56 protein-coding genes (2 of these 56 cut by a window edge) are annotated in these 57,671 nt (G+C 38.4%); 29 read left to right on the forward strand and 27 right to left on the reverse strand.

What is annotated here, in order from left to right; all coding sequences use genetic code 11:
* The 10 genes in view from JG734_RS05310 to JG734_RS05355 are tightly spaced (at most 51 nt apart) and all read left to right on the forward strand, a layout consistent with a single transcriptional unit that may run on beyond the window.
* Positions 1 to 120 carry the final stretch of an aldolase gene (locus JG734_RS05310; RefSeq protein WP_201332266.1) on the forward strand. The gene continues 786 nt to the left of window position 1, outside the view, so the window shows 120 of its 906 coding nt (coding positions 787–906); its start codon lies off the left edge, out of view; its stop codon occupies positions 118 to 120.
* A complete protein-coding gene (locus tag JG734_RS05315; RefSeq protein WP_201332267.1) occupies positions 117 to 683 on the forward strand; it encodes a hypothetical protein in 567 nt (188 codons plus the stop codon). The genes JG734_RS05310 and JG734_RS05315 overlap by 4 nt, the downstream gene beginning before the upstream one ends.
* Positions 667 to 1,488: a lipoyl synthase gene (gene lipA / locus JG734_RS05320; protein ID WP_201332268.1), complete on the forward strand. Its 822-nt coding sequence runs from the start codon at positions 667 to 669 to the stop codon at positions 1,486 to 1,488. The genes JG734_RS05315 and lipA overlap by 17 nt, the downstream gene beginning before the upstream one ends.
* 9 nt (positions 1,489 to 1,497) lie before the next feature.
* Positions 1,498 to 3,408, forward strand: a complete 1,911-nt coding sequence (locus JG734_RS05325) for an acetate--CoA ligase family protein (RefSeq protein WP_201332269.1) — start codon at positions 1,498 to 1,500, stop codon at positions 3,406 to 3,408.
* A gap of 12 nt (positions 3,409 to 3,420) precedes the next feature.
* Positions 3,421 to 4,563 carry a Na+/H+ antiporter NhaA gene (gene nhaA / locus JG734_RS05330; protein WP_201332270.1) on the forward strand — a complete coding sequence of 381 codons (1,143 nt, stop codon included), beginning with the start codon at positions 3,421 to 3,423 and terminating at the stop codon, positions 4,561 to 4,563.
* Between the two features lie 20 nt (positions 4,564 to 4,583).
* On the forward strand, positions 4,584 to 6,983 hold the full coding sequence (gene ppsA, locus JG734_RS05335) for a phosphoenolpyruvate synthase (protein ID WP_201332271.1): 2,400 nt from the start codon (positions 4,584 to 4,586) through the stop codon (positions 6,981 to 6,983).
* A complete protein-coding gene (locus JG734_RS05340) occupies positions 6,973 to 8,361 on the forward strand; it encodes an MBL fold metallo-hydrolase RNA specificity domain-containing protein (protein ID WP_201332272.1) in 1,389 nt (462 codons plus the stop codon). The genes ppsA and JG734_RS05340 overlap by 11 nt, the downstream gene beginning before the upstream one ends.
* Before the next feature lie 44 nt (positions 8,362 to 8,405).
* Positions 8,406 to 9,419, forward strand: a complete 1,014-nt coding sequence (gap, locus tag JG734_RS05345; protein ID WP_201332273.1) for a type I glyceraldehyde-3-phosphate dehydrogenase — start codon at positions 8,406 to 8,408, stop codon at positions 9,417 to 9,419.
* Positions 9,420 to 10,112, forward strand: a complete 693-nt coding sequence (locus JG734_RS05350) for a 2,3-diphosphoglycerate-dependent phosphoglycerate mutase (RefSeq protein WP_201332274.1) — start codon at positions 9,420 to 9,422, stop codon at positions 10,110 to 10,112. It begins immediately after the preceding gene.
* A gap of 51 nt (positions 10,113 to 10,163) precedes the next feature.
* Positions 10,164 to 11,438 (forward strand): KamA family radical SAM protein, encoded by a 1,275-nt coding sequence (locus JG734_RS05355; RefSeq protein WP_201332275.1) that lies wholly within the window; start codon positions 10,164 to 10,166, stop codon positions 11,436 to 11,438.
* Between the two features lie 8 nt (positions 11,439 to 11,446).
* Here the strand turns inward: JG734_RS05355 and JG734_RS05360 are convergent, their stop codons facing one another.
* The 5 genes from JG734_RS05360 to JG734_RS05380 all read right to left on the reverse strand — a co-directional run bounded on the left by JG734_RS05360 (position 11,447) and on the right by JG734_RS05380 (position 17,587).
* Positions 11,447 to 14,479, reverse strand: a complete 3,033-nt coding sequence (locus JG734_RS05360) for an efflux RND transporter permease subunit (protein WP_201332276.1) — start codon at positions 14,477 to 14,479, stop codon at positions 11,447 to 11,449.
* Between the two features lie 9 nt (positions 14,480 to 14,488).
* Positions 14,489 to 15,499, reverse strand: coding sequence for an efflux RND transporter periplasmic adaptor subunit (locus JG734_RS05365; RefSeq protein ID WP_201332277.1), 1,011 nt, complete (start codon positions 15,497 to 15,499; stop codon positions 14,489 to 14,491).
* The gene (locus JG734_RS05370) at positions 15,492 to 16,640 is read right to left on the reverse strand and encodes a TolC family protein (protein ID WP_201332278.1); all 1,149 of its coding nucleotides are present in this window, start codon (positions 16,638 to 16,640) and stop codon (positions 15,492 to 15,494) included. The genes JG734_RS05365 and JG734_RS05370 overlap by 8 nt, the downstream gene beginning before the upstream one ends.
* Positions 16,637 to 16,933: a hypothetical protein gene (locus JG734_RS05375; protein ID WP_201332279.1), complete on the reverse strand. Its 297-nt coding sequence runs from the start codon at positions 16,931 to 16,933 to the stop codon at positions 16,637 to 16,639. Before JG734_RS05375 ends, JG734_RS05370 begins: the two co-directional genes overlap by 4 nt.
* 348 nt (positions 16,934 to 17,281) lie before the next feature.
* Complete coding sequence (locus JG734_RS05380; protein ID WP_201332280.1) at positions 17,282 to 17,587, reverse strand: helix-turn-helix transcriptional regulator; 306 nt, start codon at positions 17,585 to 17,587, stop codon at positions 17,282 to 17,284.
* 75 nt (positions 17,588 to 17,662) lie between these two features.
* Between JG734_RS05380 and JG734_RS05385 the strand changes: the two genes are divergently transcribed.
* The 10 genes from JG734_RS05385 (at position 17,663) to JG734_RS05430 (ending at position 28,363) form a co-directional block, all read left to right on the forward strand.
* Positions 17,663 to 18,055: a cytochrome c gene (locus JG734_RS05385; protein ID WP_201332281.1), complete on the forward strand. Its 393-nt coding sequence runs from the start codon at positions 17,663 to 17,665 to the stop codon at positions 18,053 to 18,055.
* Complete coding sequence (locus JG734_RS05390) at positions 18,055 to 19,137, forward strand: SO_0444 family Cu/Zn efflux transporter (RefSeq protein ID WP_201332282.1); 1,083 nt, start codon at positions 18,055 to 18,057, stop codon at positions 19,135 to 19,137. The genes JG734_RS05385 and JG734_RS05390 overlap by 1 nt, the downstream gene beginning before the upstream one ends.
* 139 nt (positions 19,138 to 19,276) lie before the next feature.
* Complete coding sequence (locus JG734_RS05395) at positions 19,277 to 20,716, forward strand: multicopper oxidase family protein (protein ID WP_201332283.1); 1,440 nt, start codon at positions 19,277 to 19,279, stop codon at positions 20,714 to 20,716.
* A gap of 10 nt (positions 20,717 to 20,726) precedes the next feature.
* A complete protein-coding gene (locus JG734_RS05400) occupies positions 20,727 to 21,086 on the forward strand; it encodes a FixH family protein (protein ID WP_201332284.1) in 360 nt (119 codons plus the stop codon).
* A gap of 1 nt (position 21,087) precedes the next feature.
* Positions 21,088 to 22,260, forward strand: a complete 1,173-nt coding sequence (locus tag JG734_RS05405; protein ID WP_201332285.1) for a TolC family protein — start codon at positions 21,088 to 21,090, stop codon at positions 22,258 to 22,260.
* Positions 22,257 to 23,225 carry an efflux RND transporter periplasmic adaptor subunit gene (locus JG734_RS05410; protein ID WP_201332286.1) on the forward strand — a complete coding sequence of 323 codons (969 nt, stop codon included), beginning with the start codon at positions 22,257 to 22,259 and terminating at the stop codon, positions 23,223 to 23,225. Before JG734_RS05405 ends, JG734_RS05410 begins: the two co-directional genes overlap by 4 nt.
* Entirely contained in the window at positions 23,218 to 26,292 is a 3,075-nt protein-coding gene (locus JG734_RS05415) for an efflux RND transporter permease subunit (protein ID WP_201332287.1), read from the forward strand. The genes JG734_RS05410 and JG734_RS05415 overlap by 8 nt, the downstream gene beginning before the upstream one ends.
* A gap of 71 nt (positions 26,293 to 26,363) precedes the next feature.
* Positions 26,364 to 26,555 carry an SHOCT domain-containing protein gene (locus JG734_RS05420; protein WP_201332288.1) on the forward strand — a complete coding sequence of 64 codons (192 nt, stop codon included), beginning with the start codon at positions 26,364 to 26,366 and terminating at the stop codon, positions 26,553 to 26,555.
* A 40-nt stretch (positions 26,556 to 26,595) separates the two neighbouring features.
* On the forward strand, positions 26,596 to 27,234 hold the full coding sequence (locus JG734_RS05425; RefSeq protein WP_201332289.1) for a response regulator transcription factor: 639 nt from the start codon (positions 26,596 to 26,598) through the stop codon (positions 27,232 to 27,234).
* Positions 27,215 to 28,363, forward strand: a complete 1,149-nt coding sequence (locus tag JG734_RS05430; protein WP_201332290.1) for a HAMP domain-containing sensor histidine kinase — start codon at positions 27,215 to 27,217, stop codon at positions 28,361 to 28,363. Before JG734_RS05425 ends, JG734_RS05430 begins: the two co-directional genes overlap by 20 nt.
* Here the strand turns inward: JG734_RS05430 and JG734_RS05435 are convergent.
* On the reverse strand, positions 28,348 to 29,301 hold the full coding sequence (locus tag JG734_RS05435) for a 6-phosphofructokinase (RefSeq protein WP_201332291.1): 954 nt from the start codon (positions 29,299 to 29,301) through the stop codon (positions 28,348 to 28,350). The genes JG734_RS05430 and JG734_RS05435 overlap by 16 nt on opposite strands.
* Before the next feature lie 39 nt (positions 29,302 to 29,340).
* Here JG734_RS05435 and JG734_RS05440 point away from each other — a divergent pair, with 39 nt between their 5' ends.
* Positions 29,341 to 31,155: a TIGR00341 family protein gene (locus JG734_RS05440; protein ID WP_201332292.1), complete on the forward strand. Its 1,815-nt coding sequence runs from the start codon at positions 29,341 to 29,343 to the stop codon at positions 31,153 to 31,155.
* A gap of 31 nt (positions 31,156 to 31,186) precedes the next feature.
* Here the strand turns inward: JG734_RS05440 and purL are convergent, their stop codons facing one another.
* From purL to JG734_RS05510, 14 genes are all read right to left on the reverse strand, one after another.
* Entirely contained in the window at positions 31,187 to 33,394 is a 2,208-nt protein-coding gene (gene purL / locus JG734_RS05445) for a phosphoribosylformylglycinamidine synthase subunit PurL (RefSeq protein WP_201332293.1), read from the reverse strand.
* Positions 33,395 to 33,450: 56 nt separating this feature from the next.
* Complete coding sequence (locus JG734_RS05450; RefSeq protein WP_201332294.1) at positions 33,451 to 33,846, reverse strand: hypothetical protein; 396 nt, start codon at positions 33,844 to 33,846, stop codon at positions 33,451 to 33,453.
* A gap of 12 nt (positions 33,847 to 33,858) precedes the next feature.
* Positions 33,859 to 34,737 carry a protease HtpX gene (gene htpX / locus JG734_RS05455; protein WP_201332295.1) on the reverse strand — a complete coding sequence of 293 codons (879 nt, stop codon included), beginning with the start codon at positions 34,735 to 34,737 and terminating at the stop codon, positions 33,859 to 33,861.
* Between the two features lie 57 nt (positions 34,738 to 34,794).
* Positions 34,795 to 35,610 carry an aspartoacylase gene (locus tag JG734_RS05460; RefSeq protein ID WP_201332296.1) on the reverse strand — a complete coding sequence of 272 codons (816 nt, stop codon included), beginning with the start codon at positions 35,608 to 35,610 and terminating at the stop codon, positions 34,795 to 34,797.
* A 38-nt stretch (positions 35,611 to 35,648) separates the two neighbouring features.
* Positions 35,649 to 37,907, reverse strand: a complete 2,259-nt coding sequence (gene metE / locus JG734_RS05465; RefSeq protein ID WP_201332297.1) for a 5-methyltetrahydropteroyltriglutamate--homocysteine S-methyltransferase — start codon at positions 37,905 to 37,907, stop codon at positions 35,649 to 35,651.
* A gap of 50 nt (positions 37,908 to 37,957) precedes the next feature.
* Complete coding sequence (locus JG734_RS05470; RefSeq protein ID WP_201332298.1) at positions 37,958 to 38,290, reverse strand: hypothetical protein; 333 nt, start codon at positions 38,288 to 38,290, stop codon at positions 37,958 to 37,960.
* Positions 38,280 to 38,708, reverse strand: a complete 429-nt coding sequence (ruvX, locus tag JG734_RS05475) for a Holliday junction resolvase RuvX (RefSeq protein ID WP_236586801.1) — start codon at positions 38,706 to 38,708, stop codon at positions 38,280 to 38,282. The genes JG734_RS05470 and ruvX overlap by 11 nt, the downstream gene beginning before the upstream one ends.
* Positions 38,662 to 40,005 (reverse strand): tRNA uridine-5-carboxymethylaminomethyl(34) synthesis GTPase MnmE, encoded by a 1,344-nt coding sequence (mnmE, locus tag JG734_RS05480; RefSeq protein WP_201332299.1) that lies wholly within the window; start codon positions 40,003 to 40,005, stop codon positions 38,662 to 38,664. The genes ruvX and mnmE overlap by 47 nt, the downstream gene beginning before the upstream one ends.
* On the reverse strand, positions 39,986 to 40,714 hold the full coding sequence (locus JG734_RS05485) for a Jag N-terminal domain-containing protein (RefSeq protein ID WP_201332300.1): 729 nt from the start codon (positions 40,712 to 40,714) through the stop codon (positions 39,986 to 39,988). The genes mnmE and JG734_RS05485 overlap by 20 nt, the downstream gene beginning before the upstream one ends.
* Complete coding sequence (yidC, locus tag JG734_RS05490) at positions 40,698 to 42,302, reverse strand: membrane protein insertase YidC (protein ID WP_201332301.1); 1,605 nt, start codon at positions 42,300 to 42,302, stop codon at positions 40,698 to 40,700. Before yidC ends, JG734_RS05485 begins: the two co-directional genes overlap by 17 nt.
* Entirely contained in the window at positions 42,302 to 42,622 is a 321-nt protein-coding gene (gene yidD / locus JG734_RS05495) for a membrane protein insertion efficiency factor YidD (protein WP_201332302.1), read from the reverse strand. The genes yidC and yidD overlap by 1 nt, the downstream gene beginning before the upstream one ends.
* Positions 42,622 to 42,930, reverse strand: coding sequence for a ribonuclease P protein component (rnpA, locus tag JG734_RS05500; RefSeq protein WP_201332303.1), 309 nt, complete (start codon positions 42,928 to 42,930; stop codon positions 42,622 to 42,624). The genes yidD and rnpA overlap by 1 nt, the downstream gene beginning before the upstream one ends.
* Before the next feature lie 5 nt (positions 42,931 to 42,935).
* Complete coding sequence (rpmH, locus tag JG734_RS05505) at positions 42,936 to 43,070, reverse strand: 50S ribosomal protein L34 (protein ID WP_201332304.1); 135 nt, start codon at positions 43,068 to 43,070, stop codon at positions 42,936 to 42,938.
* Between the two features lie 91 nt (positions 43,071 to 43,161).
* Positions 43,162 to 45,750: an ATP-dependent Clp protease ATP-binding subunit gene (locus JG734_RS05510; RefSeq protein ID WP_201332305.1), complete on the reverse strand. Its 2,589-nt coding sequence runs from the start codon at positions 45,748 to 45,750 to the stop codon at positions 43,162 to 43,164.
* A 208-nt stretch (positions 45,751 to 45,958) separates the two neighbouring features.
* Between JG734_RS05510 and JG734_RS05515 the strand changes: the two genes are divergently transcribed.
* From JG734_RS05515 to JG734_RS05540, 6 genes are read left to right on the forward strand one after another with little or no spacing between them, the layout of a single operon-like run.
* Positions 45,959 to 47,263, forward strand: a complete 1,305-nt coding sequence (locus JG734_RS05515) for a S41 family peptidase (protein WP_201332306.1) — start codon at positions 45,959 to 45,961, stop codon at positions 47,261 to 47,263.
* On the forward strand, positions 47,260 to 47,979 hold the full coding sequence (gene purC, locus JG734_RS05520) for a phosphoribosylaminoimidazolesuccinocarboxamide synthase (RefSeq protein ID WP_201332307.1): 720 nt from the start codon (positions 47,260 to 47,262) through the stop codon (positions 47,977 to 47,979). Before JG734_RS05515 ends, purC begins: the two co-directional genes overlap by 4 nt.
* Positions 47,976 to 48,221 carry a phosphoribosylformylglycinamidine synthase subunit PurS gene (gene purS / locus JG734_RS05525; protein WP_201332308.1) on the forward strand — a complete coding sequence of 82 codons (246 nt, stop codon included), beginning with the start codon at positions 47,976 to 47,978 and terminating at the stop codon, positions 48,219 to 48,221. The genes purC and purS overlap by 4 nt, the downstream gene beginning before the upstream one ends.
* Entirely contained in the window at positions 48,218 to 48,889 is a 672-nt protein-coding gene (gene purQ / locus JG734_RS05530; protein ID WP_201332309.1) for a phosphoribosylformylglycinamidine synthase subunit PurQ, read from the forward strand. Before purS ends, purQ begins: the two co-directional genes overlap by 4 nt.
* Positions 48,890 to 48,926: 37 nt before the next feature.
* Positions 48,927 to 49,904 (forward strand): hypothetical protein, encoded by a 978-nt coding sequence (locus tag JG734_RS05535; RefSeq protein ID WP_201332310.1) that lies wholly within the window; start codon positions 48,927 to 48,929, stop codon positions 49,902 to 49,904.
* The gene (locus JG734_RS05540) at positions 49,882 to 50,577 is read left to right on the forward strand and encodes a 1-acyl-sn-glycerol-3-phosphate acyltransferase (protein WP_201332311.1); all 696 of its coding nucleotides are present in this window, start codon (positions 49,882 to 49,884) and stop codon (positions 50,575 to 50,577) included. The genes JG734_RS05535 and JG734_RS05540 overlap by 23 nt, the downstream gene beginning before the upstream one ends.
* Here the strand turns inward: JG734_RS05540 and JG734_RS05545 are convergent.
* Positions 50,559 to 51,137, reverse strand: a complete 579-nt coding sequence (locus JG734_RS05545) for an ABC transporter ATP-binding protein (protein ID WP_201332312.1) — start codon at positions 51,135 to 51,137, stop codon at positions 50,559 to 50,561. The genes JG734_RS05540 and JG734_RS05545 overlap by 19 nt on opposite strands.
* Positions 51,134 to 51,466 (reverse strand): zinc ribbon domain-containing protein YjdM, encoded by a 333-nt coding sequence (locus tag JG734_RS05550; RefSeq protein WP_201332313.1) that lies wholly within the window; start codon positions 51,464 to 51,466, stop codon positions 51,134 to 51,136. The genes JG734_RS05545 and JG734_RS05550 overlap by 4 nt, the downstream gene beginning before the upstream one ends.
* A gap of 88 nt (positions 51,467 to 51,554) precedes the next feature.
* Between JG734_RS05550 and JG734_RS05555 the strand changes: the two genes are divergently transcribed.
* Entirely contained in the window at positions 51,555 to 51,986 is a 432-nt protein-coding gene (locus JG734_RS05555; protein WP_201332314.1) for a glycine zipper 2TM domain-containing protein, read from the forward strand.
* A 22-nt stretch (positions 51,987 to 52,008) separates the two neighbouring features.
* Here the strand turns inward: JG734_RS05555 and JG734_RS05560 are convergent, their stop codons facing one another.
* Positions 52,009 to 53,244, reverse strand: a complete 1,236-nt coding sequence (locus JG734_RS05560) for a glutamate-5-semialdehyde dehydrogenase (protein WP_201332315.1) — start codon at positions 53,242 to 53,244, stop codon at positions 52,009 to 52,011.
* A 122-nt stretch (positions 53,245 to 53,366) separates the two neighbouring features.
* Between JG734_RS05560 and JG734_RS05565 the strand changes: the two genes are divergently transcribed.
* Positions 53,367 to 54,329, forward strand: a complete 963-nt coding sequence (locus JG734_RS05565; protein ID WP_201332316.1) for an NAD(P)-binding domain-containing protein — start codon at positions 53,367 to 53,369, stop codon at positions 54,327 to 54,329.
* Here the strand turns inward: JG734_RS05565 and JG734_RS05570 are convergent.
* The 4 genes in view from JG734_RS05570 to JG734_RS05585 are tightly spaced (each overlapping or abutting the next) and all read right to left on the reverse strand, a layout consistent with a single transcriptional unit that may run on beyond the window.
* Complete coding sequence (locus JG734_RS05570) at positions 54,326 to 55,045, reverse strand: HDOD domain-containing protein (RefSeq protein ID WP_201332317.1); 720 nt, start codon at positions 55,043 to 55,045, stop codon at positions 54,326 to 54,328. The two genes, JG734_RS05565 and JG734_RS05570, sit on opposite strands and share 4 nt — an antisense overlap.
* A complete protein-coding gene (locus JG734_RS05575; RefSeq protein ID WP_201332318.1) occupies positions 55,046 to 55,936 on the reverse strand; it encodes an NAD(P)H-dependent glycerol-3-phosphate dehydrogenase in 891 nt (296 codons plus the stop codon).
* Positions 55,933 to 56,637, reverse strand: coding sequence for a TrkA family potassium uptake protein (locus tag JG734_RS05580; RefSeq protein WP_201332319.1), 705 nt, complete (start codon positions 56,635 to 56,637; stop codon positions 55,933 to 55,935). Before JG734_RS05580 ends, JG734_RS05575 begins: the two co-directional genes overlap by 4 nt.
* Positions 56,624 to 57,671, reverse strand: the 3' portion of a protein-coding gene (locus tag JG734_RS05585) for a potassium channel protein (protein ID WP_201332320.1). Its footprint extends 536 nt past the window's final position; the window shows 1,048 of its 1,584 coding nt (coding positions 537–1,584); its start codon lies off the right edge, out of view — the gene reads right to left on this strand; the stop codon is at positions 56,624 to 56,626. The genes JG734_RS05580 and JG734_RS05585 overlap by 14 nt, the downstream gene beginning before the upstream one ends.

Raw genomic sequence — 57,671 nt, forward strand, 5'->3', positions numbered from 1 at the left:
ACAGGGCGCAATATCCATCAAAGACCACTTACTGAGGCTATCAAGATGGCAAATGCAATCTATGCAATAACGTGTGAAGACAAAAGCGTAGAAGATGCTATAAAAATTTTAGAGCAATGAAAGTCATAGATCTTGGCAAAGTCATATATAATAATATCAATGATATTTTGGAAGATTATATGCAACTAGCCAAAAAAGAGGATCACCTGCTTCTTTGCACTCACAATCCTGTCTATACAATAGGTAGCGAGCAATACCAATGCCCTCTTCCAGCTATCCAGACAGATCGCGGAGGCTCTATTACCTACTTTGATGAAGGAACGCTCATGCTCTATTTTGCTTGTAAAGTCCCGAGCCCTGCAAGATTTTATGCCAAAGTAGTGCAAGCGGTGCAAGAATTCTTTGCAAATTTTGATCTTCCAATCATTTATGATAAAGAGCGTCCAGGATTTTATATCCAAAATCGCAAAATCGCTTCCCTGGGATTTCGGTACAAAAATGGTATCAGTAAACATGGAGTTTCTTTGCATATCTGCCCAAATCTTGAGAATTTCAATAAAATTGCTCCCTGTGGGCTTGAGGGCATAGTGGCTACATCATTGCACAATGAAGGCATAGATCTCTCCATCGATAGAGCAAAAGAAATTACTACAAGAGCGGTACTAGATGTATTTGAAGCCTAGAGTCAAAGCCCCCGCCCCAGAGCTCATCGATACTACTCTTAAAATCTTGCAAAAAAATAGCGTCAATACAATCTGCCTCGAATCCCACTGCCCTAATATTACTGAATGTTTTCATAGAAAAACGGCAACCTTTTTGATCCTGGGAGATATCTGCACACGAAGCTGCAAATTTTGCTCGGTTAAACACGCTAAGCCCCTACCATTTGATCCTACTGAGCCACAAAGAGTAGCGCGTGCAGTTAAGGAGCTTGGACTTTCATATGTGGTAATTACCTCAGTCGATAGAGATGATTTGCCAGATTTTGGCGTATCGGGATTTGTCGCAGTCACACAAGCCATCAAAGAGCAAACAGATGCAAAGATCGAACTCCTCACACCAGATTTTAAAGCAAAAAGTGAGCTTTTAGCTCAAATCATTGCTGCAAATCCTTACAAACTTGCTCATAACATTGAAACAGTTGAGCGTCTAAGCAGATGGGTTATGCCAGGATGCAGCTACCAAAAAAGTCTCAAAGTCCTTGAAACCTATGCAAAAAGCGGCATTATTACCAAGTCTTCACTCATGGTAGGTTTAGGAGAGACGAAAAAAGAGATCTATGAGTCATTGCAAGATCTGCGCTGCGCAGGAGTGCAACAGCTTACAATCGGTCAATATCTCCAGCCTACTTCCAAGCAGTTGCCAGTACAAAAATATTATAGCTCCCAAGAGTTTGAAGAGTTGCGTCAGTATGCACTCTCTCTAGGTTTTAAAGCAGTGGAAGCAGGAGTACTTGTACGAAGCAGCTACTATGCAGATAAACTTTAAAGGATAGGCATGAAAGAGTATGAAATCTATCAACTTCTCGAACAATATGGAATCAATACCCCAAAATATCAAATCTTTGATATAGATGCACCCCTCTACTTCGATACATTTCCAGCTGTGATAAAAATCGCATCCGATAAAGTAATACATAAAAGTGATGTAGGTGGTGTGGTGGTAGGCGTAGATTCACTCGAAGAGCTAGAACTTGCACGTAACCAAATATCCAGAAATCTCCAAAATCGTGGTATTTTTTTGGATGTACATGATAAGTTTATAGTTGAGGAGATGGTAAGAGGTGAGGAGTTTTATATCGGTGGCATTTATGATGCTATTTTTGAAGAGGTTTTGCTTTTTGGAAAAGGTGGCACACTTCTTGAAATCGAAAAGGATATCTGTTACATAGATCTCTTAGCAAACCAAAATGAGATCATCCGTAGTTTTAAAACAACAAAAATCTCTAAAATCTTCCCTCAATTTCGTGGTAAAGAGTACAAGCTGGATTATGTAGTAGAAACAGTAGAAAAGTTTCAAAAGCTTTTCATGCATGAAGAGATTATAGAGTTTGATGTCAATCCTCTCATCTATACTCCCAAAGGCTTCGTAGCCGTCGATGCAAGAATGAAGATGGGGAAAAAAGAGGGGCATGAAAGACGCAAGAGAGATTATGATCTTTTCAAAAACGATGCAGTAGCTATCTTTGGAGCAACTGATAAAAAAGAGAAAGTTGGCTATGCAATTGCAAAAAATGCGCTTACTTCTCAATCGCAAGTCTACTTTGTCAATCCCAGGATTGACAAGCTTTTTGGTAAAAAGGTGTATAAAAGTGTAGAAGAACTTCCACCGATCGATACTGCCCTCATCGCTATTCCATCAAAATATGTGGTATCTCTCGTAGAAGATCTCGCACAAAGAGGAGTAAAAAACTTCATAGTGATCTCAGCAGGATTTAAGGAGAGTGGAAATGCCCAAGATGAAGAGCATCTTGCTAACCTAGCCAAGAAGTACGATCTCAATATCGTTGGACCAAACTGCCTTGGGATCTATAACGGCCAAAAAGAGCTCAACCTCACTTTTGCAAAAGTTGCCATACGCAATGGCGATACAGCTCTCATCTCTCAATCAGGAGCAGTGCTCAGCGCTCTCATAGACAAAGCCTACTCCCATGCAATCGGGTTTTCACATATCGTATCCTTGGGAAATATGGCCGATTTTGATTTTGCAGATGCAATTACCGCACTCCAAGACAAAGAGAGCTGCAAGCATATCAGTATCTATGCTGAAGGCCTCAAAAGTGGCAAAAGCTACCTGGAATCAGTAAGAAATAGTAATAAACCAATTGCTATCTATAAAGCCGGAAAAACAAAAGAGGCAAAAAAAGCAGCCTTTAGTCACACTGGAAATATCAGCGGGGATTATGAGATGTTGATTGGCTTAAGCTATGCTGCAGGAGCTATAATCAAAAATGATATAGATGAACTCATTTTCAGTGCAAAGTATGCTTCATACAAGCAAGCTCTCATCATCACAAATGCCGGAGGTCCTGGGACAATCCTCACAGATATTCTCGTACAAAATGGTAAAAGGATGTATGAACTGTCACAAGAGAAGATCGAGCAGCTTAATCAAGTGCTTCCACCTACATGGTCCCATAACAATCCAGTAGATATCATAGGTGATGCAACTGCCCAGCGTTACGAGGCGGCTCTCAAAATTTTATATGATCCTAGTCTCCTCATTTTTATACTGGTCACTCCCCAGTTTATGACCGATGGCCTTGCAATTGCTAAAAGAATTGTAGGGTATGAAAATGTGATACCTATCTTTTTTGGTGAAGCCTCTTTTAAGGATGTGTTTACCTTTTTGGAGCACAATAACTGTGTATATTTTAATGATCTCGAAAATGTAGCAAATATTTTATAGAGGAAATGAGAAATGAGAGTATTAAATATTTTTAAGGGCGAAACAGGAGTTGGAATACTCTTAATTCTCTCTACTTTTTTGGCTCTCTTTTTGGCTAATTCCCCTTTTAGCAATTTCTATACTAGTTTTTTGGATACGCCTATTACAATACAGTTTTCTCAGCTTGTACTTGCAAAACCTCTAATTTTGTGGGTCAATGATGGCCTTATGGCTATATTTTTCTTCCTCGTAGGACTCGAGGTCAAAAGGGAACTTCTAGAAGGGTCTCTCTCTTCACTATCAAAAGTTTCACTTCCAGCAATTGCCGCACTCGGTGGCATGGCTACTCCAGCTCTAATATATATGCTTCTCAATTTCAATGACCCCATAGCTATGAGGGGATGGGCAATTCCGACTGCAACAGATATCGCTTTTGCGCTAGGGATACTTGCTCTTCTTGGAAATCGCATCCCTCAAAGCCTCAAAGTCTTTTTGATGGCACTTGCAATCATTGATGACTTGGGTGCAATTATTATAATTGCTCTATTTTACACGAAACAGCTCTCAATTACATCATTGTTCGTTGCTTCAGGAGCGATTGTTGGGCTATTTCTTCTCAATTATTTTAAGGTCGCAAGGAAATCTTTTTATATATTATTTGGAATTGTGCTTTGGACAAGCGTGCTCAAATCTGGCGTCCATGCTACACTAGCTGGTGTTGTTTTAGCGATGTTTATCCCTCTCAAACCAATTCATGGTAAGAGCCTTCTTAAAGAGTTTGAGCATGAGCTTCATGGATTTGTGAGTTACTTTGTCCTCCCACTCTTTGCATTTGTCAATGCTGGTATAGATCTTAGAGGACTAGAGATGCAAAAACTCTTCACTGGTGCACCACTTGGAATCATACTTGGACTCTTTGCAGGCAAACAGCTGGGAGTATTTGGATTTTCTCTTCTTGCAACAAAATGCAAACTTGCCAAAATGCCAGAAAATGTGTCATTAAGAAAATTTTATGGTGTGAGTGTTCTCACTGGAATCGGCTTTACTATGAGTCTTTTTATCGACTCACTTGCATTTGGTGATGCATCACTGTTTAAATTTGCAGACAAATTGGCAATACTGCTTGGATCGCTCCTCTCAGGTATTGCAGGATATGTAATTTTACGAAAATCTTAAATCAATCAAAGGAGCCCCTTATGAGTCAATATATCAAATGGTTCAAAGAAATTGGTGTAAAAGATGTAGCAGAAGTTGGTGGAAAAAATGCAAGTTTAGGTGAGATGTATAACCATCTCACACCTCTTGGTGTCAAAGTTCCTAATGGCTTTGCAGTAACCGCGACAGCGTATAGACATTATCTGGATGTCAATAATCTTTGGGAACCTCTCCAAAAGCTCTTTGAAGATTTCAATCCTGATGATATCAATCAGCTCAAAAGAGTTGGAAAAACTGCCAGAGAGATGATTATGAAGGGGGAAGTCCCAAAAGATTTAAAAGAAGAGATTCTAAAGGGCTATGAAAAGCTAAAACGAGAGTATGGAGAAGATGTAAGTCTTGCTGTCAGAAGCTCCGCAACTGCAGAGGATTCCCCAACTGCTTCTTTTGCCGGACAAAATGAGACCTATCTCAATATCAAAGGTGACAACAATCTTTTATGGGCATATAAAATGTGTCTTGCATCCAATTTTACTGATAGATCAATCAACTATAAGTATGTCCACCATTTCGATCCAATGAAGGTCTATCTTTCCGTTGTGATTATGAAAATGGTGCGCAGCGATATTGGAAGCAGTGGCGTCATGTTTAGTATCGATACAGAGACCGGTTTTCGCGACGTTGTATTTATCAATGCAGCATGGGGGCTTGGAGAAAATGTAGTACAAGGTACTATCGATCCTGATGCATTTTATGTGCATAAACCCACCTTCAAAAAAGGTCACAGAGCAGTTCTCAAACGCAAAAGAGGCTCCAAAGAAAAGATGATGGTCTTTAGCGAGACACTCGAAAAGGCAAATCTAGCTGAGCAGTTTACAAAAAATGTCCCTACACCAATTGAAAAAAGAATGAAATTTGCAATAACGGATGAAGAGATTTTAAAGCTAGCAGATTGGGCGATGAAGATTGAAGAACACTACAGCGAAGTAAACAAACGATATACACCTATGGATATGGAGTGGGCAAAAGATGGCATCGATGGAGAGCTTTATATGGTGCAAGCGCGCCCTGAGACAGTCCACTCTCAAGAAAAGATCACGGAGTTTGAGATCTATAGGCTCAAAGAGAAAGGAAAAGTCCTCCTCACCGGTAATGCTGTAGGTGAAAAGATAGGTGCTGGTAGAGTAAAAATCATGTACTCTATGGCTGAGGCTGACAAGTTTAATGAAGGCGATGTGCTTGTAGCTCCTACAACAAGCCCTGACTGGGAGCCAGTGATGAAAAAAGCAAGTGCCATCATCACTGAAACTGGTGGGAGAACCTGTCATGCAGCAATTGTGAGTAGAGAGCTTGGAAAACCTGCAGTTGTGGGTGCAAAAAATGCTACAAAAGTACTTCATGACAATCAGCCTGTGACAGTGAGTTGTGCCGAAGGTGAGATAGGAAAAGTCTATGATGGAATTTTGCCTTATGAAGTAGAAAAGGTAGATATCTCCAAACTCCCTCGACCAAAAACAAAAATTATGATGAATCTTGGCAACCCAGAACTTGCCTTTAGTCTTGCCAAATTGCCTGTAGATGGTATCGGCCTTGCAAGAATGGAGTTTATTATCAATAACTATATCAAAGCCCATCCCATGGCAATAAAACATCCAGAACTCCTCAGCGATACCGAACGTGCACTCATCGATGAGCTTGCATTTCCATATGAGGGAGATGCGGAGGATTTTTTTGTAAAGACTCTTAGCGAGGGGGTAGCGACAATCGCAAGCTGTGTCTATCCCAAAAAGTGCATCGTGCGTATGAGTGATTTTAAATCCAACGAATATGCAAACCTGCTTGGAGGTCGCCATTTCGAACCGATTGAAGATAACCCAATGCTAGGATTTCGTGGGGCTGCGCGCTATACTCATCCAAACTATGCCGAAGGTTTTGAGTTAGAGTGTAAAGCGATGAAACGTGCAATTGAAGAGATGGGGTTTGACAATATTGTCTTGATGATACCATTTTGCCGAAGGGTTGATGAAGCAAAACGGGTTAAAAGAGCTATGGTAGAGCATGGTTTGGATAAGGTACAAATCTATATGATGTGTGAAATTCCAAATAACGTAATCCAAATAGATGAATTTTTGCAAGTTTATGATGGTATCAGTATCGGTACAAATGATCTTACACAGCTTACATTAGGAGTAGACCGAGATAGCGAAATTGTAGCATTCGATTATGACGAAAGAGACCCTGGAGTGAAAAAGATGGTACAGCTAGCAGTAGAAGGTGCAAAACGCCACAATAAATATTCTGGACTTTGTGGACAGGCACCATCTGATTACCCTGAATTTGCAGAGTTTTTAGTCAAAATCGGTATAGAGTCTATGAGCCTCAATCCCGATAGTGTCCTCAAAATCATAAAAGATGTGGCGGAGATGGAAAATGACAATTGAGATTAGTTACGGTGCAGCCGAAGTAGTTACCGGTTCATGCCATTTTGTCAAATTTGATGATGGCACGAAAATTTTAGTCGATTGTGGAATGTTCCAAGGATTGGATGAATGGAAAAACTATGAACCTCTAGGTTTTGATCCAAGCCAGATTGATTATCTACTCGTCACACATGGTCATCTCGACCATGTAGGACGCATACCACTTCTTTATAAAGAGGGTTTTCGAGGTAAAATCATTGCAACCCCCGCTACATTTGATCTTATGAAAATAGTACTCCTTGATACTGCACACCTTATGGCCGAAGATTATGCCACAGCTTTCAAAAAAGCGCAGCGTCGCGGTGAAGAGGAGAGTGTCAAAAAACCACTTTATAGCAAAGAGGATGTCAAAGCAGCACTACGCCTTCCACGTCGCACTGTCAAATATGGCCAAACTTTCAAACTAGCACGCAACATAACAGTACGCTATAAAGATGCTGGCCATATTGTAGGAGCAGCCTTTATAGAAATAGAATATCAAGATGGCAATATTCATAAACATGTAGTATTCAGCGGGGATTTGGGAAATAGACAAGTTCACCTCAATCCTCCCCCGCAGACAGCCTTCGCATCTGCTAACGTTTTTGTAGAGAGTACGTATGGAGATAGATTGCACAAAGATTATGCATCGAGTGTTGCAGAGTTTAAAGAGGTTATTTTGAAAACTCTCAAACACGATGGAACCGTTCTCATCCCATCATTTGCAATTGAGAGGACACAGCAGCTACTTTGTATTCTTGGCGAGATGTCACGCAAAGGTGAGCTACCACACCGCACTGAAGTTTTTCTTGACTCCCCTATGGCAATCAAAACTACAAGGGTATATGAAAAATATAAAAACCTCCTCTCAGACTATTGCAAAAATCTCGATGAACCTTTCTCCTTTCCAAATCTTCGGTTTGCTACTACTACGAATGCTTCTAAACGCATAAATGGCAAAAAAGGTCCAAACATCATAATTGCTGGAAGCGGAATGTGTAATGGTGGGCGTATTTTGCACCATTTTAAACACCGCATCTGGGATAAGCGCAATGCTGTTATATTTGTAGGATATCAAGCCGAAGGTACTCTTGGAAGAGAAATAATCGAGGGTGCAAAATTTATTGAAATTTATGGTGAACGTATCAAAGTCAATGCGCAAATCTATACAATAAACGGCTTTTCAGCTCATGCTGATCAAAAAGAACTCACAGACTGGCTCAGTGCAATAGATGGTCTTCAAAAGATTTTTCTTATCCATGGTGAAGAGGATAAGCAGCAAATTTTCAAAAAACATCTCATACAGACTTTGCACAAAAAGGTGCATATAGTAAAACAAGGTGAAATTATTCATCTTTAATTAAAAAATAGATACTATTAAGCAAACAAAAAAGAGGAGAAGATATGAAAAAGGTAGCAATTAACGGTCTTGGACGTATAGGCAAATTGGTGCTTTGGCACTATATTGTCAATAACCCAAAAAATATCGAGATAACAGTAGCCAATGGGGGAAGCGGTACTGCTGAAGATCTTGCATATATGCTCAAATATGACTCTGTTCATGGAAAATTTCCCGCACCCGTAGAATATGGTGATGACTATCTTAAAGTTGGAGACCAAGAAATTAAACTTGTAACAGGCAGAGACCCCGAAAAGTTACCTTGGAAAGATCTTGGTGTAGATATTGTATTGGAGTGTACAGGACATTTTACAAAAAGAGATGATGCAGCAAAACACTTAAAAGCGGGTGCAAAAAAAGTAATTATCTCTGCACCGAGCAAAGATGCAGAGCTTACAATTGTTATGGGCGTCAACCAAGACTGGTATGATCCAAACAAACATGATGTTATCTCCAACGCAAGCTGTACTACCAACTCTTTAGCTCCAGCAATCAAAGTGCTCAATGATAATTTTGGCATTGAGAGTGCACTTGTAACAACTGTCCATGCATACACCTCATCTCAAGCAATTGTTGATAGAAAAAATCCTGGAAAGCACAGACGAGGAAGAGCTGCTGCAGCAAACATTATTCCTACAAGTACAGGTGCAGCAATCGCCACTACAAAAGTTATCCCAGAGCTTCAAGGTAAAATGAATGCATTGGCGCTTCGCGTTCCGGTGCCAGATGTTGCAATCACAGATATTAGCGCAACGCTCAAAAAAGAGGTTTCTAGCGAAGAGGTAAACAAGGCATTTGAAGAGGCGATGCAAGGAAACCTCAAAGGAATTTTGGAAATTACTTACGATGAAGTTGTCTCAAGCGATATTGTCAACAATCCTCACTCCTCTATCATCGATGGGCTCTCCACAATGGTAGTCGATGGCAACAAGGTAAAAGTATTTGCATGGTATGACAATGAGTATGGATACTCTGGCCGCCTCTTAGAGCTTGCTGACTATATTGCTGAAAGGATGTAAATGAAGCTTATATTAATAAGACATGGACAAAGCATATGGAACGCTAAAAATCTCTTCACTGGCTGGATTGATGTGGAACTCAGTGAAAAGGGAAAAGAGGAAGCAAAAAAGGCTGGTAAACTTCTCAAAGAAGCCGAAATTTTTCCAAATATCTGCTATACATCATATCTCAAACGTGCTATTCATACAGCTCAAATTGCTCTGAATGAATTAGGCTGGGAGCATATCGATGTACTTCGCAGCTGGAAACTCAATGAGCGTCACTATGGAGACTGGCAAGGTAAAAACAAAGATGAGGTGAAAGAAAAGTATGGTGATGAGCTCTTCATGGCAGTGCGCCGCGGATATGACACTCCTCCACCCCCAATCGAGGAGAGTGAACCAGATTTTGAGGAGCGCTATCCAGTCGATCCAAAATATGCAAATATCGACTATCATCCAAAGAGTGAATCACTCAAAGATACAAGAGAACGGGTAATTGAATATTTTTATGAGGAAATCGTACCCTCATTGATGGTATATGATGACGTCATGATTGCAGCACATGGCAACTCATTAAGAGCACTCATCATGTTTTTGGAGAATATTGCACCAGAAGATATCCATAAAATTGAAATTCCTACAGGCACACCTATCGTGTATGATCTTACAAAAGAGCTCAAAATTAAAAACAAAACAATCTATAACCACTAAGGGGTTTTGCCCCCCTCTTTTGTTATAATACGCCCTAAAAAAGGAGCTTTGTTGGAGTACAGGGCGTATAATGCAAAAAGTTTCAAGAAAATCCCTCAAATACAGCGTTTTTTATCTAATGAAGATATTGAAAATATCGAAATAGCTGCGCTCGTTTTTCCATTTAAGGTTAATAATTATCTCATTGATAAACTTATCGATTGGGAAAACTATCAAAATGATCCCATTTTTCGCCTTGTTTTTCCTCACAAAGATATGCTTTTTCCCCAAGATTATGAAAAACTCAAAACTCTCTATAAAAAGGGCGACAAAGAAGCTTTAAATAAAGCTGTGTATGATATACGCATGAGGATGAATCCTCATCCGGCTGATCAAAAGAGCAATGTCCCCACAATCAATGGCAAAGAGCTTATAGGCTCCCAACATAAATACAAAGAGACGATCCTCTTTTTCCCAAAACAGGGGCAAACATGCCATGCCTATTGTAGTTTTTGTTTTAGATGGCCACAGTTTACCGGAATAAATGAGCTCAAATTTGCCATGAAAGAAGTAGACCTTTTAATAGAATACATTAAAGCTCATCCTGCTATTACGGATCTCATTTTTACTGGCGGCGATCCACTTATTATGAATACAAAACTACTTCGCAGCTATATAGAACCTATCTTAAAAGCAAAAATCCCTCATCTACAAAATATTCGTTTTGGTACAAAAACACTAGGTTTCTGGCCATACAGATTTTTAACTGATAAAGATGCAGATGACCTTTTAAAACTATTTGAAGAGATTGTGGCACATGGATATCATTTAGCCTTTATGGCTCACTTCAACCATTACCGAGAACTTGAAACGGATGAAGTAAAAGAGGCAGTAAAACGTATCCAGCAAACAGGAGCCATTATCAGAACCCAAGCCCCTCTTTTACGGCATATCAATGATAGTAGCAAAGTTTGGGAAAAGATGTGGAAAAAACAAGTGCACATGGGAATGGTTCCATACTACATGTTTATCGCAAGAGATACGGGTGCCCAGCACTATTTTGGTATTTCATTGGTAGAGGCTTGGAAGATTTTTAAAGATGCCCTCTCAAATGTAAGCGGATTAGCTAGAACGGTTCGAGGACCTAGCATGAGTGCAGCTCCTGGCAAAATTGCAATAAGTGGGGTCAGTGAAATCAATGGAGAAAAAGTAATAGTTTTAAATATGCTTCAAGCTAAAAATCCAGAATTTGTAGATATTCCATTTTTTGCAAAATATGATGAAAAAGCTCAGTGGATTGATGAGCTGGAGCCTGCATTTGGTGGAAAGTTTTTGTTTGAGAAGTAGGCAAAGGCCTACTTCTTGTAAAAGAGATAGTATAGACTTGGTAAGACAAGAAGAGTCACCAGTGTTGATGTTACGATACCACCTACAACAACCACAGCCAACGGATACTCTATCTCACTTCCCACACCCGTTGCATACAGAAGCGGTAAAATACCAAAAAGTGTGGTCATTGCTGTCATTAGTACTGGTCGAAGTCGCAGAAGTGTCGCATCCTTGACTAAAATGAGCATCTTTACATCAGGAAAACGTTTTTGAAGCTCCTCTATGAAACTCACAAGCACAATACCATTGAGTACCGCAATGGCGATAATGACGATAAAACCGATAATTGCAGCAATGGAGAGGTAAATATCGGCGACTAATACCGCAATGATGGAGCCAATAATACCAAGAGGGACACCAAGCAAGATGATTATCGCTTTTTTAAAGCTGTTGAAAGCCGTGTAGAGTAAAAGGAGTATCAATAGCAGTACTGCTGGAATGATAACAGCCAATTTTTTGGTCGCTTCTTGCATGTTTTTAAAGTCACCTGCCCACTGGATATAGTATCCTGCCGGAAAATGCAGATTTTTATGAATCTTTTCATTGGCCTCTTTCACAAAAGAAGCGATATCTCGCCCTTCCACATCAAAGGATATGAGCATATAGCGAGAAAGATTTTCTCGTTTTATAAAGGATGGTCCTTGAATAATCTGGATATCTGCTACTTCTTTGAGACGCGCCACTTTGCCGTCTGGGGCTCTGAGCAGAATATTTTGCAAACTTTCAACGTCACGGCTTCCTTTTGGTTTGATAACGATAGGAAACCTCTTAATCCCTTCAAATTTATCGGTTATCGCATCTTCACCTAGTAGATAACGCACCACATCCATAATATCTTCTGCTGTGAGTGAGTATCTCGCCATCGCTAAGTAGTTTGGTTTGATCACGATTTGAGCTTGTCCAAGCTGTGATTCGATCTCAATAGATCTAAGCCCATCGATATGCGAAAGAATATCTTTGATTTTTGATGCAAGATTTGCAAGAATTTTTTGATCTTCTCCAAAGATTTTTACAGCAAGTTCTGCTTTAACTCCCTCTAGCAGCTCTTCTATACGCATGGCGATTGGCTGTGTTGGAACAAACTGTACAAAGTCATAGCGCTTCTCAAGCTCTTCGCTCATTTTTGCCTCTAACGCTTTGATATCAAACTCTTTTTTCTTCAGTCCTACCAAAATTTCCATATAATTTGGACCGGCAGTTTCGCCTTTTTCGCTTCTACCTATCATTGCCAAAACAAAATCCACATACTCAGGATACTCTTTTTTTATGAAGTTTTCTATATCTTTACTCAGTCCCACCGTTTGAGACAGAGCCGTTCCTGGAATGGCGATGACACGATACATAATAGACTCTTCATTGAGTTTTGGCATAAATTCACGCCCTTGCTGTGTAAGCAGATATGCCAATACCGCAAAGAGTATGAATGATACTGCCACAACACTCTTTGAATATTTCAAAGCACCTACAAGTAGTGGTGTATATAATTTTTTGATCCAAACCACAAGTGGCGATTCGCTAAACTTTACCGGTTTTAAAAGATAGTAGTTCAAAACGGGAACTAACACAAGAGCTACTACAATGGAAGCAAGCATCACAAATACGATATTAATAGCCATAGGCGCATAGAGCTTTCCTGTAAGCCCTCCGAGACTCAAAAGCGGAATAAAGGTTGCAGCGATGATGAAAATTGCAAAAATAACAGGTTTTGTCACTTGCGCTGCAGCCTCTGCTATGAGCTTCAGTTTCGATTCATTTGGATGCTCTTGAATAAGTCTAAAAGAGTTTTCTACGACAACTATCGTTCCATCAACGATCATACCGATTGCAATGGCAAGTCCACTAAGACTCATAAGATTTGCGCTCATACCAAAATAGTCCATCATCAAAAAAGCGATAAGCAAGGAGATAGGAAGTGATAATACAACAATAAAAGCGCTTCTGACTTCAAACAAGAACAAAAACAAAATAACACTCACAAGTACCGCACCCATAATTAAAGAAGAGGTCATTGTGTGGACTGCTTTTTTGGTAATTTCACTTCTATCATAAATTGTCTGGACTCTTACATTTTTGGGAAGTGCGGCGTTGATCTCTTTGACTTTCTCTTTGAGTCTGTCCACCACTTTGGCTGCATTAGTACCGGTTCTTTGCAGTACCATCCCAAACATCGTCTCTTTTCCATTGAGAGTCACCGCACCAAAACGCATTCTTTTGCCCTCTTTGACAACTGCCACATCTTCAATTTTGATAGCCTTGATACCCGAAGATTTGATGACACTCTTGCGTATTTGATCAAGATTTTCATAAAAGCCACTGCCTCGAATGATATACTGCTCTTTGTTGAATTCTAAATATTGTCCCCCTGCACTTTTGTTTGTTCTTTGCAGTGCATCGATAACATCTTCATATGTCACTTTCAAAGCTTGCAGTTTTTTAGGATCAATCACAACTTCAATCTGCTTTTCAAATCCGCCCCAACCGATAACCTCTTCTACTCCATCAACGGTTTTGAACATTGGATGTACCAAAAAGTCTTGCAACTCTCTAAGCTTCGTTAATGAAACACCATCGCCTTTTAGCTGGTACCAAAACACCTGACCCAGTCCAGTGGTATTTGGTCCCATAACAGGCTTTCCAAAACCTTTTGGTATATCGACGGTTGCAAGTCTTTCGCTCACAAGCTGACGTAAAAAGTAGATATCGTATTTGTCTTCAAAAAAGATGCTTACGTAACTGAGACCAAAAATGGAATTGGACATAATCAGTTTTACTCCGGGAAGTCCAGCCATAGCCGATTCGATCGGATAGGTGATGAGTCTTTCGATGATTTCTGGGCTGTTACCCGGGCTTTCGGTATAGATGATCACCTGTTTGGGGGTAATATCCGGAAATGCATCTACCGGAATCTCTTTGTACGCCCTATATCCTAAAACACCTACAAGGGTAAAAAGGGCTAAAACTAAAAAGCGATATTTGATAAAGGTTTCAAAAAATTTCATACTCTCTCCTTAATCCTCATCGCCGATGCTTTCTTTCAAAAGCCGTGATTTATACAGATAGATATCATGATCGATGTACTCCTGATTTGGCTTTAATCCCTCAATTACCGCATACTCTCCTACAAAATCGACAAGTTTCACGACATGCGGCTCAGGCTCTTTGGATGGAAGAAAAACGACCCACTCACCATTTAGCATAGTCAAAGCGCTTCTTTTAACGGCAAGCACTTTTTTATAGGGAGCTGACTCAATCTGTATATCGCCAAATGCGCCGATGAGAAGCTCTTTATTGGTTTGTGGAAGTTCAAACAGAAGTTTTGCCTGAGCTGTTTCTTCATCAACCTTTGGCAAGATTTTGATAAAAGTGGCTTTAAAATTGTAGGGTCCGAGATGAAAAATCGCCCTAACGTCTTTTAGACGCAGTGCATCCTCAACGCTCAAGAATGCTACAAGATAGTAGCGGGATTGACTCAGAATCTCTACTAATGGCGTTGTGCTTTTGACATTGGTATGCACCGGAACCAAAATCTTTTGTACTGTACCATCAGCATGAGAAGTGATTGTGTAGTACTCTACCGGTTTTGTAACCTTTGTGATACCAAGAATTTTGAGTTGTAGCTTAAGAGAAGTAAGATCATTTTCTTTGTCTTTGAGGGTAGTTTTGAGTTTCGCTAGATCGTTATAGCTCATGATCCCTTTTTTATACAGAGCCTTTGCATTCTCGTATCGTTTTTTCAAAACTGCTACTTCATTTTCCAAAGTCAAATAGCGTGATGTCATTTCGCTCAAGATGAAAGATTTGATACGTGCTATTTTTTGCCCTTTTTTGACACTGTCGCCCTCTTTGACAAAATATTCTTCGATATGCCCGGGAATTTGGGTGACGATATTTTGTGTAAGATTTTTAAGCGTCACAACCTGGGCACTAGTGTTATAGAGTTTGCCAAGCTTGATATACTGCACTTTTGCATTAGCAAAGAGTGAGATAGCTGTGATGAGAAATAGTATAAGCTTAATCATTGTATTGTCCTTTGATGTAGTTTATTTGGATTTGATTGAGATTGAGCAAGAAGAGTTTTTTTACGATCTCTTTTTCGATAGAAATATACGCTTCTTGCGCATCCAAAATATCAAGAAGCGTGCTTTGATCGATCTTGTAGCTTGCAATATAAAGATCCAAAAGCTTTTTTTGCTTCTTTTTGGTTTTTTGAAGCAGATCTAAACTCTTTTGAATCATTTGGACCTGCTTCTGAAGCCCTCCCAGCTCTACAGCGTAGCGGTTTTTGAGTAGCTGCAACTCTAAGGCTGCATTTTGTGCTTTCATTTTTGCAATTGCAACCTCTTGTTTGGGTTTGTTGATTGGTAGAGGAATAGAAAGACCAGCGCGAACAATTCCTGAGCTTGGTTCTTTTTCATAATTTATAGTAAAGTTTATATTTTTAATAGTGTGGCTTTGCTCTTTTGCCAAATACGCATATTGCTTCTGCTTTTTAGCATTCCAATTGAACTCTGGTGGATTAATTTTGCCTGAGAGAGTATATTTTGTATATAAAAATGATCCAGGCTCTATTTTTCTATCCAAACCAGCATACTTTTTGAGCTTTGTTAGAGCTTTAACCGCTTCATTCTCTCTATCTAAAACCTTTTTTTGAAGCATTAAAAGCTTCGCTTGAAGTTTTAATACGTCAATATATTTTCCATAACCTTTTGCATATTTATTTTTTGCTATAGCAAGGAGGCGTTTATAGATTGCTATTTCAGCATGTATAGGTGCGAGTAACTTATTATGATATACATAGCGCGTATAAAGGAGCTCTAGGTTCTTTCTAAATCTTGCTTTCAAAACATATTCATACGCTTTTTGCACTTCTACTTCACTCACTGCCCTTTTTTTGAGATCTCTCATATAGTCTGGCAGCCTGTAGGGTATCTGCAATGTTGTTTCAAATCCACTGCCATCTTCATACCTGCTTCCTAAAATTTCTAGTTGTGGATTGAGGGGACGCAAAAGTTTTGCTTGGTTCTCTTTTGCAATGGCAATTTTTCCTTTTTGTTGTAGAAGCTTTGGAAAATGTTCCAAAGCTTCTTGCTTGAAAGCCTGAAAATCGGCTCCAAAAACAAAGCAGACAGTGATACTTGTGAGCAAAATCGCTCTTCTCATCGTTTCTCCTTTTTAAGCACTCTTCCACTTTGTGCATCGATCCAAAGGTAGTAATGCTTCGTCCATACTTCAAAATAGATGGTATTAATTTGATGCTTTAGACGTTTGTATTCTATTTTTTCACCAGTTACCTGTTTTGTTATTTTTTCTGGATCGATTTTTACATATTGTTTCAATAGCTTTTGTTGTTTTATCCGAATGGATGGCTTTTGATTATATTTATGGATCTCGTAATGCTCCACTTTTCCAAAAGAAACCATCGCCAATAGAAAACTCATAAGTATTGTTTTCATAATAAACTCCTTATTGAATCTGTTTTTTAAATTAATGAAGATAAAAATGTTTAAACTATAAGGAGCTTTTAGGAGGTTTGAGCAAAGAGAATGGGTGTTGTTGAAAATAGTAGGATAGAGGTAGATCTATTTTTGCATTCTGTTTTGGAAAATCTATTATAATCTTTGTTGAAATAAATAGAGGCATATGAAAAACAAAATGATTATCGCAAATATCTCCTTCTTGAGTTGGATGATCCATCTCATAAACGTACTCTTGGACATAGTGATTATCCTGACAATCAAAAAAGAATGCATGAGCACTATTAAAAATCAAAGAAAAGAGTAAAAGGAAATGAATTGATCTTTTTAGCATCTTGCACACTTTTTGATGTTTGGTAATTCAATATTTTTTAACTCTTTCAAAAATGGTTGAATAAGATGATTATCGGCTATAGAAAAAATGCTCCATTTTCCTGACTTTCTACTTTTTACAATGCCTACATCTTTGAGTTGTTTAAGATATTTGGAAGTAAGCGGCTGTGAAAAGCCAAGAGTATCGCTTACTTCACAAACACACACCTCTTTATAGCGATCGATAAATGCAAGAACTTTAAGTCTATTTATATCGCTTAAAGCTTTTGCTACAGCTGCTAACTTTTCTAAACGATCCATTTAACCTTCTTTAAAGCTTATTTATATCACACTTTCATTATATAACGTTTTTGTTATACAAGTCAAGGAGGAAGTATGAAAAAGATTATAACTATATCGTTGGTTTTAGTTGGAATGCTTTATGCATCAAATGGCAAAGAGGTTTATCAACAATATTGTACCAGCTGTCATAACTTTTCAATGGAATCAGCAGATATGACAACGATGAAAGCACCACCTTTTTTGGAAATTGCCAATAGAGTAAAAATGCACTATCCACAAAAAAAAGATTTTCTTCGATTTGTTATCGATTACATCCAAAATCCATCACGTGAGAAAGGTTTATGCATGCCAATGGCGTTTAAAAGATTTGGCACAATGCCGCCAATCGGAAAAAATATGAGCGATGAAGAGAAAAAAGCGGTCGCTGAATATCTCTACAATCTCAGTAAAAACAGAGGAATGTGCCCTGCAAATGGAGGCAAATAATGGCATTTGTACAAGCACTCTGGGAACTTACCAACGCCATGGCTATCTATATACTTTTTGGTCTTTTGATAGCAGGTATATTACATGAACTGGTCCCTGAAGAGTTCATCAAAAAACATCTTGGTAAAGACAATATCGCTTCAGTTATAAAAGCAACACTTTTTGGTATTCCAATTCCCGTTTGCTCCTGTGGTGTCATACCTTTGGCTCAAGCTTTACAAAAAAGTGGTGCGAGTAAAGGGAGTGTGTTAAGTTTTTTAATCTCTACTCCAATTACCGGAATCGACTCAATCTTAGCAACTTTTGGTATGTTTGGATGGGTTTTTACCATCTACCGTATCGTTACATCATTTTTGATAGCCATAGCTGCTGGTATTTTTGTCAATCTTTTCGATACCCAAAACATTACACAAAATGCTCCGAAGTTTAGGATGCAGACTCAAAACCGAACGAAACATACAACTTTTACAGTGCAGCAAGAAGAGAGTTGTGGATGCAGCGATTGTGGATGCAGTGAAACAACAAAAAAGAGTTTTTCTCTTAAACGTGCTCTACACTATGGATTTGTAACCTTGCTTGGAGATATCGCTAAACCACTCTTTTGGGGTCTTATTATCGGAGCAGCTATCAGTGTGGCTATACCGGGAGATTTGGCAAACATCCTAGCACAACATGCTTGGCTTTCTTATCTTTTAGCGGTAGTTATTGCAGTGCCTATGTATGTGTGCGCCACTGCATCACTGCCTATTGCTGCAGCTCTGATGCTGGGTGGAGTGAGCGCAGGAGCTGCATTTGTTTTTTTGAGCGCAGGTCCAGCCACTAATACCGTTACAATAGGTGTAGTCAAAAAAATGCTGGGAATGAAGTCGGTCGTTATTTATCTGACAACCATTGCCGTAGGTTCCATTCTTTTTGGTATAGGACTCGATTTCATTTTTAGTGGGGTGGATGTAAGAACCATAGTCCATATCCAAAAAGAGGCTTCCATTTTTGCTGTGGCATCTTCTGTAATTTTATGGAGTTTTATTCTCTATTTTTTAGCAAAAGAGAAACTTGTCAAAAAAAGCTGCTGTAGTGCATAAACAAATTTAAGGAGTTTATTTATTGGCTGTGGCTCATTTTCTACCACAGCCAAATTATTCACAACACAAACAACATCCCTTCCACACTTTTTCCACATTTTCTTCACTATGATTACAAAAATCAATAAAAGGATAAACAATGAAAAGAAGAGATTTTCTTAAATTAACTGGCTTTGTTCCTATAAGTTTTATGGGATGTGGTATGGGAGATGAATTTTCAGCAGATAAAAATAGACTAAATAAAACAGACAATTTTAATTTAAAATCCCAAAATACTCCTCTACCAATACCAAAACTTCTAGATCCAACAATTATTAATGGTATCAAAAAATTTCATTTGAACATCCAAGAAGCTCATCACACATTTTTTGAAAATATTAATACGAAAACTTATGGCATTGAGGGAACATATTTAGGACCGACACTGCTCCTTAGAAGAGGAGAAACCGTAGAAATTGAGTATAAAAATAGCTTACGTGAAGCAACCACTATGCATGGTCATGGCATGCATGTACCAGCAATTATGGATGGCGGTGTGCATCAAGTTATCAATCCAAATCAAAGATGGAGTGCCAAATATACTGTAAACCAACAAGCAAGTACCTGTTGGTATCATCCCCATTTGATGGGAAAAACAGCTGAACAGGTCTACATGGGGCTAGCTGGAATGATAATTGTAGAAGATGAAGAGAGCAAAAATCTTAATATTCCACAAACCTATGGAGTCGATGATATTCCAATTGTTTTACAGGATAAAAAATTTGATAGCAATGGCCAAATTGATTACTCTCCAAATCGTATGGAAATAAGAAGAGGCTACAAAGCAGATACCTTTTTAGTCAATGGAGCAATAGAACCATATTTTAATGCTAAAACAGGGTGGTTGAGACTAAGAGTCTTAAATGGTGCAAACGCAAGAGTTTTTAAAATTAGTTTTGGACCATTAAACAAATTTTATCAAATTGCTACAGATAACAGTTTTTTAGAGCAGCCATTAGAGCTAAGCTCTTTAGTTTTAAGCCCAGGAGAGCGTGCTGAAATTGTTGTATATGTTGATAGAGATCTTGTTTTACAAGATCGCAATACTTCAAAAGCGCTTTTATATATTTTAAAAGATGATGGTGTAGGTTTGGTCGATTCACTTCCAACGCAACTTACTACTTTAGAGAGATTAAAAATCGAAGATGCAAAGAGAGAAAGAAGATTTGTTTTGAATATGCAAAGAGGAAGAATGGCAATAAACTCAAAAATAATGGATAAAAATAGAATAGATGTAAGAGTGCCGGTTAATGAAGTCGAAGTTTGGGAGATAATTAATCCAATGCATATGGTACACAATTTCCATATCCATGCGACTCATTTCGAAGTAATTGAGAGAAATGGAAGCGCAAGAAATGTATTGCCAAGTGAAAGAGGATTCAAAGATACTATCTATATGCCACCACGATCAACCGCAAAAGTGCTTGTAAAGATGAAAGACTATGTGGATGAAGTTCATCCATATATGTATCACTGTCATATTTTAGAACATGAAGATGATGGAATGATGGGACAATTTACTGTCGTTTCAAACTCTTAAAGGATAAACCATGAAAAAACTTGCAATATTAACACTCGGTGCGATACTTCTTTTTGCAGCCGGCTTTCAAAAGCATGTCAAATACAGAGGCTTCAAGATCGACATAATCTCTACCAAACCTTTAAGTGTTGGAGCAAACTCCTTTTTGCTACATATCAACAAAAAAAATATTAAAGATGTAAAAGTTAAATTTTTCATGCCAGCAATGCCCGGAATGCCGTATATGGAAAGCTGGGCTAAAATTGAAAAAAATGATCAAGGTTACAAAGCCAACGTAAAGTTGCCTATGGCAGGAACATGGCAGGTACATATTTTTATCACGACCAACAGTGGTAAAAAATACCGCATTAAAACTTCGGTAAACATCTAAAATGAAACGATATTTCATAACAGCAGCGATTTTTGGTTCGCTGCTGCAAGCTCAAAATATCGATACAATTGTTCAGAAGGCTTTACAAAAAAACAACTCTTTACACGCCATTCAAATACTTCTCAGAAAAATGGATATAGAATATAAAAAAGCAAAAAACTGGGAAAATCCAACTTTACAATTTGCAGTAAACGATCTTCGCCTAGATAAACCTTTTTTGCGAGACCTTGAACCTATGCAGACCCATCAGATTGCCATCACGCAAAAAATTCCAACATTTGGGAAAAAAGAGTTCGATGCAGAACTGGTCAAACAAAAAAAGAGAGTTATTTTTAAAGATCTTGAGGTTGCAAAAAATAGGCTCGCATTTGAGATTTTTAAAAATGCACTTTTTTATCAAAAAGCAGTCCAAAAGCAAAAAATAGTAGATAATTATATCAATCTAGTTAAACAAAGCATTGATCTATACAGCAAAATGTTGGTTGTAGATAGTAGCTATCATTTGGCTTTGATGCAGAGCAAAATATTCTTATCTGATCTAAAAACCACGCAAGAAGAGCTTGTTTTTTCACAAACAAAAGCTCTGCATACACTCTCATATCTTGCTTCACAAAAAATTACTCATATTGATCCAATTCATGATATCAAAATAGATAAAAAAACTTTTCCACAGATTGAAAAACTCCAAGAAAAAAAGCGCTATCAACAGCTTTTAGCAAAAAGATACCTTTTAGATGAAAAAAGTGATATAAACCTCAATGTAGGTTACTTTCAAAGAGCAAACTTTGATGATTATATCTCCATTGGCATCTCCATCTCTTTGCCGCTATTTGGAACGGAAAAACTGCGATCTCAAGAAGCAAAAATAGAGGCTATGTCAATTGAGTCGAAAAAACAAGATGTGCAAATCTATGTGCAAGAGGAAATTGCCTCACTATATGAACAACTAAAAACTCTCCAAACACAAATTGTACTTTTGCAACAGAGGTCTTTAAAAGAGGTTGACCACTCTTTAGATCTCGTTCGATCTCGCATAAGCTCTGGAGATATGCTTTACAAATATCTTGATACGCTCAAAAGCAAATTTGCGATTGAACTAAAACTTATCGATTTTAAAATCCAAAAACTTCTCACAAAAGCAAAGATCAATTATTTAAATGGAGCTTATAAATGAGACTATTACTTATGTTTCTTGTGCCTTTTTTATTATGTGCAGAAAGGCTGAGCATAGAGCAGCTTTTCAATGTCAAAACGACAACAGTGGAAAAAAAAGATCTCTTTGTGCAAAAAACCTATCCTGCCATAGTGAAACTCGATAGAAGCAAAATCGTCGATATTGCTCCACGATTTTCTGGATATGTAGAAAAACTGTATGCAAAAGAACCGTTGCAACATATCAAAAGAGGCGATGTTTTAGCACTCGTCTATAGCCCTGAAGTCTATAACGCAAAAGAGGAGTACAAAAACTCGTTAAAATTTGGTCTTGATAAGAGAATGACAACAGCTTCTTATCTAAAACTAAAACTTTTAGGGCTTCCAAAAGATGAACTCAAAAACCCTACAAAAACTTTAACTATTACAAAAATAGTAGCGCCTATTGATGGATTTTTACTCAAAAAAGATGTTTATCCGGGAAGTTTCTTTCAAAAAGGAAAAACAATTTTTCGCCTCGCATCAGATACTCATTTTTGGATAGAAGCTCAAATTCCAAGTAAAGATATCGATTTTTATAAACAATCTGACTCGATAATAGCCCAAGTACGAAATGAAAAGTTACAAGTAAAAAAACATAAACTACTTCCTCTCATAAATTCAAACAGTGCTCTTGCAATAGTGCGTCTTTTTGTTGAGGCAAAAGGTATTCTTGCAGGAGAATATGCCAAAGTTACCATAAGAGAGCATAAAAAATCGATTCTTGTTATACCAAAAACGGCCGTTATTCGCAAAAATGGCAAATGGTACGCTTTTAGAGTTGGCGAATATGAAGGAGAATATGAGCCGGTTGTCGTTCAAATAAAGCCACTTGATAACAGATACTATCAACTCATCTCTGGGCTTAAAGAAGGTGAGACGATTGCCGATAGCGCAATGTTCTTGCTTGATAGCGATGCTCAGATAAATGGACTCTACAATGATTGAAAAAATTATAGAATTGAGCGCAAAAAATAGATTCTTGATTCTTTTATTTGCCCTCATTTTTGCAGGAGCATCCTATTGGGCCATAAAGAAAACGCCTCTTGATGCGATACCTGATCTCACCCCACCTCAAGTCATCATACAGGTTAAATTTCCTGGACAAAGCCCAAAAATCATAGAAGATCAAGTCACCTATCCACTTACAAGCTCTTTTTTGGCAATATCTGATATCGATACGGTTCGAGGCTTCTCAACTTACGAAAATGCGCTGATTTACATTATCTTTAAAGATGGAACCAATCTTTATGATGCAAGAACGAGAGTGTTAGAGGAACTGAGCAAAGTTGCATCTACCCTTCCCAAAAATGCAGAGGTAAGCCTTGGGCCAGATGCAAGCGGTGTTGGATGGGTCTATGAATATGCACTGGTTAGTAATACAAAAGATTTGGCCCAGCTTCGTACATACCAAGACTATACTCTCAAATATGCACTCTTAGGTATTGATGGTGTAAGTGAAGTTGCCAGCGTTGGCGGATTTATTCCAAACTACCAAGTGACAGTCGATAATCACAAACTCATAGAACATGGTCTTTCAGTCAAAGATATAGTTAAAACGATAGAACTCAACAACAACGATGTTGGCGGCGGTATAACGATACAAAACGGGTATGAATGGATGATTCAAGCAAGAGGCTACATTAAATCCTTGCAAGAAATTGAAGAGCTATCCATTAAAACGAAACGAAAGATTCCGCTGAAAATCAAAGATATAGCAAGAGTCGAATGGACTGCCCTGCCAAGACGAGGTCTAGCAGATCTCAATGGTCAAGGAGAAGTGGTTGGAGGAATCGTTATTGCAAAATATGGTGCAGATGTCTATGCAACCATCAAAAAAGTAAAAGAAAAACTCTCACAACTTCAAACCAAAGATATCAAAATTATCCCTACATACGATCGAAGCAGACTCATAGAAGATGCTGTAAGTACACTCAAAGATACACTCATTGAAGAGAGTATCATCGTTCTTGTAGTGATCGGTTTTTTCCTTTTTCATTTTAGAAGCACATTGATCGTATTGATCGTTTTACCATTGACTATCGGTCTAACATTTTTGCTTATGAAAATTTTTGGCATAGGCTCCAATATCATGAGCCTTGGAGGTATCGCTATCGCTATTGGGGCTATGGTGGATGCAAGTATTGTCATGATAGAGAATGCCCACAAAAAACTGGACAGCATCAAAGATAAAAACTCCTTGACGCCAAGCAAGAGAGTTTCGCTCATCATTGAATCATCTCAACAGGTCGGTCGTCCAATCTTTTTTGCACTTGCTCTTGTCGTCGTCTCCTTTTTGCCAATTTTTGCTATGCAAGGGCAAGAGGGAAAGCTTTTTACGCCACTTGCCTTTACAAAAACCTTTGCTATGAGTGTGGGAGCCATTTTGGCTATTACGATAGTGCCGGCTCTTATGATCTGGTTTATTAAAGATGTCCCAGATGAAAAGAAAAATCCAATCAATAGATTTTTTATCTGGCTCTATCATCCATTTATCGTCCTTGGTATGAAACTTCGCTACATTCTTATCCCCCTTTCAGTAGTTTTGCTTCTTTTTTTCTATCCGCTTTACAAAAAGCTCAAATGGGAGTTTATGCCACCACTCAATGAGGGTGTTTTGATGTATATGCCGGTTACTCCCTATGGCATTAGCATCGATCAAGCAAAGATGCTGACTCAAATGACAGACAAAGTGATAGCCAGTTTTGATGAAGTGGAGACTGTCTTTGGAAAAGCGGGACGTGCCGATACTGCAACCGATCCGGCTCCACTTTCCATGATAGAGACAATCATAACGCTCAAGAATGAAAAAATTGATATGAAAAAGCTGTTGCAAGAACTCGATGAGGCGGTGCAAGTTCCGGGACTAGTCAACTCTTGGACATACCCTATTCGGGGACGAATCGACATGCTTTTAAGTGGTATCAGAACACCCCTTGGCATCAAACTCTATGGCGATGATATAAAAAAGCTGCAAATGTTAGCCAAAAAAATTGAAACGAAACTTGCCGCTTTAGCCCAAACTGAATCGGTTTTTGCCGATAGAAGCGATACGGGATACTATATCGATATCGATACAGATCCCAAAAAACTTGCTTTATACGGATTAAAACGATCGGATGTATTGGATTTTGTAAGCTTCGCAATAGGTGGGAAAAGAGTTACAACAAAATTAAAAAATATTGAACGATATCCTATTTCAATCCGGCTAGAAGAGGAGCAAAGAAACAGCCTTGAAGCGATCAAAGAGCTTCGTATTAAAACAAAATATGGCTATATCCCTCTAAAAGAGATAGCCAATGTCCATTACGAACAAAGCGCTTCGGTTCTCAAAAGTGAAAAAGCAAAACCGGTCACCTACATCTATATCACTCCAGCTCAAGGAGTGAGTGCATCAGAGTATAAAAAAGTTGCACAAAACGCCTTGCAAAGTCTGACCCTACCAAAAGGATACTTCTATGAGTGGGCCGGTAGCAGTGAGTATCTACAAAGTGCCATAAATACGTTTAAATGGATCGTTCCATCGGTGCTTCTCATTATTTTGATACTCATCTATTTTGCTCTTGGTGAAATTGTACCAACACTCTTTGTTTTTTTGTCTTTACCTTTTGCTTTTTTGGGAGGACTGCTTTATATCGATTACTTGGGTTTTAATATGAGTGTTGCAGTGGTTGTCGGATTTTTGGCACTGCTTGGAATTGCAGCTGAGACTGCAATCGTTATGATTATCTATCTCAAAGAGAGCGTAGAAAAATATGAGAAACTGGATAAAAAACTACTCGTTGAAGCGATATATGAAGGCGCTGTTCAAAGAGTTCGTCCTAAACTGATGACCGTCTTTGCAATTTTAGCTGGTCTGCTTCCCATTATGTACACCAACAAAACAGGAAGTGAAGTGATGCAACGAATTGCTGCACCAATGATCGGTGGAGTTGCTACATCTGCCATTTTAAGTCTAATCATTATCCCGCTTTTATATATGATCTACATCCAAATTTCAAAAAAAATTCGCTAAGGGAATCTCCCCTTACTTTACACACTTTTTCCACACCCTTTTGCTTACAATAAGAAAAAAAAGGAGTCATTATGCATTGGATGCAAGGTCATTTCATGGGATTTGGATGGATTTATATATTAATATTCTTTGCTATAGTTTTGTACTTTGTCACGAGAAACTCTGACAAAGAAGCAAAGTCGATTCTTGATGAGCGGTTTGCAAAAGGAGAAATCAGCAAAGAGGAGTATGAAGAGGCACTGAAAACTTTAAAGGATCATTAGTATAATAATTCATGAAAGAGTCTCATAAAGGGTAAAATTGATGAAAATACTGCTTTTGGAAGATGATGCATTGCTTAGAAAATTAATGGTCGAACATTTAAATGAAAAATATGAGACAGTCACTTTTGACAATGGTGAGGATGCTTTGGAGTATCTGTATGAAAACAGAGTAGACCTAGCTCTGCTTGACATCAATGTCCCTGGACTTAAAGGCGATGAACTGCTCAAAATTTTACGCAAAGAGCACAATACGACTCCGGTCATCTTCATCACCTCAAACGACAGCTCATCCGATGTCAAAAAAGGTTTTGATATAGGGTGTGATGATTACATCAAAAAGCCTTTTGAATTTGAAGAACTTGATGCTAGAATCGAACATGTAAAACGTATTTATGGATTGGAAGAAAAGATAAAGATCGGTGATTTTCTTTTTGATCCTACAAGGCATATACTTCTCAAAGAGAATGAAACGATTCATCTCACACCAAAAGCAAGTGAAATCCTACACTACCTCTATACCCATAAAGTAGTCACGAAAGAGGATCTCATCGCAAATATATGGAGTTATGATGAAGTTCCCAGTGAAGCAACTATTCGAAGCTACATCAAAACGTTACGCAAAATTTTTCCAAATATAAAAACGATTCGAGGAAGCGGCTATGAGTTTGAGCCGCTCTGAACAAAAAGCACTTCTTCGATTTTTTCTTACCTATATCATTGCGGTAGGCATAGTGATCACCTCTTTTGCCTATCTGCAATACAACATAAAAAAAGAGTCTTTAAAAGATAAAATTGTCGCAAAACTGCAAAAAGAAGCTTTTGACATAGCTTCTAGTGCTATCGATGCACAAATGGAAGGAAAGAGATTTGTAACTCCCAAAGGAGTAGATTTTTTACTGTTAGATAAAAACAAAAAGTTCATAAAAGGAACATTTGAAGAAAAAATACTGCTTGATCACCCTTTGTATCATAGCAATGATTGTATCTATTATATCGATAAAAGTGCAAAAGGACATCTTGGCATAGAGTATATTGTCGTCAAAGAGTGTGGTATACATGCAAAATATCAAAAAATACTGAAAAATATTATATTATTAAGTCTTCTTTATTTTCTTTTCCTTCTTGGTATCGGATGGTATCTTGGCAGACTCTTTCTTCAGCCTATGCGAGAAAGCCTTGAGACCCTTGATAGATTCATCAAAGACAGCACCCATGAACTCAATACTCCCGTTACAACACTTCTTTTAGCTACACAAAAACTCAAAAAAACAAATAATCCAAAATATCTTGATATTATCATCATGAGTGCAAGACTCTTAAGCAGTATTCATCAAGATCTTACCTATGCAACACTTGCAAAAAAAAGAAAAAATTATTTACAACAGGTCGATATAGTACCCATAATTGAAGATATTCTTCGATTTTTTGATGTTTTGATTGATCAAAAAGGTTTGACTGTCTCAAAAGAGCTACACTCTTGCACTATAGAAGCAGATCCTGATGAGATAAGACTACTCATAAAAAATCTTATAGATAATGCTATAAAGTATGCATTTAAGAACTCCAAAATCAAAATAACTCTTCAGGGTTGTCAATTAAGTATCACCAACAGATCAAAACCGATACCAAATGAAAAACTCAAAACAATTTTTGAACGCTATCAAAGAGCAGAAAATGACCAGGGAGGCTATGGGATAGGTTTGCATATAGTACAACGTATCTGCAAAAAATACAATTTCTTGATTAGTGTCGAATCAAACGAAGAAAAGACGACGTTTACTGTCGCTTTCAATCAATCCAAAAAGTGAAGCATTGAAAGAATCTGCAGATCGATTGCATATGGCTTGAGAGCATCTTCTAAATTCTGAAGTTTAAATTCACCATTTTTATACACCACTATCTGCCCCTCTTTTCCCGCATTCAATGCTTCCAATGCTTTGAGTGCAAAACCAAAACCTAACATCCTATCTTTCACTGTAGGATTACCCCCACGCTGGATATGTCCCAGCACTGTTACTCTTGTCTCCATACCGATATCTTCTTCAAGCCACTTTGCAATCTCAGCGGTTCTTTTGGTACCTTCAGCAACTATGGCTAAAATATATCGTCTCCCCTCTTCTATCTCTTTTTTTAGAATTTTTGTTGCAAGAGGCTTGTTGAAATCTACTTCTGGAATTACGCACACCTCTGCTCCACTAGTAATTGCACTCACTGCAGCCAAATATCCACACTCTCTTCCCATCGTCTCAATTACAAAAGCTCGTGCAAAAGTAGAAGCGGTATCGCGAATCTTATCTACAGCATCACGTATGACATTGAGTGCAGTATCGACCCCTAAACACAAATCTGTTCCATAGATATCATTATCTATAGTAGTTGGAATTCCTATGAAATTGATAGAAAACTCTTTTTTAAAAACATCTAAAGCTCTAAAACTTCCATCTCCTCCCATCACAATGATTGCATCGATATCTTGTGCTTTGAGATTTCCATATGCCTTTTTTCTATACTCTTTTTCATACCATCGCTTTGAACGCGATGAGCCAATAATTGCTCCGCCTCTGTGGATGATCCCAGCAACATCTTTATATATTGCTTTTGTAATTTTCCCATCTATAAGCCCTTCAAGACCATCATAAACAAAATATGGCTCATGTCCCATTTCATATGCCGCTTCTACAAATCTTTTGATCGTAGGATTCATTCCAGGAGCATCACCACCACTTCCCATTATTGCTATTTTCATTTAAAAGCCTTTTTAATATAATTAACAAAAAGTAGATCCATGCATTGCTATTTATTGTACGATAAAAATATTGAACCGCAGATTATAAAGGACTATTCATCTCTTATATATAAGCATCTCCATAAACATCCAATTAAAAAAGAGTTTCACAAAAATATAATCGATTTCCCTTCATCATCAACCATTTTTTTGCTTGTAGGTGATACAGAGATCAAATCATGGCTACATAATGCAAAAGCGAAAAATTTCACTCTCTATATCATTCCTCATGCTTCAAACCCTTTGGCACAAAAGTACTTCCATCTCCCAACAACTTTTGAAGAGCTTTTCACACTCACTACAAAACAACACTATTTTACATATTGTAACGAAAAACTTCTCTTTGCCTCAGCAATAGTTGGGGATAAAATATGGATAACAAATCAAAATCTCTTTCTCTCATTTTTAAAAAACTTCTATAATATTCGACTTTTTAAAACCAATATAACACTCAAATTCCACAAGCTCATTTCTGTATCACTTTTAATAGAAGCTGGAGATGCAAGATATATCAAAGAAAAAAGAGATACCTTTTTTACCGATATTCAAACTGGATGCAAAAAAGTAGCTGCTATTATCTATGCGCCTACGAGTGTAATAGAAGCTTTTAAACTACGTTATTTCCTTGTAAAAAAAGACCAAAAATATCTGCCAAAAGGCATAGGAACATTAGTTACAGATACCATCACAATTACAACTGACAAAGATCTCACCCTCCTTTGCGATAATGAAGAGCCTATAATCTCTAAAGATGTGGTAATCAAAAGTGTGCCAACGAATCTTCAAATAGTATCAGGAGCACAAAAGTGCTCTAAAGAGGGAAAAGAGACTATAAGAGTTGATCGCCTACCTAAAGATGAGGAGTTTATCAATTTTTACACCAAAAGAACTTTACCATTTTTACCAATAGCTCCTGAAGAAGCTTTTGCAGATCTTTTCAAAAAAATCAAAGAGAATGCCAAAATAAGCATAGAATATACAGTTTTACTTCTAATAAGTGTTTTGATGGCAACTTTCGGCCTTTTCCAAAACTCCTCACCTACCATTATTGGAGCTATGATTTTAGCTCCGCTTATGGCGCCTGTAATATCGCTTGCCATGGGAATCATTCGATTTGATGAAACCCTTGTCAAAAATAGTTTCAAAACGGTATTTATTTCCACACTTTTAGCTCTTTTGCTAGCCCTCGGGTTTACAAATCTATTCCCAATAGAGCACATGACACAGCAGATGGCTATACGCACCAATCCTACTCTCCTTGATCTTGGTGTAGCAATCCTCGCAGGACTTGCCGCTGCATATGGATATACAAACTCAAAAGTTGGAGAGAGTTTAGCTGGAGTTGCTATTGCGGTAGCACTCGTACCGCCTCTTTGTGTGGCAGGCATTGGCTTAGGATGGGGAAATCTTGATGTATTTTACAAGGCATTTTTGCTCTATCTTGCAAACATTGTAGGAATTGTTTTTGCAGCAGGGATAATGTTTTATCTTCTTGGCTATGCATCCAAAAGATATGCCTCTGCTGCACTTATTATAAAACTACTACTCCTTGCATCAATCTTTTTTCCACTCTATGTCGCCACGCAGACAGTCCTTAAAGAAGAGCGAATTTATGAGCAGATCAAATATTTAAAATTTAAAAATGTAACATTGCAACTTGATAATATCCAATATCATAAGAATGGAGCAACTCTTTTTATATCGGTTTTGAGTAAGAAGAATTTGAGTGCAAGGGAAAAAGAAGCAATTTTGCAGCAAATCAAGAAAAAATTTCCTGCGGAAAACCTTATCATATCTTTTAAACAGATGTTGTAAATTCTAACCGGACAAAGCCGGCAAAGATTTTTTATAAATCCTTCTCTATTTCTCTTTTAAATGTATTGAAGTAGATACTTTTTAGTTTTTCCATCTCCATATCGATCTCACAAAGCTGGAATCTATTACCACCAATAGTGCCAAGTGGTATCGCATGGATACCGATCTCGTTTGCTAGCTCTTCAAGAGCGTGCATATTTTTTGGATCAATTTCTACGAGAGCCCTACTAAACGTTTCACTAAAAATTTCTCTGCTATCTTCAAAACAAAAATTTCCCAAAAATCCTTTATCTCCCATGGCAGCCATTTTTGCAAGAGCAATAGCGATTCCTCCTACTCCTACATCTTTAGCAGCTTTGAGCAACCCTCGTTTATTGCCTTCTATGACAAAGTTCCAAAGTTTGAGCTCTTTTTCATAGTCAATTTTTGGTAATTCTCCTTCAACTTTTCCAAAAAGCTCTTTGAGATAGAGACTTCCACCAAACTCTTTTTCGGTGTCTCCGATAATATAGACCACATCATTTTCTATTTGAAAATATGAAGGCAAGACTTTGTTTGCATCCTCATTGAGCCCTACCATAGCAATAGTTGGGGTAGGATAGACACTTACACCGTTTGTTTCGTTATACAGTGATACGTTTCCACTCACAACTGGAGTATTAAGGGCTTTACAAGCCTCTTTGATACCCTCAGTTCCCTGGGCAAACTGCCACATTACTTCTGGGTTTTCCGGATTTCCATAGTTGAGACAATCTGTTATAGCAAGAGGTCTTGCCCCACTCATCGCTACATTACGCCCTGCTGCCATCACTGCAGCCGCTGCGCCCCCTTTTGGATCGATGTAGCAGTATCTTGGATTACACTTACTGCTCATAGCGATAGCTTTGCCATTCTCCTTGACGCGAATTACACTAGCATCCAAAGTCCCAGGGTGTTTGACAGTATTGGTCTGCACCATAGAATCATACTGCTCATAGACCCATGCTTTGTTGACTACTTCCAAGGAGCTTAGAAGCTTCTCAAAGGCCTTTTGATTATCTATGTGTGGAACTGTATCGATAGAAGTCTCTTTGATATATTCTAGATACTCTGGTTTTTTGGTTGGACGATTAAGCTCTGGCGCTTCTTCACTTACAGGTGCCACAGGTATATCTGCCACCTTCTCTCCATGCCAGAAGAGTTCCATGCGGCCAGTATCAGTTACCTCTCCTATAACGGCTGCATCAAGATCCCATTTTTTAAATATCTCCATAACTTTCTCTTCTGTACCTTTTTTTGCACAGATAAGCATACGCTCTTGGGATTCAGAGAGCATCAACTCATATGGTGACATACCCTCTTCTCGCATTGGGACTCTGTCTAGATACATCTTCATACCACTTCCGGCACGTCCAGCCATTTCGAAGCTACTCGATGTAAGCCCAGCTGCACCCATATCCTGGATACCCACTACATAGTCTGTTTTAAAAAGTTCTAAACAAGCTTCTAGAAGCAGCTTTTCGGTAAATGGATCACCAACTTGTACAGTCGGTCTTAACTTTTTTGTCTCTTCAGTAAAACTATCACTACTCATAACAGCGCCGCCTAGGCCATCACGCCCTGTTTTGCTCCCTACATATATTACCGGATTACCTACACCTTCTGCTCTGCCATAGAAGATCTCATCTTTTTTGCAAATACCAAGACTAAATGCATTGACTAAAATATTTCCATTGTAGCACTCATCAAAGCTCACTTCTCCACCAATGGTCGGCACACCAACACAGTTGCCATATCCTCCAATTCCAGCTACTACTCCTCGAACTAAATAGCGCTGATGCGCTCCAACTTCATCATCTCTTTTGACATCACCAAAACGAAGTGCATTAAGATTTGCTACAGGACGTGCACCCATAGTAAAAATATCGCGTAAAATTCCACCAACTCCCGTTGCAGCCCCTTGATAAGGCTCAATAAAGCTTGGGTGGTTATGGCTCTCCATCTTAAAAACTGCCGCCATCCCCTCTCCGATGTCAATAACTCCTGCATTCTCACCAGGACCTTGAATGACCCATGGAGCTTTGGTTGGAAAGCCTTTGAGATATTTTTTGGAAGATTTATATGAGCAGTGCTCACTCCACATAGCGCTAAAAATTCCAATCTCTACAAGATTTGGTTCACGTCCTAGAATCTGCTTGATATGCTCATAGTCTTCAAGAGTGAGCTTGTGACTCTCTAATATCTCTTGGATATTTTGCATTAGTAACCTTCGCTATTGTTTTTGGGAGATTTTACAATAATGTTCATTAAAATTTGCTATTTTCTATTCCACTTTTTTCTCAACTCCTCTTGATGTTTGAGGTAGTTTTCGATGAGACTCTTTTTATCAAATCCTAGCTTTTTGCGCATCTCTTCTAGATCAAATTCGGCATATTTGATAGCTTTTTCCATGATTTCTTCACTCTCTAGAAGCATCTTTGGATCGATGTCATGTTTTTTGAAATAGGTAAAGAGCTTTTTGGCTTCAGATTTAGAGATCCCCCTATCAGCAATCGAAAAATAGAATAGCTCAAATTTTTCACGCATTTGTGTATATCGATAGTAGAAATAAAAAAGAACAAAGATAATGATAAAGATGAAAAGAATAAAAAGGGAGAGAATAAGGTTTTGTGAATCTTGTGAAAATTTAAAATGGGCTAGAATCTCTTGCATGATAAAGGGATATCAGATTTGATATCCCATCTCCTTAGCAACTTGCTTGATATGTGCAAGGCGTTTTTCAATGGGCGGATGTGATGCAAAGAGATCCAAAAATCCCACTATCCCGAATGCCTTCATATCACTAGGGAGTGCCACTTGCTCTTTTGGAATTTGACCAAGTTTTGCTAAGGCATAGTAGATGCCTTGTGGACCATCGAGACGCACTGCACCCTCGTCTGCCTTGTACTCGCGATATCTGCTAAACCACATAGCAAGCATTGTCGCAAAAATTGTGAGAGCAATCTCTAGCGCAAAACTTATAGCCATATAGGCCATTGGACTAGGATTACCCTCTTCATCTTTTGGTGCAATGATATTTGCAATGAGACGAGAGAAGAAAAAGACGAAGGTATTGAGCACGCCCTGCAAGAGTGTCATAGTGATCATATCGCCATGTTTGATATGGCTAACCTCATGAGCCAAAACACCCTCTACCTCTTCAGGACTCATAAGTTCTAGCAAGGATGTAGAGACTGCCACCAAAGCATCATTGCGATTCCAGCCAGTGGCAAATGCATTAGGTGGTCCATTAAAGATCCCTACTTCTGGTCTTCCTATTCCAGCTTCATCCGCAAGCTTATATACAGTATTGACAAGCCACTCTTCAGTCGCATTGGTCGGTTGCTCTATCACTTGCACGCCCATGTGCATCTTCGCCATCCATTTTGAGAGGAAAAGCGAAATGATTGCACCACTAAATCCTACAATAAGTGAGAGAATCAAAAGGCCACTAATTGTACCCTGATCCAACCGTACACCAAAGAAAGCTTCGATGATAAATATTGTCAAATATATTGAAGCCATGACGGCTAAGTTCATAAGGATAAAGAGAACAATCCCCATGTAACCTCCTCATTTTTTTTGACTTATTGTAGCGAAAAAAGTTAATAGATTTACCAACTATACAATACTCTTTTTAGCAAGACAAAATGCAATGCCTTTCTCATAATATGCAGCTTCATTGATAAAGACGGGATACGATGGGACTTCATCATAAAAGATCTCCTCTTCATCAAATCGCAAGAAGATCGGATCTCCAGGATGAAGCAGCTCATAGTCTCGTCCCAAAAGTTCTGGATGGATCATACCATCAAGATCCCCATTAGTTCTGGGAAAATCTTTGTAATCAAAAATATCATAGCACTCTACGCTCTTTTGTAGCTGCTCCTCTTTTCGCAAAACATCGAGTGTTCTTTGAAGTACTTTAAGAGTATCAAAGTAGAGAGTTGCATCAAGAACTCCCTGACACACTGGGCCTACTTCAATTGTAATGGAGCTTTTAACACAGCTATTGATAAAGTTGCCTTCCTCAGTGCCAAACCAGCGAAGGATCTTGACATTTTCATACTCTCTTGCCAATATTTTGGCTACATTTGCGCTTAGAGGATCATCTTTGCTAAGTACTATTGTGATACCCATATTTGCAGTGGTAGTATGCAAATCTATGAGAAAATCTGTATCTTCTAATCTCTTTTTGAGCACTTTAGCTCGTTCATATTCATAAATATGAGAGTCTTCGCTGAGTGCTTCTTGAGAAAAAGAGCGATTGAGATCGTAGTCTATATAGCGTCTGCACTCTTTTATAGCTTTTGGATTTGCTAGTAAGTAATCTATTGCAATATCTTTAAGCCAAAAATTTTCTCGCATCAGTTTTTTTACAATATAAACGCCTATAAGTTCATTTCCATGCACGCCACCTGCAATTGTAACTTTCATTTATCGTCCTTTCAAAAGGGCTTGAGGCCCTTTTGCAATTATAGCTTAACGATACGTTTTCGCACCTCTTTCGTTGCTTCTACCATATTTGTCAAAGCCGGAATCACCTCTTCCCATTTTCTGGTTTTAAGCCCGCAGTCCGGATTGATCCAAAGTTTTGAAGCTGGGAAAACCTGCATTCTTTGTTCAATCTCTTTAATAAGTTCTTCTTTGCTAGGAATTCTTGGAGAGTGAATATCGTAAACGCCAGCACCAACCTCTTTTTGGTAGTTGTAGTTTTTAAAAGCCTCCAAGAGTCTGTTTCCGTTTCGCGCCGTCTCGATGGAAATCACATCTGCATCCATCGCATCAATTGTCGGCATGATATCGTTAAAGTCGCTGTAACACATATGGGTGTGGATTTGTGTTTCGGGTTTAGCCACGGCGGTTGCGATTTTAAAACTCTCAACAGCGACTCTTTCATACTCATTTTTGTTTTCATTACGCAAAGGATAACCCTCTTTGAAAGCCGCTTCATCTACTTGGATAATCTTAATACCGGCTTCTTGCAAATCTTTCACTTCATCGGCAATCGCCAACGCCATCTGTTTATAGACTGTCTCTTTTTGTAAATCATCTCGCACAAAACTCCAGTTGAGCATAGTCACAGGACCGGTTAACATCCCTTTCATCGGTTTGTCCGTGAGACTTTGTGCATACGTAATCCACTCTACCGTCATCGGTTTTGGTCTGCTGACATCCCCGAAAATGATAGGAGGTTTGACGCATCTGCTTCCATAGCTTTGTACCCATCCGTTTTGGCTGAATGTCACCCCTTCAAGAAACTCGCCGAAATACTCCACCATATCGTTTCTCTCAAACTCGCCATGCACCAAAACATCAAGACCGATATCTTCTTGCACTTTGACGCAATAGCGAATCTGCTCTTTGATCTTTTCTTTGTACTCCTCTTCACTCATCACACCATCTTTGTAAGCTTTTCTAATGGCTCTAACCTCTTTTGTTTGTGGAAAACTTCCGATTGTCGTAGTTGGCAAGATCGGATATTTCAAAATTTCATGCTGAAGCTCAAGTCTCCTTGTCGCAGGCAATGATCGTTCACATTCCTCTTTTGTCAAGTTTGCAAGTCTATCTTGGACACTTTTGTTGTGAATCTGAGTAGAGCTTTTTCTAGTTGTATTTGCTTTTTTATTGGCTTCCAAAAGCACTTCATCCTCTCCAAGCTCTTTGCTTCGATAAAGTTTATTAATGATTCTAAGCTCATTGAGTTTCTCTTTTGCAAAAGCAAGCCATGTTTTTATATTGCTGTCCAGCTTTTCTTCATATTCCAAAGTATAGGGAACATGCAAAAGTGAGCAGCTTGTTGAGACGACGAGCCGGTCCTTGTCTATCGGGAGTGCATTTAAAAATTCCACTTTTTTCTCTATATCACTCACCCAGATGTTTCTGCCATCAACTACACCGGCAATAAGTTTTTTTCCACTTTTTGCGATTTTTTCAACAGATTCGATATTTTTTGGACCATGTACAAAATCGAGACCAATTCCATCAATGGAGGTATCAACGAGTATTTGGACAGCTTCATTTGCATGCTCAAAATAGGTCACGACAAAAAGTTCGAGATCATCTGCCTTTAAGGTTTCATACGATTTTTGTAATGCATTGAGAAGTTTTTCATCCGGATCTCTTACTAATGCCGGTTCATCAAGCTGAATAATCTTTACACCAATTTCTATAAGCTTATCCAGTGCCTTTTGATAAATAGGCAGGAGTCTATCCAAAAGATCAAGTGGATTGGAACCATCACTGGTTCTAGAAAGTGCCAAGAATGTCACCGGTCCTATGAGGTTAACCTTTGTCTCTATTCCCAAATTTTTAGCCTCTTGATATTCGCTTATGACTTTGTCCAGATTCAAAGAAAAATTTTGATCTTTATGGAGTATCGGTACAAAATAGTGGTAGTTTGTATTGAACCATTTTGTCATTGCGAGTGCTTTATGCGTTTTATCACCTCGAGCCATCGCAAAATAGCGATCCAACCCACCTAAATCTTTGTACTCTTCAGGTTCTGCACCAACCATAACAATCGTATCAATCATCTGATCATAAAAACTAAAGTCGTTTGAGCTGATAAATTCAATTCCCGCTTCTTTTTGGTAATTCCAGTGTCGTTTTCGAAGAGTTTTTGCAACGTTTTGCAGTTCCGCTAAAGTTATCTCATTATTCCAATATTTTTCCAAAGCAAACTTGAGCTCTCTTTTTTCACCAATTCTTGGAAATCCTGATACATATGGCATTTCTTCTCCTTCTTCTTTTTATAGTTTGTAGTTATTTTGAGTTAGTAAAACTAAAAAGAAGGAGGAGCGATACCGGTTTTGGTGTAGCGACATTTGCAAAGCGGAGGTTTTTTTATACGAGAGAGACGCAAAACTTTATGAGCTAAACATGCAAAAAAAAGATTACAATAGCAAGGTTTCGAACCCTCTTCTGTAAATTCATTTTCTACAAGTTGTTCTTCTATTACTATCTCATCTGGGGGAGGATCACATTTTTGATCAAATTGGCGCACGAGAAAAAAATATTTGCAACGAACAGCCTCTTTTTGCAGCGTTACGGCATTCACGGTTGCTGTAATGGCAGTAAGCCGAAAATAGTTTTTTCCAAAACCTTTAGCGACCAAGCAGCCACCTCTCTAAAATCTTTTGTGCAGCAATGGAGTCAATTTTGCCATCTTTTTTGTGTTTTATGACACCTTTTGTTGCCTCTTTGGCCTCATATGAAGTAAAACCTTCATCAATATATTCTACATTACCGTTAAAATCTAAAAGATTGACAAAATGCTCGATACGCTTTTGCATCTCCTCTTTTGAACTACCATCAGGAATTCCTACTACTAGAGTATCTATTTGCCACTCTTTAAGAAACTCGCTCACATCACGGGCTGCCTGGTTTCTGTTTTTACGTAAAATTGGATTTTGGGGCAATACGATTTTGCCATCGAGACAGATAGCGGTACCTATTCGCTTCAAACCCACATCGATCGCTGCAACTCTATTTGCCAAGACAAAACTCCCCAAACATCTTATCGAGTAGCTCACTACTCTCCATCGGCCTTGTTATAGAACCAATAGCGGTAATTGCTTCATTGAGGTGAAAAGCAAAAATCTCCAATTCTCCTATCTGCAGAGGCATTTTTGCTGCATCAATTGCTTCAAGAGCCTTAGCTACTGCATCTATCTGACGCCGTGAGACAAGCAAAATCTCTTCAGTATTTGCATAACTATCGAGAATTGTTTGGAGCTTTTTAATAAGTGGTGAAATATCTTGCTTGACACTTAGCTCTATTGGTTCATTATCTTCGATAGTTATCTCCATACCAAGATCGATTTTATTCAATACTACTATAATGTCTTTTTCATTTTTGTACCGTTGTATAAGATCAATAATTTTTTGATCTTCACTATCAAGCGGCCTACTTGCATCAAACATAGCTATGACAATATCACTCTCTTTTATAGCTTTGATACTACGCTCTACGCCTATTCGCTCAATTGTATCTTGCGCTTCACGAATTCCAGCAGTGTCTACAAAACGAACAAGATGCGAGCCAATTCTGACACTCTCCTCAATCGTATCTCTTGTAGTTCCTGCGATATCGCTCACTATTGCTCTTTCATAGTTTAACAGAGCATTGAGTAAAGAGCTCTTGCCAGTATTTGGTTTGCCAATAATGGCAACTTTAAATCCTTCAATAAGCCCTTCTCGACGCTTGCTCGATTCAAGTGTTTTGGCTAAATTTTTGCTAATAGTTTCAAGCTGCCTTTGCATCTGCTCTTGCAGATCTACTGGTAGATCCTCTTCAGCATAATCGATATTGACTTCTACATAGGCAAGGATGCGAATAAGCTGCTCTCTTATCTCTTCCACAAATTCAGCAAGCTCACCTTTAAGTTGGCGCGCAAGGATCTTGGCAGCATCCTCACTCTTAGCTTCTATAATCTTTGCGATTGCTTCAGCTTCGCTTAAGTCTATTTTACCGTTTATAAAAGCTCTTTTGCTAAACTCTCCAGGCTCAGCAAGACGTGCACCATGAGAAAGAACAGCTTTGAGTACCATATCAGCAACAACTATTCCTCCATGGCATTGAAACTCGACAATATCTTCACCAGTAAAGCTATGAGGGGATTGAAAATAGATAACAATAGCTTGATCTATCATTTCATCATATTTGTTATAAAGAGTACGTAGATGTGCAAAACGAGGTTTTAACGTGCTTTTGGTGAGGTTTTGCGCTATTGTAAGAGCTTTGGGGCCACTTAATCGCACAATTGCGATAGAGCCTACCCCATGAGGAGTGGCTACCGCTGCAATTGTATCAGTTTTTTTTGAACTCATTGACTATGACATACTTTCCGCCATCTTTTTCTCTAATTGCTACATATTTATCTGGGAAGGCTTGACGCAACTGTTTGAGGGCTATTTGTACCAAAACTCCATCAAGTACTCTTGTCTGGCCTTTGCCCTCAATCTGAATCTTTTCAATCAAAGGCTTGAGATAATTTGCTATCATCTCCTCTTGAGAATTGAGAAAATTTGCAATTTCGAGGCGAATCTGCAGGCCATATTTTGGATTTATCCAGTTAAAGAGCATATAGGAGAGCGCTTTGTAACGATATCCCTCTTTGCCAATAAGAAGTGCAGCATCTTCACCATTAAACTCTATAAGCAATGTCCCATCATCATATGGTTCAACTTTGACAGGTTCTAATTTAAAACACATACCACGGAAAAGATCGTTGATATCTGTTTCTACCTCTTTTGCAATTGCATGGAGATCTTTTGACTCTTGATAAAAAGTATCAAAAATCTCTTTTTCTTCTTTTTCTACAGGAATTTCAGGGAGTTGAGTCTCAGGCTGCTTCTCCTCTTCGCTTTTACATCGAACTAGGATGATAGCATTTTTCTTCCCTATCCCCAAGAGGCCTTTTGATGGCTGTTGCAATATTTTGATATCAAGATCATTGATGGAGCATTGCAGTTTGGCAGAGGCTTGCTGGAAAGCCTCTTCAAGGGTAGATGCTTCGATTTTAATTTGATCTTTCATGTGATTCCTTCGCTGCTATTTTTCGGGATTGAAAAATTTTATTGACGATAAGCTGCTGGATAATTGAGAGAATATTGTTTGTAAACCAGTAGAGTGTCAACCCAGCAGGGAATGTTAAGAAGAAGAATGTAAAGACAATTGGCAACCATTCAAAGAGCTTCTTCTGCATTGGATCAGTGATAGTTGTTGGTGTGAGTTTTTGATGGATATACATTGTAGCACCCATGAGAATTGGGAGAACAAAGTATGGGTCTTTTTCACTCAAATCTGTTATCCACAAAATCCAAGGAGCCCCTTTAAGCTCAATTGCGTTGAGAAGTACACGATAGATTGCAAAAAATATAGGAATTTGCAAAAGCATCGGAAGACAACCGCCCATTGGATTGACTTTATATTTTTTATACAGTTGCATCATATGGGCGTTCATTTTTTGCGGATCGCCTTTATATTTTTGCTGGATCTCTTTGATTTTAGGTGCGAGGTCTTTAAGCTTTTGCATAGAGAGCATTCCCTTAAGAGTAAGCGGGAAGAGAATAATACGTATGATAATTGTCAATATCACAATAGCCCAACCCCAATTACCAACAAAATGGTAAAGAGCTAGGAGAGCTTTGAACATAGGCTTCGCAATGAATGTAAAAAATCCGTACTCTATAACATCAGTAAGTTCTGGATTGATTTTTTTGAGTCGCTCATACTCTTTTGGTCCTACGTATGCTCCGATATGAAAATTTGGTGATCCATGAACAAAAAGTATAGGGTTATCTTCACTATCTTTTGTAACTATTACATCTAGACCGTTTTGAAGATCATAGAAAAATGTACTGTAGTAGCGATCAAATGCTGCTGCTATTTTTGCTTTTTTGAATGTTTCAGTGCCCTTCGCATCACCATCTTCGATGATTGTGATAGTATTATCCGCCTCTTTTATAAGAGCTCCATGGAGAGTATATCCATCAACTTTTATATTTGGTCGATATCCCGGAGAGATGAAGTATTCGCTTCCATTGGCAACTTTAACATCTACATTATAGTGTCCATCAGGATAGAGTGTGATTGTTTTTGTAACTTTCTCATGTGAAAGATTTTGCGTGAAAGTAAAGACTCTTTTGCCATCGAGTTTTACATCTTTTGGACCGCTGTAGGTATATGGTACCTTAAAAGCTTCGCTATTTAGCGCTGTATCACTGAAACGAATCTCGAGTGGTTTTGGGAGTTTAGCCTCATCAAAGAGCTTAATCTGTTCACCCTTTTCATCTTTATAGCGTTTGTCTTCGAGAATGACTTGTGAAATGCGTCCAAGTTTGTCAATATACATATTAAAATGTTTGCCACGAATAGTAAGAAGAATATCGTTAGTAAAGTTTTGTGAATGAGACAGATTTATCTGCGAAGAGGTAGGAGCATTATGGTGCTCTGAAGTTTTTGCTGCTTGTGGTGCGGCAATCTGCTGCGTTGCTTTTGAACTATTGAGTTCACTCTGAGGTGCAGACTTTGGCATAAAAAAGTAGTCATAGACCACAAAAATTACGAGGGAGAGGACAGTTGCCAGCAGCACTCTTTGATTCATGCTCATATTTTCGAACATTATTGACCTTTAAATGTTTTAATAAGATAGTACTTTCCATGATCTTTTGGTACATACCAATATTTTACCGCTATTTTTTTATAAGCGATATTTTTAAATCGTTTCTTTACTACAGGATACTCTATCCCACCTCTAAAGAGCTGATTGCAGCGTAGAACACGTAATGTAGCAAACAAGAGAGCTTTCGGGATACTCTCTTGTTCCAATCTCCACAGCGTATACTCTGAGCAGGTGGGATAGTATCTACAGCTCCCATAGGAAAATAGTGTGAAAACTCTTTGATAGATTCGTAATATAGTAAGTAAGAGTTTTCGCACCATTACACTACTCTTTGCATAACATTTGCAAAGCTCCGCTGCAAAGTCGCAAAATTGACTTCCAATATTTTCGGTTTGGCTACAAATATGTAGCTACCACTTGGTAGTGGTTTATTGAAATTTGTTAAAAGTGCTCGCAAAAGCCTCTTGGCTCGATTGCGTTTAACAGCTTTTCCAACTTTTTTACTGGCTACAAAACCGACTTTTGTATCCGCATTTTTGAGATAAAAAAGCACAAAAAATGGCGTGTGCAAAGCTTTGCCATTTTTATAGACTCTTTGAAACTCTCGCTGAGTTTTGAGAGTCTCCAATCCTTTTATACTGCCAATCTTTTTCTACCTTTAGCACGTCTTGCATTGATTACTTTTCTACCATTTTTAGTCTTCATGCGTGCTCTAAAACCGTGTGTACGCTTGCGTCTGGTATTGTGTGGCTGATATGTTCTTTTCATAGCAATTATCCTTCATGTAAAATTTTAGAGATTTAGTTTACTAAAATGAAGCTTAAAGAAGGGTTAGAAGACGGGGCAAAGCCCCGAGTTTTTATACTCTTTGACCATTTACATAGACAACTACTTGGTCACCTTCAGCATCAAATTTGACGCTATCGCCCTCTTTTACTTTATCTTCGAGGATAAGCTCAGCCAATCTATCCTCTACGATTTCATAGAGAGCACGTTTGAGTGGTCTTGCTCCATAGACTGGATCAAATCCAGCTTTTGCCACAAGTTTTTTTGCACTCTCAGTAAGCTCGATCTTGATATCTCGCTCTTTGAGTTTTTCTTGGATCCTTGCAAACATGATATCGACTATTTTGACAATCTCTTGCTCGCCAAGAGGATTGAATATCACGATATCATCAAGTCTATTCAAAAACTCTGGCTTGAAATAGCGCTTGAGCTCATCTTTGACCGCTTTTTCTCTATCTTCTGGATCTTTAAACTCCATGATCTTATCACTTGCAATGTTGCTTGTCATGATGATGATAGTATTTCTAAAGTCAACTGTTACACCTTTGTTGTCAGTAAGGCGTCCATCATCAAGCACTTGTAAAAGAATGTTGAATACATCTGGATGCGCTTTTTCGATCTCGTCAAAGAGTACTACACTATACGGTTTTCGTCGAACTGCTTCAGTGAGCTGTCCACCCTCTTCATAACCAACATATCCCGGAGGTGCACCAACAAGGCGGCTCACTGCATGTTTTTCCATATATTCACTCATATCGATTCTAATGAGCGCTTTTTCAGTATCAAACAAGAATCTCGCCAAAGTTTTAGCTGTTTCAGTCTTACCAACACCAGTTGGTCCAAGGAACATAAAGCTACCAATTGGTCTATTAGTATCAGATAGTCCTGCTTTGTTTCTCTTAATTGCTCTTGCCACCGCTTTTATAGCTGCATCTTGTCCAACAACATATTTTTTAAGTTCATCTTCAACATGCAATATCTTCTCTTTTTCACTCTGGAGCATTTTGGTTACAGGAATACCTGTCCACTTGCTCACAATTTTTGCAATCATCTCTTCATCAACTGCATTTTTGAGCAGTGTTCCTTGTTCTTGCATTCTCTTCCACTGCTCATTGAGCTCTTCAAGCTTTTTCTGCAGCTCTGGTATTTCACCATACTCGATTTTTGCAGCTTTCTCAAAGTCGCCTTCACGTTTTGCTTTTTCTGCTTCAGCTTTAAGACGCTCGATTTTCTCCTTAATTTCAGCAATCTCTTTGAAAATTTTCTTCTCAGTTTCAAATTGTGCTTCTAGTTGACGTTTCTTCTCTTCCAAATCAGCTAGCTCTTTTTCAATCTCTTTGAGACGTTCTTCGTTTTTCTTGCTCTCTTCCATCATGAGAGCCTCTTTTTCAACCAAGAGCTGCTGGATTTGGCGTTTGACTTTGCTCAATTCAAATGGTTCAGACTCTATCTGCATCTTGAGCTCTGCTGCAGCCTCGTCAATAAGGTCAATAGCCTTATCTGGCAAGTATCTATCAGTAATATATCTACTTGAGAGCTTCACAGCTGCTACAAGTGCGCTATCAAGGATCTGTACATTGTGGTGCGCTTCAAGGCGCTCCCGAATACCACGCAAAATCTGCAACGCTTCATTGATGCTAGGCTCTTCCACTTTTACTGGTTGGAAACGTCTTTGGAGTGCCGCATCTTTTTCAAAATATTTTCTATACTCTTTGAGTGTTGTTGCACCGATTGTATGCAATTCCCCTCTTGCAAGCGCTGGCTTTAAGATGTTTGCTGCATCCATACTTCCTTCGCTCGCACCTGCTCCAACAATTGTATGGATCTCATCTATAAAAAGGATAATATTCCCTGCATTTTTTACTTCATCAATGACTGCTTTGAGTCTATCTTCAAATTCACCGCGATACTTCGCTCCTGCTACGAGTGAAGTCATATCAAGGGCAATAACACGTTTGTTTTGCAAACTCAATGGAACTTCATGGTTCACAATTCTTTGTGCCAAACCTTCCACAATCGCTGTCTTACCAACCCCTGGTTCACCAAGCAAAATCGGGTTATTTTTGGTTTTTCTTATCAAAATCTGCATGACTCTATGAATCTCTTCGTCACGGCCAATTACAGGATCAAGCTCACCTTCGGCAGCTTTTTTTGTTAGATCGATTCCGTACTTTTCAAGTGCTTCAAGTGTCTCATCAGCTGTTTGTGATTCTATTTTTTTGCCGCCACGAATCGATTCGAGTGTTTTTTTGAGCTCAAAAAGATCTACATATTTACCAAGAACATCTTTAAATACCGGATCATCTGTGTTTGCTTCGATCCACGTATCTACTGCAAGGTATTGGTCACCATTTTTGACCATCAAACCTTCAGCTTTTTGGAGACTCTCAGCAAGATGCCTTGATATTTTAATATTCTCTTTTGTGATAGATGAAACTTTTGGTAATCTATCAGCTACGCTCTTTACTTCCAGCTCTATTGGCGTTTTATCTACTCCCATTTTATTGAGAGCTTGATTGAGAATTGAGCCTGTATCAGTTAATAGTGCCCACAAAACATGCACCACATCAACTTCTGGATTTTTGTTATGTAGCGCTAGACTGACTGCACTATCTAAAGTCTCAGTCATTTTGTGGGTGAGTTTTTCAAATATATTACTCATACCCTCTCCTTTTTTTGATTTCATGTAATATAATCGCGTTGTCAAAAGATTGCATCGCAAACCTTTCAACTTCACTTGGTGTAATCTTAACAAACTCTTATAAAATTTTCTGATACAAAAGTAGCAAAAACTCAAACTTCCTATTTAGCTATCTTTTAGTAAGATTTCTATATAATTGAGCTTAAAATTAAAAGCCTAGGAATATGAAATGAAAATGAAGAAATCTTTCGCTATAGGTATAGCTACGGCTTTATTTCTCACAGCAACTACATCAATATATGCAAAATCAAACCCAGACAGTAACCTCACTGCAAAACTTCAAGCAATTGCAAAGTTTACAAAAGTTGTCAATACAGTCGAACAGTACTATGTTGACCCACTGACAATCGAAGATATTATCGAAAAAGCAATTGCTGGGCTTATGAGCAATCTCGATGCCCACTCAGCATATCTTGATAAAAAGAGCTACAAAGAGCTCCAGATCCAAACAAGTGGTGAATTTGGAGGACTTGGAATCACAGTAGGTATGCGCGATGGAGCTCTCACTGTCATTGCACCCCTTGAAGGAACACCCGCTGACAAAGCTGGCCTCAAACCAGGAGATATCATCCTCAAAATCAATGATAAATCAACTCTTGATATGACTCTTGATGAGGCTGTCAATTTGATGCGAGGAAAGCCTGGAACAAAAATCACTCTCACTATATTTAGAAAAGGTGAAGAAAAACCGTTCAAAGTTACCCTTACACGCGCTATCATTAAAGTCAAATCAGTATATGCCAAACATATACTCAAACCTGACTACCTCTATATTCGTATCACGAATTTTGACAGGAAAGTTGTAAGTAGTGTCAAAAAAATACTCCATAACAATCCGCATGCAAAAGGGATAGTACTTGATCTACGTAACAATCCAGGAGGGCTCCTTGATCAAGCAGTAGGCCTCTCTGATCTCTTTATAGACAAGGGAATAATCGTCTCACAAAAAGGTCGTATCAAAAGTGAAAATAGAGTCTTTTATGCACATAAAAAGGGAACATACAAAAACATCCCAATAACAGTAATTGTCAATAGCGGAACAGCAAGTGCGAGTGAGATTGTCAGTGGTGCACTCCAAGATCACAAAAGAGCTGTAATCATTGGTGAGAAAACTTTTGGAAAAGGAAGCGTGCAGGTCATCTTGCCTCTATCAAAAGATGATGCGATCAAGCTCACAATTGCACGCTACTATCTTCCAAGTGGCAGAACTATCCAGGCAAAAGGCATCACTCCTGATGTTGAAGCTTATCCTGGAAAAGTGCAGAAAAAAGAGGATGAGTTTGCTATCAAAGAGGCTGAACTCAAAGCCCATCTCAAAAGTGAACTTGAAAAAGTCGATGGTAAAAAGAAAAAAACCAAAGAGAATACAAAAGATAAAAATCTCATAGATGAAGAGAAACTTTATAATGATGCTCAACTCAAAGAGGCTTTTGATATTCTCAAAGCATTAATCATTGCAAAGGAGTCTAAGTGACAAAACGCGAACTACTCTATGAAGGCAAAGCCAAAAGGATATATAAAACTGAAGATGAAAATCTCTTCATCGCTGAGTTTAAAGATGATCTCACAGCATTTGATGCACAAAAACGGAGTCAAGCCAAAGGCAAGGGTGCACTCAACTGCCAAATTAGCGCACATCTTTTCAAACTTTTAGAAGAGTATGGCATCAAAACACATTTTGTGGAGTGTATCAGTGATCATGAAATGGTAATTAAGAGAGCCAAAATGATAATGATCGAGGTGGTTGTGCGCAATATTGCCACTGGTTCGCTCACCAAGCGTCTCGGTATTCCTGATGGAACAGTTTTACCTTTTGCACTTGTAGAGTTTTATTATAAAAATGATGAGTTGCACGATCCTCTCATCAACGATGAGCATGCACTCATCCTCAATCTTGTAGAGCACGAGAGTGAGCTAGAAGAGCTCAAAAGACTTGGGCGCGAGATCAATGTAGTACTCAAAAGCTTCTTTGACAAAGCCAATCTCAATCTAGTAGATTTTAAAGTAGAGTTTGGCAAAGATAGTCAGGGCAATATCATCTTAGCTGATGAGATAAGTCCAGATAGCTGTCGATTTTGGGATAAAACTAGTGGAGAAAAGCTTGATAAAGACCTTTTCCGCCACGATCTTGGTGATGTGAAAGTTGCATATGAAGAGGTACTCAATAGAATACAAAAGGTGATGCAATGAAAGCAATAGTTAATATCTATCTCAAAGAGGGTGTCCTTGATCCTCAAGGAAAAGCTGTGAAGCACGCTCTTGGTTCGCTTGGATTTAAAGATGTTGAAGATGTGAGAGTTGGTAAGCAGATAGTTCTCACTCTCAAAGATAGCTTGAGTGAAGAAGAGGCAAAAAAAGAGGTGGAGGAGATGTGCGAAAAGCTCCTTGCAAATACTGTGATAGAAGATTATGATATAGAGATTGTCAAATGAGAGTAGCAGTTATCAGATTTCCAGGCACCAACTGCGAATTTGATACCCAGTATGCCTTTGAGCGCATTGGTGCAAGAACTGCAATAGTGTGGCACAAAGAGGATAAACTCCCTGCAAATATCGATCTTGTGGTACTCCCTGGAGGATTTAGTTACGGAGACTACCTTCGCAGTGGTGCAATCGCCCGATTTAGTCCTATTATGGAAGCAGTGAGGAATTTTGCACAAAAAGGTGGATATGTTCTTGGAATCTGTAATGGATTTCAGATTCTGTTAGAATCACATCTTCTTCCAGGAGCAATGAAACGCAACGAAAATCTCCATTTCATCTCAAAATTTCAATACATAAAAGTCCTCAACAACGATAATAAATTCCTCTCTAAGCTCAATAAGGGTGATATCCTCAACATTCCTATCGCCCATGCAGAAGGCAACTACTATATAGAACCGGAAAAATTAGAGAAAATGTATGATAACCATCAGGTGATTTTACAATATTGCAATGCAAATGGCTACTATGATAACCCCAATGGAAGCGTCGATGCAATAGCAGGTATCTGCAATGAGAGCAAAAATGTTTTCGGACTCATGCCCCATCCTGAGAGAGCTTGTGAGAAGATCTTGGGAAGTGAGGATGGAGTAAAAATGCTAGAAGGATTTATCAATTAGACTCTTACATCTTTTTCTTCTTACACTCTTTTTAAGCATGCCAGTCTTCTCTTCTGTACTGGCAGAGTGGAGCAAAATCCCACAAATTGTCTATGTCAATCAGATTTTCCCCGTCACTATCCGATTTATCACCACAAACAAGGTACAGGATTTAGTACTATCATATGAGGGTGGAGAAAATGTAACACTCAAATATGATAAAGCCCCACTCTCAAAGGATGATCTGTACTATTACAAAACTCTCTACTTTAAAGTCACTGCTGTGAATGCAAAACTCCCAGATATTATCATCAATGATTATAGACTTGCTGGAGAGTCGCTCAATGTACAAAAGCTATCTCCTCCCTTAGATTTTTGCAATGTCTTGGCAAAAGACCTGCAGATTATTTCACATAAAAGTGTACAGTTTGATAAAAACAACAATCTTATAGTCCTCAAAATAAAAGGAAAGTATGCAAATTTAGAGGATTTTTATATCCCATTTGCTCTCAAACAACACAAAAAGGAGCTCCAAGAAGATTTTCCAACTGCAACACTCCTCTACTACGCTTTTATTCCAGCAAATATCACAAAATTTCGTATCAGCTACTTCAACACTGATTCTAGAGATTTTCACAAGCTCTTCTTTGATATTATAGTAAGGGATGAGATTGTTAGCACCCAGTCCGATTTGAACCCCACAGAGGATAAAAATAAAAAAATCAAAATTATTGGAACTCTCTTCGTTTCTGTTCTATTTCTCATCATTGCAATTCTCAAGCGCTCCTATCTTCTTGGCTTTTTGACACTTTTGGTTGCTGGAATTGCTATCTATATAGCTATTCCATTGCAAAAAATCTGCGTAAAACAGGGAGCCAAAATCTATATACTCCCTACTAAAAAAAGTACTGTCTTTGAGATCAATCACCATCAACGAAGCTATATGAAGCTTAATGAAGTCAATGGTTATAGCAAAATAAAACTTGACGAGAAGAAAGTGGGATGGGTAAGAGATGAAGATCTTTGCAAAAATTAGAGGAGCCTATGCAGCTCTAGTCATCATTATTTGTGTCACACTCAATATATTTGCATTTTTACTCTTACCAAAAAGGCATTATAAGAAAATCAAAACATTTTTCACGCGCTCTATTTTGAAACTCCTGGGTATCAAAGTAATTACTGAAGGTCATATCGACCCGCAAGCCAAAATGCTTATCATGAACCACTCCAGCCTCATCGATATTCCTGTTATCGAGGCTACCTATCCTTACGATATGGTCTGGATAGCAAAAAAAGAGCTTTTTGATATGCCATTTTTTGGCCTGCTGCTTAAGCTCCCTGACAATATTCGCCTCGATCGTGAAGATAGAAAATCTCTTGTCCATCTTCTCAAAGAGTCTAAAGAAAAATCACAGCATAAAGTCATAGCCATCTTTCCTGAAGGGACACGTGCCAGAGGCAATAAACTCCTTCCCTTTAAACCGGGAGCCAAAATAATAGCTGAAAAGCTCCATCTCAAAGTTCAACCTGTTGTGATAGTATGTGCAAGAGAGCGATTTAATAGTAAAACACTTGAGCTAAATACTGGAATAATCAAAGTAAAATATTTGCCAAGTTTTACGCCAGATCCACAAACTGAATGGTTGAAAGAGCTTCGAGAAAAAATGCAAGAAATACTAGATAAGGAGCGTCAAGAGCTTTGTGGCTGAAGCTCGATGATCCTATCTGCACACCACTTTGCTAATGCAATATCATGCGTAATGAGCAAGATCCCTACCTCATCAAGATACTCCAAAAGCAATTTCATCACTTTCAGACTAGTAATGTTATCAAGTGCGCTTGTAGGCTCATCAGCAAGCAAAAGTTGTGGCTGCATCATCATAGCACGTAAAATGGAGCAACGCTGGAGTTGACCACCGCTAAGTTCATGGGGAAGTTTTTTGAGAAGCTGTGGATCGATATCCATCCTCTTTGCCACCTCTTCGATCCCCTGAGTATCAGCTACATCTTCAATTTGATTGAGGATTGTGTATGAAGGGTGAAATGAGGTGTAAGGATCTTGAAAGATGAGGCTAAATCTCTTTTTTGTGATGATGCCTTTTTGTGGTTGTAAAAATCCAGCAATAAGCTCAAAGAGTGTGCTCTTACCAACACCACTAGGTCCTACAAGAGCAACTATTTCACCTTGATCTACATGCAAAGAAAAATCATCATATATGAGTTTCTTGCCATACGCAAAGCACAGCCCCTCGATCTCTAAGACTCTCATGCTTTTTTGACAAACTCGCTTTTGAGCTTCATAGCACCAAATCCAGGAACTTTACAGTCGATGTTGTGATCTCCCTCACACAGACGGATATTTTTCACTTTTGTTCCAGCCTTGATAGATCCGCTAGCACCTTTTACTTTGAGATCTTTTGTAACAATCACATCATCTCCATCTTTGAGGATATTACCGTGTGCATCTTTGACTACAAGGCCCTCCTCTTGGGCTTGAAAATTTTTGCTAAATTCAAACCCGCACTCAGGACACACTAAAAGCACTCCATCTTCATAGACATATTCGCTTCCACATTTTGGACATTTTGGTAGACTCATACATTTCCTTTTTTTTCTTGTAATTATACTCCAATTTTTGCGTAATCTTTTTTCTCTATAATTATTAAAAATCACTCAAAGGAGCACCATGAAAAAGTTATTTGCTACACTGTTACCAATTCTCTTCATCTTAGCAGGTTGTGCACAAACTGGCACACCAGAGTATAGCCCAGAAGCTACCCACCAATTGCTCCATTACAAAGAGGGCAAAATTGTCTCCATTCGCCCTGTGGCTATCAAGGATAATGGGACAGGCGCCTTTTTGGGTGCAATAACTGGAGCAGTTTTGGGATCACTCGTAGGAGAAGGCAAAGGCAATACACTTGCTACACTTGCTGGTGGGTTATCAGGTATGTATGTAGGAAGCCAAGTAGCAAAAGCAAATGCGCAAGAGCTTTTCATTAGACTCAACAATGGCAGAAGAGTTGTGGTTGTTGTCAAAGGAAAACAGTTTTATCCAGGCCAAAGAGTTCGCATCATTATGAACAATGGACGTATCGAGAGTGTAGAGCCTCTGTAAGCTCTATACTCTTTTAAAAAAATTATTCTCGAATCTGTCCCTCTCCATAGATTTTATATTTGTATGTTGTCAGATCATTGATCCCCATAGGACCTCGTGCATGGAGTTTATTGGTTGATATTCCAACTTCAGCTCCAAAGCCAAAAACTCCCCCATCAGTAAAACGTGTTGAAGCATTGACATAGACACATGCTGCATCTACTTCATTGAGAAACTTTTCAGCTGTAGTATAGTTTTCTGTCACTATCGCTTCACTGTGACCACTGCCATATTTGCGTATATGTTCAATAGCTCCATCAACACCATCGACTACTTTGATTGAAAGAATGTTCTCTAAATACTCTGTATGAAAATCCTCTTCGCTTGCCTCTTTTACATCTATCACTTCGCGTGTGAGACTGCAGCCTTTGAGCAGTGTCTCATAGGGTTTAAAAGCCTCATAGAGTGGGAGAAGAATCTCATCTTTGATAGCATAATCAACCAAAAGTGTCTCCATCGCATTGCATACACCAGGACGCTGCACTTTTGCATTGACTGCTATTTTGATAGCCTTGTCAAAATCGGCATCTTTATCGATATATGTATGGCATAGACCTTTGTCGTGTTTGACAACAGGCACTGTAGCATTTTCACTCACATAGCGAATGAGGGCTTCCCCACCACGAGGAATGATAAGATCGACATACTTATCCATCTTAATAAGCCTACTCACCCCTTCACGGCTATAATCAGGCAAGAGTGCTATGATCTCTTTTGGAAGATTGTTTTTTTCTAATACATCTTGGAGCACTTTTGCTATCGCTTCATTGGAGTGTTGGGCTTCTTTGCCACCTTTGAGGATAACCACATTGCTTGATTTGAAGCAAAGAGCAGCTGCATCACTTGTCACATTTGGCCGAGACTCATAGATGATTCCAATAACACCGATGGGAATAGATACCTTCTCGATTCGCAGCCCATTTTCAATCTCCCAACCATCAAGTACTCTACCTACTGGCTCTTTAAGCATTGCAATCTCTCTTACTGATTGTGCCATTGCAGCAACTCTTTTCTCATCAAGATAGAGTCTGTCTTTTAGTGCTGGTGAGAGATTTGTACGCTCAGCATTCTCCATATCGACGGTGTTTGCTTCTAAGATGGCCTTTGTGTTTGTATCTATAGCATCAGCCATTTGCAAAAGAATCTCCTTTTTTTCTCCGCTTTTGAGTTTAAGTAGGTCTGCGCTGCTTTTTTTTGCTTTTTGTAAAAACTTTTCCATAAAACCTCCTGTTCGTTTTTTTACTATTGTAGCAATTTTGCACTTTTTGAGCTATTAAAAGGGCCATTTAGCTACTCTTAAGAATTGAAGGTTCATAATAGAAAAAATTATAAGGATTTTTGATGGATAAAATCTACGATATTGCAATCATCGGAGCCGGTCCCGCTGGTATAGGAACTGCAATTGAGAGTTATATTTTTGGAATCAAGGATATTCTCCTCATAGAAAAAGCAGATAATCATAGTGCTACTATCCGTACTTTCTACAAAGATAATAAAAGAGTTGACAAAGACTGGATGGGTCAAAGTGTTGAATGTGAAGGACGAATCGTCTTCATGGATGGAACGAAAGAGACTACACTCGATCTTTTTGACAATCTTTTAGATAAGCATAAGATTGAGACAATGTTTAATACAGAAGTAGAAAAGGTAGAAAAAGATGGTGATATTTTTATCATTTATACAACCAACAATGATAAGTATTTAGCAAAAAATGTGGTGGTAGCAATTGGGAAAATGGGCAAACCCAATAAACCCTCCTACAAAATTCCACCATCAATCAAGCAGTTTGTTAATTTTAATCTCGATAAGTGCGGTAAAGGAGAGAAGATCTTGGTGGTAGGTGGAGGAAACTCAGCTGCAGAATATGCCTACTTCCTCGCTGACAGCAATAATGTAACACTCAACTACAGAAGAGACAAATTCACCCGTCTCAATCCAGAAAATCAAAAAATCGTAGATGAATATGCAAAAAGTGGCAAATTAAAGCTTAAACTCGGAGTAGATATCACTTCTTTGGAGAGTGAGCATGGTAAGCCAAAAGTTAATTTCACAGATGGATCGAACGAAATTTATGATAGGATCATCTATGCAATTGGTGGCACAACGCCTACAGAGTTTTTGAAAAAGTGTGGGATTGAGCTTGAAGGTGGCAAAAAAGTGGCTGTCGATGAAAATTATGAGACAAAAACACCTGGACTCTTTGCAGCAGGTGATATTGTCACTGAGACTGGAGGTAGTATAGCAATAGCGCTCAATCATGGATTTGCTATTGCAAAATGTATAAAAGAGAGGATAACAAATTAACTCTCTTTACTTGCCTCTTCCATTCGCTCTTTATCTATATCTCCATCGAGTTTTGTAAATTCTCTAGCGTTATACAAAGCTAGCTGCAAAGGATTTTCTCGCTTTTTGAATGTTTGCAATAATTCAATCATATGAGGATCAAAATTCCACTTCTCAAAAATCAAAGCTGAAATCTCAATAGTATCAAACCCTAATGCCACTTTCTCTTGTATATCTACTTCATTGAAAACCATTTGAGGATCTATATCGAGATTGATTTCATACTCTTTTACATAATTTGCAATGATAACTTTTGAAACATCAGCCAAAAATGCGGTATTTGATGCAAGGAGCTTCTCTCTTTTACTCTCTACATAGCTTGATGTAATCTCACTCTTTTGCTTTGCGCTTCTAATAAACTGTTGCTCATTGATTTTATAGGCAGATAGATCAATTGCGCCTAGATTATCCACAAAAGAGGCCAGAGCGAACTCTATAATTTTTTCTAACCCAAAAAGTACAATCGCTTGCCTGATATCTACTATCTCTCTACTAAAATCATAAAGGGGAGAGTTAACAATGCGTAAAATATCAGCTACGAGATTGGGATCTTGCATGATGATATCTTCGATATCTGTTGCATTATATGCATCAAGATAGTAGAGATCTTGAAGCTTTCGGACTACATTTGGCACAGGAGGAAGATGCTCGATCTGTTGCAAAATCTCTTCTATCATCTATGTCCTTTCAAGCAGATCTATAATACTTTGCTGAGGATCTTTGCCATGTAAAATTGCATAGACCTCATTGGCTATAGGAGTATATATATTTTCCTCTTTGGCAATTGAAAAGATAGCTTCAGAAGTATACACCCCCTCTGCTACTTCTCCTAATTCATCAAGAATTGTTTGCAGTTCTTTTCCCTGAGCAAGCCCCAATCCCACACGGTAGTTGCGTGAGAGCTTGCTGCTTGCAGTAAGGAATAAATCCCCCGCTCCACTCAGACCCAAAAATGTATCCTTTTTGGCTCCAAAATGGTGTGCAAAGCGCTCCATCTCCACAAGACCTCTAGCTAAAAGTGCAGCTCGTGCGTTGTTGCCTAGATTCAATCCATCACAGATCCCACTCGCTATTGCAATCACATTTTTATACGCTCCTGCAATCTCAGCTCCCACTATGTCATCATCCACATAGGCTTTCATAAAATCTGGAAAAGCTTTCGCGTATGTTTGAGCCAGCTTCTCATTGCAAGAATTCACCACTACTGCTGTAGGAAGACCCTTTTTGACTTCTGCTGCAAAAGATGGTCCAGAGAGAAATGCTAGATTGTGCTGTGGGAGATACTCCTCTAAAATCTCGTTAAGAAATTTCTTGGTCTTGATGTCGATCCCTTTACTAGCCAAGAGGACTTTATGCTCTTTGCTAAGAGGATGGGTAGCTAACCACTCCCTTATGACTTGCGCTGGCAAAACCAATACAAGATACTCGATTTTATTTATCTCGTCAAAAGATACAAAATGTGGAAGCTGATGTTTATGCCTTGAGGTGATATAGACTTCATTCTTTTGTGAGAGTGCGAAATAGAGTGCACTCCCCCACTGCCCTGCACCAATAATTCCTATCTTCATGCTTTTGCCCTCATGAGTTGTTCTAATTTTGCCACATCATCCCTTTTGCCAATGACAACGAGAATATCTCCAGCATCAATCTTATGATTGATCCCCCGTGTTACAAAGACAAATCTATTCCCAAGCTCTTTATCAACCATACCAATAACAATCACACCATATGTAGTTTGAAAATCGATATCTTTGAGATTTTTCCCATCAAAAATTGATCCTTGTGTAACTCTTATCTCTTTGAATATTATCGATCGATCTTTGAATAATATCTGATCCATAGCCTCTGCTACACCTGGTTTTTCTAAAACATAAAAGAGTCGATTGGCAGCTACAACCATTGTATCGATTACTTTATTGGCTCCAGCTAGTTTAAGTTTGCGCTCAGTCTCTTTCGATTCACATATAGCAATGACTTCGATTTGTCTAAAAATAGATTTGAGTGTAATTGTGAGGTAGATATTTTGCTCTTCATCATCAAAAGCACAAAAAACCTTCTCAATTCTATTGTCCATAATAATGTCAGTAAGTTGCGCATCATTATGTATATTTAAAACATAGAGATTTTCGAAACCATCATCTGATGCGTTTTTTAGAGCATTTTTATTCTCTTCGGCAACAATTATATTATACCCTTCTAAAGCGAGGTTTTTAGCAACCTGTTCTCCATATCTCCCGTAACCAAAGAGGAGTATATTACCGTTTTGCATTTTCCAAACTACTTTCTACCACACGAGATTTAAAATAGCTAATACTAATACTGTATCCCAAAATAATGAGCATATCACCAGCCTGGATGAGAAAATCTTGAGGCGGATTAAAAAAGAATTGATGCCTTTTATCGGAGACTTTTTCTTGCTCGTTGATTCTCACTACACCCAAAAGAATGAGTTTATACTTATCCAGTGCTAGATCTTCTACTTTGGCTCCATCAAGCATTGATCCACGTAGTACTTCTATCTGCTCACATAAAGCATTTTTACGTGCTATTAAAATATCATTCATCGCTTCGATTGCGATTGGCTGATCGATAATCTTACTTGCAAAAAGCCCAGCTGTCACATAGGGTGATACGAGATAGTTTGCACCAGCAAGGCTAAGTTTTTTTTGTGAGTTTTGGTCAATAGTTCTTGCTATTATAAAGACATTTTTACTAAATGAACGAATATTGAGGCATATGTAGATATTATGCATATCACTGTCTGTCAAAGCCATGACAGCTGCTACCTTATCAAAATCGATCTTTTTGAATGTTTCATGTTTGGTAGCATCTTTTTGGATTGCTAAATATCCCTCATTTCTAGCCTCTTCAACAGCATCGCTGTCATAATCGACTATAATAAAATCGATATTTTCTTGACTCAGCCTCCTTGCTACAAGTTTTGCCATATGGGTATATCCACACAGAATATAGAACTCTTCAAGTTTATGTATTTTGTGATAAACTCTATTCTCTTTGAGATCTTCTAGTCTTTCACTAAATGCCGAAACAATAATAGAGGTAGCAAATGAGATGAGTCCCACACCTATGAGAATGATTATGAGAGTTATTGTTCTCCCCTCATGGGTTACAGGAGATATATCCCCATATCCTACTGTTGAAATAGTTACTAATGCCCAATAAAACGAATCAAAAAGGGTTTTGATATTTGGATTGACATGCTCTTCAAAGACATAGATACTGATACCTGATACAAGCACTGTGAAAGTAACAAGGAGTAAAAGAGTAAAAAGTTCTGTCTTT

The organism is Nitratiruptor sp. YY09-18 (assembly GCF_016593235.1).
Classification (GTDB): domain Bacteria; phylum Campylobacterota; class Campylobacteria; order Campylobacterales; family Nitratiruptoraceae; genus Nitratiruptor.

Excerpts from the sequence above, each read along its gene's own strand:
- JG734_RS05535 (WP_201332310.1), top strand. The coding sequence starts at position 48,927 with ATGCCAGTCTTCTCTTCTGTACTGGCAGAGTGGAGCAAAATCCCACAA.
- JG734_RS05390 (WP_201332282.1), top strand. The coding sequence starts at position 18,055 with ATGGCATTTGTACAAGCACTCTGGGAACTTACCAACGCCATGGCTATC.
- JG734_RS05430 (WP_201332290.1), top strand. The coding sequence starts at position 27,215 with ATGAGTTTGAGCCGCTCTGAACAAAAAGCACTTCTTCGATTTTTTCTT.
- JG734_RS05350 (WP_201332274.1), top strand. The coding sequence starts at position 9,420 with ATGAAGCTTATATTAATAAGACATGGACAAAGCATATGGAACGCTAAA.
- JG734_RS05360 (WP_201332276.1), bottom strand. The coding sequence starts at position 14,479 with ATGAAATTTTTTGAAACCTTTATCAAATATCGCTTTTTAGTTTTAGCC.
- JG734_RS05420 (WP_201332288.1), top strand. The coding sequence starts at position 26,364 with ATGCATTGGATGCAAGGTCATTTCATGGGATTTGGATGGATTTATATA.
- nhaA (WP_201332270.1), top strand. The coding sequence starts at position 3,421 with ATGAGAGTATTAAATATTTTTAAGGGCGAAACAGGAGTTGGAATACTC.
- JG734_RS05560 (WP_201332315.1), bottom strand. The coding sequence starts at position 53,244 with ATGGAAAAGTTTTTACAAAAAGCAAAAAAAAGCAGCGCAGACCTACTT.
- JG734_RS05400 (WP_201332284.1), top strand. The coding sequence starts at position 20,727 with ATGAAAAAACTTGCAATATTAACACTCGGTGCGATACTTCTTTTTGCA.
- JG734_RS05545 (WP_201332312.1), bottom strand. The coding sequence starts at position 51,137 with ATGAGAGTCTTAGAGATCGAGGGGCTGTGCTTTGCGTATGGCAAGAAA.
- lipA (WP_201332268.1), top strand. The coding sequence starts at position 667 with ATGTATTTGAAGCCTAGAGTCAAAGCCCCCGCCCCAGAGCTCATCGAT.
- metE (WP_201332297.1), bottom strand. The coding sequence starts at position 37,907 with ATGCCATATGTATCAGGATTTCCAAGAATTGGTGAAAAAAGAGAGCTC.
- yidD (WP_201332302.1), bottom strand. The coding sequence starts at position 42,622 with ATGGTGCGAAAACTCTTACTTACTATATTACGAATCTATCAAAGAGTT.
- JG734_RS05565 (WP_201332316.1), top strand. The coding sequence starts at position 53,367 with ATGGATAAAATCTACGATATTGCAATCATCGGAGCCGGTCCCGCTGGT.
- JG734_RS05415 (WP_201332287.1), top strand. The coding sequence starts at position 23,218 with ATGATTGAAAAAATTATAGAATTGAGCGCAAAAAATAGATTCTTGATT.
- JG734_RS05315 (WP_201332267.1), top strand. The coding sequence starts at position 117 with ATGAAAGTCATAGATCTTGGCAAAGTCATATATAATAATATCAATGAT.
- JG734_RS05450 (WP_201332294.1), bottom strand. The coding sequence starts at position 33,846 with ATGCAAGAGATTCTAGCCCATTTTAAATTTTCACAAGATTCACAAAAC.
- JG734_RS05380 (WP_201332280.1), bottom strand. The coding sequence starts at position 17,587 with ATGGATCGTTTAGAAAAGTTAGCAGCTGTAGCAAAAGCTTTAAGCGAT.
- yidC (WP_201332301.1), bottom strand. The coding sequence starts at position 42,302 with ATGTTCGAAAATATGAGCATGAATCAAAGAGTGCTGCTGGCAACTGTC.
- JG734_RS05435 (WP_201332291.1), bottom strand. The coding sequence starts at position 29,301 with ATGAAAATAGCAATAATGGGAAGTGGTGGTGATGCTCCTGGAATGAAT.
- JG734_RS05460 (WP_201332296.1), bottom strand. The coding sequence starts at position 35,610 with ATGAAAGTTACAATTGCAGGTGGCGTGCATGGAAATGAACTTATAGGC.
- mnmE (WP_201332299.1), bottom strand. The coding sequence starts at position 40,005 with ATGAGTTCAAAAAAAACTGATACAATTGCAGCGGTAGCCACTCCTCAT.
- JG734_RS05515 (WP_201332306.1), top strand. The coding sequence starts at position 45,959 with ATGAAAATGAAGAAATCTTTCGCTATAGGTATAGCTACGGCTTTATTT.
- JG734_RS05580 (WP_201332319.1), bottom strand. The coding sequence starts at position 56,637 with ATGCAAAACGGTAATATACTCCTCTTTGGTTACGGGAGATATGGAGAA.
- JG734_RS05570 (WP_201332317.1), bottom strand. The coding sequence starts at position 55,045 with ATGATAGAAGAGATTTTGCAACAGATCGAGCATCTTCCTCCTGTGCCA.
- purL (WP_201332293.1), bottom strand. The coding sequence starts at position 33,394 with ATGCAAAATATCCAAGAGATATTAGAGAGTCACAAGCTCACTCTTGAA.
- JG734_RS05440 (WP_201332292.1), top strand. The coding sequence starts at position 29,341 with ATGCATTGCTATTTATTGTACGATAAAAATATTGAACCGCAGATTATA.
- JG734_RS05550 (WP_201332313.1), bottom strand. The coding sequence starts at position 51,466 with ATGAGTCTACCAAAATGTCCAAAATGTGGAAGCGAATATGTCTATGAA.
- JG734_RS05325 (WP_201332269.1), top strand. The coding sequence starts at position 1,498 with ATGAAAGAGTATGAAATCTATCAACTTCTCGAACAATATGGAATCAAT.
- gap (WP_201332273.1), top strand. The coding sequence starts at position 8,406 with ATGAAAAAGGTAGCAATTAACGGTCTTGGACGTATAGGCAAATTGGTG.
- purS (WP_201332308.1), top strand. The coding sequence starts at position 47,976 with ATGAAAGCAATAGTTAATATCTATCTCAAAGAGGGTGTCCTTGATCCT.
- JG734_RS05485 (WP_201332300.1), bottom strand. The coding sequence starts at position 40,714 with ATGAAAGATCAAATTAAAATCGAAGCATCTACCCTTGAAGAGGCTTTC.
- purQ (WP_201332309.1), top strand. The coding sequence starts at position 48,218 with ATGAGAGTAGCAGTTATCAGATTTCCAGGCACCAACTGCGAATTTGAT.
- JG734_RS05425 (WP_201332289.1), top strand. The coding sequence starts at position 26,596 with ATGAAAATACTGCTTTTGGAAGATGATGCATTGCTTAGAAAATTAATG.
- JG734_RS05540 (WP_201332311.1), top strand. The coding sequence starts at position 49,882 with ATGAAGATCTTTGCAAAAATTAGAGGAGCCTATGCAGCTCTAGTCATC.
- htpX (WP_201332295.1), bottom strand. The coding sequence starts at position 34,737 with ATGGGGATTGTTCTCTTTATCCTTATGAACTTAGCCGTCATGGCTTCA.
- JG734_RS05395 (WP_201332283.1), top strand. The coding sequence starts at position 19,277 with ATGAAAAGAAGAGATTTTCTTAAATTAACTGGCTTTGTTCCTATAAGT.
- JG734_RS05575 (WP_201332318.1), bottom strand. The coding sequence starts at position 55,936 with ATGAAGATAGGAATTATTGGTGCAGGGCAGTGGGGGAGTGCACTCTAT.
- JG734_RS05410 (WP_201332286.1), top strand. The coding sequence starts at position 22,257 with ATGAGACTATTACTTATGTTTCTTGTGCCTTTTTTATTATGTGCAGAA.
- JG734_RS05365 (WP_201332277.1), bottom strand. The coding sequence starts at position 15,499 with ATGATTAAGCTTATACTATTTCTCATCACAGCTATCTCACTCTTTGCT.
- JG734_RS05555 (WP_201332314.1), top strand. The coding sequence starts at position 51,555 with ATGAAAAAGTTATTTGCTACACTGTTACCAATTCTCTTCATCTTAGCA.
- JG734_RS05340 (WP_201332272.1), top strand. The coding sequence starts at position 6,973 with ATGACAATTGAGATTAGTTACGGTGCAGCCGAAGTAGTTACCGGTTCA.
- JG734_RS05510 (WP_201332305.1), bottom strand. The coding sequence starts at position 45,750 with ATGAGTAATATATTTGAAAAACTCACCCACAAAATGACTGAGACTTTA.
- JG734_RS05370 (WP_201332278.1), bottom strand. The coding sequence starts at position 16,640 with ATGAGAAGAGCGATTTTGCTCACAAGTATCACTGTCTGCTTTGTTTTT.
- ppsA (WP_201332271.1), top strand. The coding sequence starts at position 4,584 with ATGAGTCAATATATCAAATGGTTCAAAGAAATTGGTGTAAAAGATGTA.
- rpmH (WP_201332304.1), bottom strand. The coding sequence starts at position 43,070 with ATGAAAAGAACATATCAGCCACACAATACCAGACGCAAGCGTACACAC.
- JG734_RS05375 (WP_201332279.1), bottom strand. The coding sequence starts at position 16,933 with ATGAAAACAATACTTATGAGTTTTCTATTGGCGATGGTTTCTTTTGGA.
- JG734_RS05405 (WP_201332285.1), top strand. The coding sequence starts at position 21,088 with ATGAAACGATATTTCATAACAGCAGCGATTTTTGGTTCGCTGCTGCAA.
- JG734_RS05385 (WP_201332281.1), top strand. The coding sequence starts at position 17,663 with ATGAAAAAGATTATAACTATATCGTTGGTTTTAGTTGGAATGCTTTAT.